Annotated in this window: 55 protein-coding genes and 1 tRNA gene (1 of these 56 only partly in view); 32 read left to right on the plus strand and 24 right to left on the minus strand. The window is 67.8% G+C overall.

All coding sequences use genetic code 11. The features are described 5' to 3' along the window. The first annotated feature begins 330 nt into the window (after nucleotides 1-330). On the plus strand, nucleotides 331-1,347 hold the full coding sequence (locus tag PSA7680_RS00275; protein WP_085866663.1) for a DUF808 domain-containing protein: 1,017 nt from the start codon (nucleotides 331-333) through the stop codon (nucleotides 1,345-1,347). A gap of 89 nt (nucleotides 1,348-1,436) precedes the next feature. Continuing rightward, nucleotides 1,437-2,126 carry an invasion associated locus B family protein gene (locus tag PSA7680_RS00280; RefSeq protein ID WP_085866664.1) on the plus strand — a complete coding sequence of 230 codons (690 nt, stop codon included), beginning with the start codon at nucleotides 1,437-1,439 and terminating at the stop codon, nucleotides 2,124-2,126. 97 nt (nucleotides 2,127-2,223) lie between these two features. Here the strand turns inward: PSA7680_RS00280 and PSA7680_RS00285 are convergent, their stop codons facing one another. The 4 genes from PSA7680_RS00285 to PSA7680_RS00300 are packed head-to-tail and all read right to left on the minus strand — an operon-like array spanning nucleotide 2,224 to nucleotide 6,495. After that, nucleotides 2,224-3,435: a beta-ketoacyl-[acyl-carrier-protein] synthase family protein gene (locus PSA7680_RS00285; protein WP_085866665.1), complete on the minus strand. Its 1,212-nt coding sequence runs from the start codon at nucleotides 3,433-3,435 to the stop codon at nucleotides 2,224-2,226. Nucleotide 3,436: 1 nt separating this feature from the next. Then, complete coding sequence (locus PSA7680_RS00290; RefSeq protein WP_085866666.1) at nucleotides 3,437-3,703, minus strand: acyl carrier protein; 267 nt, start codon at nucleotides 3,701-3,703, stop codon at nucleotides 3,437-3,439. A gap of 27 nt (nucleotides 3,704-3,730) precedes the next feature. Continuing rightward, on the minus strand, nucleotides 3,731-4,822 hold the full coding sequence (lpxD, locus tag PSA7680_RS00295) for a UDP-3-O-(3-hydroxymyristoyl)glucosamine N-acyltransferase (RefSeq protein WP_085866667.1): 1,092 nt from the start codon (nucleotides 4,820-4,822) through the stop codon (nucleotides 3,731-3,733). A 56-nt stretch (nucleotides 4,823-4,878) separates the two neighbouring features. Next, the gene (locus PSA7680_RS00300) at nucleotides 4,879-6,495 is read right to left on the minus strand and encodes a L,D-transpeptidase family protein (RefSeq protein WP_085866668.1); all 1,617 of its coding nucleotides are present in this window, start codon (nucleotides 6,493-6,495) and stop codon (nucleotides 4,879-4,881) included. A gap of 342 nt (nucleotides 6,496-6,837) precedes the next feature. On the opposite strand from PSA7680_RS00300, the gene mepK reads away from it, so the two are divergent. Continuing rightward, nucleotides 6,838-7,407, plus strand: coding sequence for a peptidoglycan L,D-endopeptidase MepK (gene mepK, locus PSA7680_RS00305; protein WP_085866669.1), 570 nt, complete (start codon nucleotides 6,838-6,840; stop codon nucleotides 7,405-7,407). Between the two features lie 143 nt (nucleotides 7,408-7,550). Here the strand turns inward: mepK and PSA7680_RS00310 are convergent, their stop codons facing one another. Further along, the gene (locus PSA7680_RS00310) at nucleotides 7,551-8,264 is read right to left on the minus strand and encodes an RlmE family RNA methyltransferase (RefSeq protein WP_085866670.1); all 714 of its coding nucleotides are present in this window, start codon (nucleotides 8,262-8,264) and stop codon (nucleotides 7,551-7,553) included. A 1-nt stretch (nucleotide 8,265) separates the two neighbouring features. Beyond that, nucleotides 8,266-9,378 (minus strand): Ppx/GppA phosphatase family protein, encoded by a 1,113-nt coding sequence (locus tag PSA7680_RS00315; protein ID WP_085866671.1) that lies wholly within the window; start codon nucleotides 9,376-9,378, stop codon nucleotides 8,266-8,268. 276 nt (nucleotides 9,379-9,654) lie between these two features. On the opposite strand from PSA7680_RS00315, the gene PSA7680_RS00320 reads away from it, so the two are divergent. From PSA7680_RS00320 to PSA7680_RS00360, 9 genes are all read left to right on the plus strand, one after another. Then, entirely contained in the window at nucleotides 9,655-9,951 is a 297-nt protein-coding gene (locus PSA7680_RS00320) for a virulence factor (protein ID WP_085866672.1), read from the plus strand. Nucleotides 9,952-9,977: 26 nt separating this feature from the next. Then, nucleotides 9,978-10,922: a methylenetetrahydrofolate reductase gene (locus tag PSA7680_RS00325; RefSeq protein ID WP_085866860.1), complete on the plus strand. Its 945-nt coding sequence runs from the start codon at nucleotides 9,978-9,980 to the stop codon at nucleotides 10,920-10,922. A gap of 2 nt (nucleotides 10,923-10,924) precedes the next feature. Continuing rightward, nucleotides 10,925-11,590 (plus strand): HAD family hydrolase, encoded by a 666-nt coding sequence (locus PSA7680_RS00330; protein WP_139838515.1) that lies wholly within the window; start codon nucleotides 10,925-10,927, stop codon nucleotides 11,588-11,590. Then, nucleotides 11,587-12,648 (plus strand): methyltetrahydrofolate cobalamin methyltransferase, encoded by a 1,062-nt coding sequence (locus PSA7680_RS00335; protein ID WP_085866673.1) that lies wholly within the window; start codon nucleotides 11,587-11,589, stop codon nucleotides 12,646-12,648. The genes PSA7680_RS00330 and PSA7680_RS00335 overlap by 4 nt, the downstream gene beginning before the upstream one ends. A gap of 89 nt (nucleotides 12,649-12,737) precedes the next feature. After that, complete coding sequence (locus PSA7680_RS00340) at nucleotides 12,738-13,004, plus strand: hypothetical protein (protein ID WP_085866674.1); 267 nt, start codon at nucleotides 12,738-12,740, stop codon at nucleotides 13,002-13,004. Between the two features lie 456 nt (nucleotides 13,005-13,460). Beyond that, complete coding sequence (locus PSA7680_RS00345) at nucleotides 13,461-14,090, plus strand: hypothetical protein (RefSeq protein ID WP_085866675.1); 630 nt, start codon at nucleotides 13,461-13,463, stop codon at nucleotides 14,088-14,090. Between the two features lie 112 nt (nucleotides 14,091-14,202). Continuing rightward, a complete protein-coding gene (locus tag PSA7680_RS00350; RefSeq protein WP_085866676.1) occupies nucleotides 14,203-16,245 on the plus strand; it encodes an ASKHA domain-containing protein in 2,043 nt (680 codons plus the stop codon). Between the two features lie 69 nt (nucleotides 16,246-16,314). Further along, nucleotides 16,315-16,388: transfer RNA gene (locus PSA7680_RS00355), tRNA-Gly, on the plus strand. Nucleotides 16,389-16,421: 33 nt separating this feature from the next. Next, complete coding sequence (locus PSA7680_RS00360; RefSeq protein ID WP_085866677.1) at nucleotides 16,422-16,892, plus strand: acyl-CoA thioesterase; 471 nt, start codon at nucleotides 16,422-16,424, stop codon at nucleotides 16,890-16,892. 1 nt (nucleotide 16,893) lies between these two features. Here the strand turns inward: PSA7680_RS00360 and pgi are convergent, their stop codons facing one another. Genes pgi through zwf form a run of 3 tightly spaced genes read right to left on the minus strand, consistent with a single transcriptional unit; the run spans nucleotide 16,894 to nucleotide 20,631 of the window. Beyond that, a complete protein-coding gene (gene pgi, locus PSA7680_RS00365) occupies nucleotides 16,894-18,501 on the minus strand; it encodes a glucose-6-phosphate isomerase (RefSeq protein ID WP_085866678.1) in 1,608 nt (535 codons plus the stop codon). Between the two features lie 4 nt (nucleotides 18,502-18,505). Continuing rightward, nucleotides 18,506-19,180, minus strand: a complete 675-nt coding sequence (gene pgl, locus PSA7680_RS00370; protein WP_085866679.1) for a 6-phosphogluconolactonase — start codon at nucleotides 19,178-19,180, stop codon at nucleotides 18,506-18,508. Continuing rightward, complete coding sequence (gene zwf, locus PSA7680_RS00375) at nucleotides 19,180-20,631, minus strand: glucose-6-phosphate dehydrogenase (protein ID WP_085866680.1); 1,452 nt, start codon at nucleotides 20,629-20,631, stop codon at nucleotides 19,180-19,182. The genes pgl and zwf overlap by 1 nt, the downstream gene beginning before the upstream one ends. A gap of 172 nt (nucleotides 20,632-20,803) precedes the next feature. On the opposite strand from zwf, the gene PSA7680_RS00380 reads away from it, so the two are divergent. After that, nucleotides 20,804-21,757, plus strand: coding sequence for a radical SAM protein (locus PSA7680_RS00380; protein ID WP_085866681.1), 954 nt, complete (start codon nucleotides 20,804-20,806; stop codon nucleotides 21,755-21,757). A gap of 19 nt (nucleotides 21,758-21,776) precedes the next feature. Here the strand turns inward: PSA7680_RS00380 and PSA7680_RS00385 are convergent, their stop codons facing one another. Next, nucleotides 21,777-22,361, minus strand: coding sequence for an HNH endonuclease (locus PSA7680_RS00385; RefSeq protein ID WP_085866682.1), 585 nt, complete (start codon nucleotides 22,359-22,361; stop codon nucleotides 21,777-21,779). A gap of 160 nt (nucleotides 22,362-22,521) precedes the next feature. Between PSA7680_RS00385 and PSA7680_RS00390 the strand changes: the two genes are divergently transcribed. Further along, the gene (locus PSA7680_RS00390) at nucleotides 22,522-22,938 is read left to right on the plus strand and encodes a VOC family protein (RefSeq protein ID WP_085866683.1); all 417 of its coding nucleotides are present in this window, start codon (nucleotides 22,522-22,524) and stop codon (nucleotides 22,936-22,938) included. Here the strand turns inward: PSA7680_RS00390 and PSA7680_RS00395 are convergent. The 5 genes from PSA7680_RS00395 to PSA7680_RS00415 all read right to left on the minus strand — a co-directional run bounded on the left by PSA7680_RS00395 (nucleotide 22,875) and on the right by PSA7680_RS00415 (nucleotide 26,479). Then, nucleotides 22,875-23,288: an ATP-binding cassette domain-containing protein gene (locus tag PSA7680_RS00395; protein WP_139838517.1), complete on the minus strand. Its 414-nt coding sequence runs from the start codon at nucleotides 23,286-23,288 to the stop codon at nucleotides 22,875-22,877. The genes PSA7680_RS00390 and PSA7680_RS00395 overlap by 64 nt on opposite strands. A 116-nt stretch (nucleotides 23,289-23,404) precedes the next feature. Beyond that, nucleotides 23,405-24,070, minus strand: a complete 666-nt coding sequence (locus PSA7680_RS00400; RefSeq protein ID WP_085866685.1) for an alpha/beta hydrolase — start codon at nucleotides 24,068-24,070, stop codon at nucleotides 23,405-23,407. Continuing rightward, entirely contained in the window at nucleotides 24,067-24,699 is a 633-nt protein-coding gene (locus tag PSA7680_RS00405) for a DNA-3-methyladenine glycosylase family protein (RefSeq protein WP_085866686.1), read from the minus strand. The genes PSA7680_RS00400 and PSA7680_RS00405 overlap by 4 nt, the downstream gene beginning before the upstream one ends. Beyond that, the gene (locus tag PSA7680_RS00410; protein WP_085866687.1) at nucleotides 24,696-25,433 is read right to left on the minus strand and encodes a cobalt-precorrin-6A reductase; all 738 of its coding nucleotides are present in this window, start codon (nucleotides 25,431-25,433) and stop codon (nucleotides 24,696-24,698) included. Before PSA7680_RS00410 ends, PSA7680_RS00405 begins: the two co-directional genes overlap by 4 nt. Continuing rightward, on the minus strand, nucleotides 25,430-26,479 hold the full coding sequence (locus PSA7680_RS00415) for a cobalt-precorrin-5B (C(1))-methyltransferase (RefSeq protein ID WP_085866688.1): 1,050 nt from the start codon (nucleotides 26,477-26,479) through the stop codon (nucleotides 25,430-25,432). The genes PSA7680_RS00410 and PSA7680_RS00415 overlap by 4 nt, the downstream gene beginning before the upstream one ends. A gap of 98 nt (nucleotides 26,480-26,577) precedes the next feature. Between PSA7680_RS00415 and cobA the strand changes: the two genes are divergently transcribed. Genes cobA through PSA7680_RS00430 form a run of 3 tightly spaced genes read left to right on the plus strand, consistent with a single transcriptional unit; the run spans nucleotide 26,578 to nucleotide 30,021 of the window. After that, complete coding sequence (cobA, locus tag PSA7680_RS00420; protein WP_085866689.1) at nucleotides 26,578-27,444, plus strand: uroporphyrinogen-III C-methyltransferase; 867 nt, start codon at nucleotides 26,578-26,580, stop codon at nucleotides 27,442-27,444. Next, entirely contained in the window at nucleotides 27,441-28,736 is a 1,296-nt protein-coding gene (locus tag PSA7680_RS00425) for a cobyrinic acid a,c-diamide synthase CobB (RefSeq protein WP_085866690.1), read from the plus strand. Before cobA ends, PSA7680_RS00425 begins: the two co-directional genes overlap by 4 nt. A 43-nt stretch (nucleotides 28,737-28,779) precedes the next feature. Continuing rightward, a complete protein-coding gene (locus PSA7680_RS00430; RefSeq protein WP_085866691.1) occupies nucleotides 28,780-30,021 on the plus strand; it encodes an MFS transporter in 1,242 nt (413 codons plus the stop codon). Nucleotides 30,022-30,067: 46 nt separating this feature from the next. Here PSA7680_RS00430 and PSA7680_RS00435 read toward each other — a convergent pair whose 3' ends face one another. From PSA7680_RS00435 to PSA7680_RS00450, 4 genes are all read right to left on the minus strand, one after another. Then, nucleotides 30,068-30,826, minus strand: a complete 759-nt coding sequence (locus PSA7680_RS00435) for a squalene/phytoene synthase family protein (protein WP_085866692.1) — start codon at nucleotides 30,824-30,826, stop codon at nucleotides 30,068-30,070. A gap of 30 nt (nucleotides 30,827-30,856) precedes the next feature. Further along, nucleotides 30,857-32,479, minus strand: coding sequence for a citramalate synthase (gene cimA / locus PSA7680_RS00440; protein ID WP_085866693.1), 1,623 nt, complete (start codon nucleotides 32,477-32,479; stop codon nucleotides 30,857-30,859). Between the two features lie 241 nt (nucleotides 32,480-32,720). Beyond that, entirely contained in the window at nucleotides 32,721-34,088 is a 1,368-nt protein-coding gene (gene cysS / locus PSA7680_RS00445; protein ID WP_085866694.1) for a cysteine--tRNA ligase, read from the minus strand. Nucleotides 34,089-34,293: 205 nt separating this feature from the next. After that, a complete protein-coding gene (locus PSA7680_RS00450; RefSeq protein WP_085866695.1) occupies nucleotides 34,294-34,668 on the minus strand; it encodes a VOC family protein in 375 nt (124 codons plus the stop codon). 82 nt (nucleotides 34,669-34,750) lie between these two features. Between PSA7680_RS00450 and soxR the strand changes: the two genes are divergently transcribed. The 9 genes from soxR to PSA7680_RS00490 all read left to right on the plus strand — a co-directional run bounded on the left by soxR (nucleotide 34,751) and on the right by PSA7680_RS00490 (nucleotide 41,492). Further along, a complete protein-coding gene (gene soxR / locus PSA7680_RS00455) occupies nucleotides 34,751-35,227 on the plus strand; it encodes a redox-sensitive transcriptional activator SoxR (protein WP_085866696.1) in 477 nt (158 codons plus the stop codon). Nucleotides 35,228-35,251: 24 nt separating this feature from the next. After that, nucleotides 35,252-35,626, plus strand: a complete 375-nt coding sequence (locus PSA7680_RS00460) for an MmcQ/YjbR family DNA-binding protein (protein WP_085866697.1) — start codon at nucleotides 35,252-35,254, stop codon at nucleotides 35,624-35,626. Between the two features lie 53 nt (nucleotides 35,627-35,679). Beyond that, on the plus strand, nucleotides 35,680-36,864 hold the full coding sequence (locus tag PSA7680_RS00465; RefSeq protein WP_085866698.1) for a pyridoxal phosphate-dependent aminotransferase: 1,185 nt from the start codon (nucleotides 35,680-35,682) through the stop codon (nucleotides 36,862-36,864). Beyond that, nucleotides 36,849-37,682: an isocitrate lyase/PEP mutase family protein gene (locus PSA7680_RS00470; protein ID WP_085866699.1), complete on the plus strand. Its 834-nt coding sequence runs from the start codon at nucleotides 36,849-36,851 to the stop codon at nucleotides 37,680-37,682. Before PSA7680_RS00465 ends, PSA7680_RS00470 begins: the two co-directional genes overlap by 16 nt. Nucleotides 37,683-37,766: 84 nt before the next feature. Beyond that, nucleotides 37,767-37,901 (plus strand): hypothetical protein, encoded by a 135-nt coding sequence (locus tag PSA7680_RS19045; RefSeq protein WP_275936505.1) that lies wholly within the window; start codon nucleotides 37,767-37,769, stop codon nucleotides 37,899-37,901. A 42-nt stretch (nucleotides 37,902-37,943) separates the two neighbouring features. Next, nucleotides 37,944-39,482, plus strand: coding sequence for a trimethylamine methyltransferase family protein (locus PSA7680_RS00475; RefSeq protein WP_085866700.1), 1,539 nt, complete (start codon nucleotides 37,944-37,946; stop codon nucleotides 39,480-39,482). 72 nt (nucleotides 39,483-39,554) lie between these two features. Next, nucleotides 39,555-40,256: a DUF1194 domain-containing protein gene (locus PSA7680_RS00480; RefSeq protein WP_085866701.1), complete on the plus strand. Its 702-nt coding sequence runs from the start codon at nucleotides 39,555-39,557 to the stop codon at nucleotides 40,254-40,256. A gap of 140 nt (nucleotides 40,257-40,396) precedes the next feature. Beyond that, entirely contained in the window at nucleotides 40,397-40,885 is a 489-nt protein-coding gene (locus PSA7680_RS00485; RefSeq protein WP_085866702.1) for a peptidase associated/transthyretin-like domain-containing protein, read from the plus strand. Further along, on the plus strand, nucleotides 40,854-41,492 hold the full coding sequence (locus PSA7680_RS00490) for a ferric reductase-like transmembrane domain-containing protein (RefSeq protein ID WP_245824402.1): 639 nt from the start codon (nucleotides 40,854-40,856) through the stop codon (nucleotides 41,490-41,492). The genes PSA7680_RS00485 and PSA7680_RS00490 overlap by 32 nt, the downstream gene beginning before the upstream one ends. An 8-nt stretch (nucleotides 41,493-41,500) precedes the next feature. Here the strand turns inward: PSA7680_RS00490 and PSA7680_RS00495 are convergent, their stop codons facing one another. Then, on the minus strand, nucleotides 41,501-41,965 hold the full coding sequence (locus PSA7680_RS00495; protein ID WP_085866704.1) for a DNA polymerase III subunit chi: 465 nt from the start codon (nucleotides 41,963-41,965) through the stop codon (nucleotides 41,501-41,503). A 7-nt stretch (nucleotides 41,966-41,972) separates the two neighbouring features. After that, on the minus strand, nucleotides 41,973-43,442 hold the full coding sequence (locus PSA7680_RS00500) for a leucyl aminopeptidase (protein WP_085866861.1): 1,470 nt from the start codon (nucleotides 43,440-43,442) through the stop codon (nucleotides 41,973-41,975). A 138-nt stretch (nucleotides 43,443-43,580) separates the two neighbouring features. Here PSA7680_RS00500 and lptF point away from each other — a divergent pair, with 138 nt between their 5' ends. From lptF to rsmA, 6 genes are read left to right on the plus strand one after another with little or no spacing between them, the layout of a single operon-like run. Further along, entirely contained in the window at nucleotides 43,581-44,702 is a 1,122-nt protein-coding gene (gene lptF / locus PSA7680_RS00505; RefSeq protein WP_085866705.1) for an LPS export ABC transporter permease LptF, read from the plus strand. Continuing rightward, a complete protein-coding gene (gene lptG / locus PSA7680_RS00510; RefSeq protein WP_085866706.1) occupies nucleotides 44,699-45,796 on the plus strand; it encodes an LPS export ABC transporter permease LptG in 1,098 nt (365 codons plus the stop codon). The genes lptF and lptG overlap by 4 nt, the downstream gene beginning before the upstream one ends. Continuing rightward, nucleotides 45,796-47,943: an LPS-assembly protein LptD gene (locus tag PSA7680_RS00515; RefSeq protein ID WP_085866707.1), complete on the plus strand. Its 2,148-nt coding sequence runs from the start codon at nucleotides 45,796-45,798 to the stop codon at nucleotides 47,941-47,943. The genes lptG and PSA7680_RS00515 overlap by 1 nt, the downstream gene beginning before the upstream one ends. Nucleotides 47,944-47,968: 25 nt before the next feature. Further along, the gene (locus tag PSA7680_RS00520) at nucleotides 47,969-49,186 is read left to right on the plus strand and encodes a peptidylprolyl isomerase (protein WP_245824403.1); all 1,218 of its coding nucleotides are present in this window, start codon (nucleotides 47,969-47,971) and stop codon (nucleotides 49,184-49,186) included. 2 nt (nucleotides 49,187-49,188) lie between these two features. Then, nucleotides 49,189-50,178 (plus strand): 4-hydroxythreonine-4-phosphate dehydrogenase PdxA, encoded by a 990-nt coding sequence (pdxA, locus tag PSA7680_RS00525; protein ID WP_370738515.1) that lies wholly within the window; start codon nucleotides 49,189-49,191, stop codon nucleotides 50,176-50,178. After that, a complete protein-coding gene (rsmA, locus tag PSA7680_RS00530; protein ID WP_085866710.1) occupies nucleotides 50,165-51,007 on the plus strand; it encodes a 16S rRNA (adenine(1518)-N(6)/adenine(1519)-N(6))-dimethyltransferase RsmA in 843 nt (280 codons plus the stop codon). Before pdxA ends, rsmA begins: the two co-directional genes overlap by 14 nt. Nucleotides 51,008-51,167: 160 nt before the next feature. On the opposite strand, the gene PSA7680_RS00535 is transcribed toward rsmA, so the two are convergent. The 3 genes from PSA7680_RS00535 to prfA form a co-directional block, all read right to left on the minus strand. After that, a complete protein-coding gene (locus PSA7680_RS00535; RefSeq protein ID WP_085866711.1) occupies nucleotides 51,168-51,773 on the minus strand; it encodes a DUF4167 domain-containing protein in 606 nt (201 codons plus the stop codon). A 249-nt stretch (nucleotides 51,774-52,022) separates the two neighbouring features. Next, the gene (gene prmC, locus PSA7680_RS00540) at nucleotides 52,023-52,859 is read right to left on the minus strand and encodes a peptide chain release factor N(5)-glutamine methyltransferase (protein ID WP_085866712.1); all 837 of its coding nucleotides are present in this window, start codon (nucleotides 52,857-52,859) and stop codon (nucleotides 52,023-52,025) included. Next, nucleotides 52,856-53,397, minus strand: the 3' portion of a protein-coding gene (gene prfA / locus PSA7680_RS00545) for a peptide chain release factor 1 (RefSeq protein WP_085866713.1). The gene runs 514 nt beyond the window's last position; only the last 542 of its 1,056 coding nucleotides appear in the window; the start codon falls outside the window, past its right edge — the gene reads right to left on this strand; its stop codon occupies nucleotides 52,856-52,858. The genes prmC and prfA overlap by 4 nt, the downstream gene beginning before the upstream one ends.

Below are 53,397 nucleotides of genomic sequence, written 5' to 3' on the forward strand. Positions count from 1 at the left end.
CCGCGCCCCCAATTTCGGCGCGGCCTCTTTTTTGTGCGCAATCAGGCACCTGAAGCCCGATTTTGGCTGTTGACCGATCCTGCGCATCTGAATAACGTGCCATCAATGACAAGTCGGCCGGTCCGACGGGGAGTGTGAAATTCACAGGGAAAAGGGTCGCTCGCGGCCCTTTTTTCTGTTTGCTCCCCGGCCGGGCCGGCCCCTTGTGCGCCCGTTCCCCCACGCTCCGATACCGGTTTCGAACGCCCGGCCGCGGGCGGGCGGATTGTAATTGCCAAGCGGGCCGCTATCCTGCCCAGCAAAGCTCAACCGCGCAAAGGACTCCCCGCCATGAGTGGCCTTCTTGCCCTGCTGGACGACGTGGCCGCCATCGCCAAGGCCGCCGCCGCCCAGATCGACGACATCGCCGCGCAATCCACCAAGGTGGGCGCCAAGGTCGCCAGCACCGTGCTGGACGATGCCGCCAAGGCAGGGGCCAAATCCGCCGGCGTGGTGATCGACGACGCCGCCGTAACGCCGAAATACGTCCACGGGCTGCCGGCGGCGCGGGAACTGCCCATCGTGATGCAGATCGCACGCGGCTCGCTCTTCAACAAGCTGGTGATTCTTCTGCCCATCGCGCTGCTGCTCAACGCCTTCGCACCCTTCCTGCTGCCGCCGCTGCTGATGCTGGGAGGCTGCTACCTCTGCTTCGAGGGCGCCGAGAAGATCCTGCACGTGTTCAAAGGGGGCGAGCACGGCCATGACGAAGAACACGGGCTGGACGCCCAGTCGCTGGAAAAGAAGCGCGTCGCCGGGGCGATCAAGACGGATTTCATCCTGTCGGCCGAGATCATGACGATCGCGCTTTCGGCCATCGAGTCGCAGTCGGTCTGGATCGAAGGGGTGGTGCTGGCCGTCGTCGCCGTCGGCATCACCGCGCTGATCTACGGCAGCGTCGCCATCCTCGTGAAGGCCGACGACCTCGGCCTCAAGATGCACGAGGCCGGGCGGCTCGGGCTCACCCGCAGCCTCGGGCGCGGGATCGTGAAAGCCATGCCCACGGTGATGACCGTGATCTCCGTGGTGGGCACCGCGGCGATGCTCTGGGTCGGCGGCTCCATCATCGTGCACGGGCTGGAGACCTTCCACATCGGCTTCCCCGGCCACCAGATCCACGATCTGGCGGTGGCCGCCGGCTCCGCGCTGCCCGCCATCGCGGGCTTTGCCGAATGGTTCGTCACCGCCTTCCTCGACGGCATCTTCGGGCTGGTGATCGGCTTCCTGCTGATCCCGGTCGTGACCGGCGTGATCGTGCCCGTCGCCGGGGCGCTCGGGCTGGGCGGCGGCAAGGGGGATCACGCGTAGCAATTCCCCGCCGAGGCACGCATTCACGCCTGACACCCCGGGCGCACCGTGATACATGCAGGGCGATAACATACGAGGAAGAAACTGCGATGCAGGACCTTATGAAATCCCTTCTTCTGGCCACCGCGCTGGTGATCCCCTCCGTGTCCTTCGCACAGGATACCGCAACCGAGGGCACGGCGGCGACCGCCGAAACGCAGGCGGAAGCCCAGGCCGGGACGCAGGCCGAAAGCGGCAGCGACACCCCCGCCGGCGCCAACGAGCTTTCGCTGGGGGAAACCGTGGTCGAAGGCCCCCGCGTGGGCGATACCTACGTGCGCGATACCTACGGCGACTGGGAACTGCGCTGCGTGAAGACCGAAGACGACCGCGACCCCTGCCAGCTCTACCAACTGCTGCGCGACGAAGTGGGCAACTCGGTGGCCGAGATCAACCTCTTCGGCCTCGAAGGCAACGGGCCCGCCGCCGCCGGCGCCACGATCATCACCCCGCTGGAAACGCTGCTGACCCAGCAGATCACCCTGTCGGTGGATGGCGGCGCGGGCAAGCGCTACCCCTTCACCTGGTGCGCCCAGATCGGCTGCGTCGCCCGCGTGGGCTTCACCCCGGCCGAGGTCGAAAGCTTCAAGAAGGGCGCCAAGGGCACGCTGGTGATCGTTCCCGTGGCCGCACCCGACCAGCAGGTCGTTCTGACGATCTCGCTCAAGGGGTTCACCGCCGGCTACGACGCCGTGAACGAGAACAACCGCGCCGTGGCGGCCTCAGCCCCCGCCGAGTGATCCTGCGCGCCGCGACGCGGGCGCAAATTTCAAACGGAAAAGCCGCGCAGTTCGCCTGCGCGGCTTTTTCATGCCCAGATCTGCAGGGCGTGAAACCCTACGGCGCCTTGCGCAGCGCCAGCACGGCGTTCAGCCCGCCGAAGGCAAAGGCGTTGGAAAGCACCACGTCCACCTTGGCGTCACGCGCCTCGTTGGGCACCACGTCCAGCGCGCATTCCGGATCCGGCTCCTCGTAGCCGATGGTGGGGGCGATCACGCCGTCCTTCAGCGCCATGATGCAGGCCAGAAGCTCCACCGCCCCGGTGCCGCCGATCAGGTGGCCGTGCATGGATTTCGTGGAAGAGATCATCAGCCGGTCGGCGTGATGGCCGAAGACATCCGCCACGGCGGCGCATTCCGTCTTGTCGTTGGCGGCGGTGCCGGTGCCGTGGGCGTTGATGTAGCCCACCTGCTCCGGGTTCACCTTGGCATCCTTCATCGCCCCGGCGATCGCGCGGGCGGCGCCCTGCTTGGAGGGCATCACGATGTCGGAGGCGTCCGAGGTCATGGCGAAGCCGATCACCTCGGCCAGGATCTCGGCCCCGCGCGCCTTGGCGGATTCGTATTCCTCGAAGACGAAGACGGCCGCGCCCTCGCCCTGCACCATGCCGTTGCGGTTGGCCGAGAAAGGCCGGCAGGCGTCGCGGCTCATCACGCGCAGGCCTTCCCAGGCCTTCACGCCGCCGAAACAGAGCATCGATTCCGAGCCGCCCGTGATCATGACCTTCGCCATGCCCGAGCGGATCATGTTGAACGCCTGCCCCATCGCGTGGTTGGAGGAGGCGCAGGCCGTGGCCACGGTGAAGCTCGGCCCCTTGAGGTTGTGCTCCATCGAGACATGGCTGGCCGCGGCGTTGTTCATCAGCTTGGGCACCACGAAGGGGTGCACGCGGTTCTTCCCGTCCTCGTAGACGGTGCGGTAGTTTTCATCCCAGGTGTTCACGCCGCCCCCGGCGGTGCCCAGCACCACGCCCGACTGCGCCGCCAGTTCGCCGGAGAAGCTCAGGCCCGATTGGGCGATGGCTTCCCGGGCGGCCAGAAGGGTGAACTGGGTGAACCGATCGTAGAGCGCGATCTGCTGGCGGTTGAACTCGGCCTCCGGGTCATAGCCGCGGACCTGCCCGCCGATGCGGATCGAGAGCCGCTCCACATCGCGGATGTCCAGCTCGCCGATGCCGCAGCGCCCCTCGCGCATGGCTTCGAGCGTTTCCGCAGCCGAATGGCCGAGAGCGCTGATCGCCCCCTGTCCCGTAATGACGACGCGCTTCATCCTATGCGGCCTGTTCCGCCACGAGCGCCTCGACCGCCTTCACGATGGAGGCGACGGAGGAGATGTCGAAATCGCTCTTCGTCGGTTCGTTCGCGTTGAACGGCACCTGGATGTCGAAAGCTTCCTCGATGGCGAAGATGCACTCCACCAGCCCCATGCTGTCGATCCCAAGATCTTCGAGCGTGGACTCCTCGGTCACGTCGGACGGTTCGAGAACAGCCTGCTCGGCGATGATTTCGATGATTTTTTCCTTGACGTTTTCTGTCATCTGTCCGGGCCCTTTCTGGGGCGTGATTTAGTCCTTCTGGACCAGTTTTGAAACAGATTTCTGAAGCTCGGCGAATTGCTTCATCATCCGCGGAAGGCGCCGCAACGCCTTGTTGATCTCGATCTGGGTCTCCATCTTCACCGCCGGGTTGCCCATCAGCACGCGGCCTGCGGGGGCATTGGTGAAGATCATGGCGCCGCCTCCGGCCACCACGTCGTCGCCGACGAAGATGTTGTCATTCACCGCCACGCGGCCGCCGATCACCACCCGGTTTCCGATCCGCGAGGAGCCGGCGAGCCCGGCCTGGCCGCAGATCAGCACGTCGTCGCCCACGATGCAGTTGTGGCCGATCTGCACGAGGTTGTCGATCTTGGTGCGGCTGCCGATCCGCGTGGCGCGGATGGTGCCGCGGTCGATCGCGGAATTGGAGCCCACCTCCACGTCATCTCCGATCTCCACGCCGCCGAGCGAATGGATGCGCGTCCAGCTCTGGGCGCTGTCCGCCCCCTCGGCACCGAGGGTTTCGCGCACCTTCTCGACCGCGCTCTTGTCGGGCGTCACGAAGGAGAAGCCATCGCCGCCGATCACGGCGGAGGGCTGGGCGATGAAACGATCCCCGATCGTGACCCGGTGGCCGATCCGCACCCCGGCCCACAGCAGGCAGTCGTCACCGAGGCGCGCGCCCTCATCCACGCTCACATGGGCGCCGATCCGCGCGCGGTCACCGATCCGCACGTCCTTGCCGATCACCGCGTAGGGGCCGATGGCGGCCTCCTCACCGATCCGCGCGCTCTCGTGGATCACGGCGGTGGGGTGGATGCCGGGGGCGATGCCCGGCCCCGGATCCAGCAGCCGCGTGACCCCGGACATCGCGTAGCGCGGACGGGGCACGAAGATCGCGGCCTCAAGGCCGAGGGCGGCGTAGTCGGCCCCTTCCCACAGAACGGCCGCCCGCGCGGCGCCTTTGGGCAGGCCCTCGGCGTATTTAGGATCCATCGCCATGGCCAGATCCTGCGGCCCGGCGTCCGCGGGCTCCGCGGCCCCGGTGATGCGCAGCTGCGCATCCCCGACGGCGCGCGCGCCCAGGGCTTCGGCGATCTCGGCGATGGTGTAGGACATCTGCGCTCTCCTCATGCGCGCGCCCCGACCCTTCGGGGCGCGCGGTGATGAGGGATTTAGCCACGAACGGCGCGCAATGAAACCCCGGCTTCGGAGAGTGCGGCGAAAACTTTCGCATCGCGGCCGTAGACGTCACGGCGATACTGCATCGGCCCCTTCGGCTGGGACACCGCCGTGCGGTAGACGATGTGCACGGGGATCGGCTGTTTCAGATCGATCCGCGTCTCCTTGCCGGAGTCGAGCGCGCGCTTGAAGGTGCCCTCGGGATCGCTCGTCTGCTTGGCCAGCAGCGCATGGGCGAACTCGAAGGGCTGCGCGAGCCGGATGCAGCCGTGGCTGAAGGCGCGGGTTTCGCGGCTGAACAGCTTCTTGGCCGGCGTGTCGTGCAGGTAGATGTTGTGCGAGTTGGGGAACATGAACTTCACAAGCCCCAGCGCGTTGCCCCGGCTCGGCGGCTGCTTCATGGCGAAGGGGAAGTTGCGCGCCGTGAACTGGTTGAAGTTGACCGAGCCCCGGCTCACCGTCTGCCCCTTGGAGTTGATCAGCTTCAGGTGGCTGACCGCGTTCGGGTTCTTCTTGAGCATCGGCAGATACTCCTTGGTGGCGATCGAGCGCGGCACGTTCCACGTCGGGTTCACCACCATGAATTCCATCACGTCCGAGAACTCCGGCGAGCGGCGGTCGGGGGTGTTCTTGCCGATGACCGAGCGCGTTTCGAAGGTAACCTTGCCGTTGTCCACGATCTTGGCGGAGAAATCGGTGAGGTTGACCCAGACGTGGCGGCTGCCGCGGTTGCGGTTCATCCAGCGTTCACGCTCCATCGCCACGATGACGGATTTCAGGCGGTCCTCGGCGCTGGTGTTGATCTCGGCCAGCGTGCCGGGGCCGGCGATGCCGTCGGCCACGAGCCCGTGGTTCTGCTGGAAGGCCTGCACGGCCTTCTGGAGATCGGCGTCATAGACGGGAGACGTGGAGCGCTTCAGGTAGCCCAGCGTGATGAGCCGGTTGCGCAGCGCCACCACCTGCGGCCCGCTCATGCCCGGCTCCAGCTTCTTGCCCGGCACCTTCGGCCCGTAGCCGCCCTTGGCCAGCAGCTTCTCCAGCGCCAGCTTTTCCTTCATCAGCCGGGTGTATTCGGCCGATTTGGGCGGCAGCTGCTTGATGAAGCCGCGCGGGCTGGACTTGGAAAACGCCACCAGCGTCTGCGTGCGGTTGCGGCGCGGGATCTCGCGCACGATGCCCTTGTCCACGCGGCTGGGCACCAGCACGCCAGACTGGATGTCCTGCGCGTATTGCAGGAACATCCGGCTCATCTCGACTTCGAGCAGGCCGCGATCCCGCTCCGTGCGGGCGGCCTTGAGGCCGGACTTCACCAGCTCGGCGTCGTAGCGTCGGGTCGGAAGCCCGTGGGCATCGGCCTGTTCGAGCGCCTGCAGGAAGGCCTTGCGGCGCGCCTTGTCCTTGCCGGACTTGCCCGTCCAGATCGGCTTGTAGCCGTTTGCCTTGTAGAATTCGGCGATCGCCTTGTCCTTCGAGGCCGCTTCCGCCACGGCCTGGGTGAAGGGTGTCACCTGGGCGCCGGCCGCGCCGGCCAGCATCAGGAAAGAAACCGAAAGAACCGAAAGAAATGCCAGCAGCCTGTGCAGGGGGCGACCTGCGGTTGCCTGTATCATATTGAACCTCTGAACTATCCAACCCGCCCGCGGGGAACCGGGCCCCTCAAGCGTGTTTGATCCTGTTATCGTTGTCCAATCACATTAGGCAAAGCGCCCCCGAAAGAACAACCGATGTGCGCGCGCGGCCACATGCGCCCCCCGATCGGTGCGTTCTTGCGGACCGGCCGCGACTCTGCGGCGGAAATTTGCCAATTCCCCTTGAACCGCCCTCTGCCCACGAAATCAGCGCTTGGTGACGGAATCATCCTGTGGCATAAAATGGCCACATCTGGGGAACATGATGGCAGGTAAGGCCGCGGGCAAGCGGCCACAGGCAAGCGACGGGACAGGCGCATCAACATGACGAATACGAACTCGACGGGCCTCACGAGGCGTGCCCTTCTTGGTGCATTTGCGGCAACGGCAGTAACGGCAGCACCCACCTACGCAAACGCGGTCGGCTTCCTTCGCGGGGGCGGCGACATCCGGCGGGTCCGCATGTACTCGGGCCGCACCGGCGAAAGCATCGACACCGTGTATTGGATCGAGGGCAAGTACATCAAGGAAGCCCTCAACGAAATCAACCACTTCATGCGCGACTGGCGGCAGAACGAGGCCAAGCCCATCGACACGCGCACGATCGACATCATCGCCGCGAGCCACAACCTGCTGGATGTTGACGAGCCCTACATGCTCCTCTCCGGCTACCGCTCGCCCAAGACCAACGCGATGCTGCGCGCCCGCTCGCGCGGCGTGGCCAAGAACTCCCTCCACATGAAAGCACAAGCCGCCGATCTTCGCCTGCGTTCGCGCTCGGTGAACCAGATCGCGCGGGCCGCCGCCTCCTGCAAGGCCGGCGGCGTGGGCCGCTACTCCAGTTCCAACTTCGTGCACATGGATTGCGGCGACGTCCGCACCTGGGGCCGCTGAGCCCCCAGACCTGCCATTTCACGGGCGTCCCCGGCACAAGGGGATCCTATCGAGCCTGACCGAGAAGACCCGCCGAGCCACCGGCGGGTCTTTTGGTTTTGCGCGCCCTGCTCCGGCGCCCGCGCGCCTCGGCCGGGCGTGCCTCAGCCGCGGAAGCCCGTGGCGACGACGAATTTCTCGCTGGAATCCGAGCGGCTCGCGCCCGGCTTGACGTTCACCACCTTCTCGAACTTCTGCTTCAGCAGCTTCTGGAGATCGCCCTCGGCGCCCCCGGCCAGAACCTTGGCCACGAAGGTGCCGCCTTCCTCCAGCACGTCGAAGGCGAAATAGGCCGCCGTCTCGCAGAGCGCGATGATGCGCAGGTGATCGGTCTGCTTGTGGCCCGAAGAGGCGGCGGCCATGTCGCTCATCACCACGTCGGCCTTGCCGCCGAGCCATTCCTTGACCTTCTGGTCGGCGTCATCGGACATGAAATCCAGCACATGCGCCTCGGCCCCGGCCACGGGCTCCACCTCCTGGAGATCGACCCCCAGCACGGTGCCCACGGCCTTGCCCTTCTTCTCGCCGAGCGCGTTGACGCGCTTCACGGCCACCTGGAGCCAGCCGCCGGGGGCGCAGCCCAGATCCACCACCCGCGCGCCGGGCACGAGGAAGCGGAACTTGTCGTCGATCTCGAGGATCTTGTAGGCGGCGCGGCCGCGGTAGCCTTCGGCCTTGGCGCGCTTCACGTAGGGGTCGTTGAGCTGGCGCTCCAGCCAGAGCGTGGAGGAGAGCTTGCGCCCCCGCGCCGTTTTCACCTTCACCCGCAGATCGCGCGCGCCGCGCCCGCTCGTGTTGCCTGATTTCTTCTTCACCATCTCAGAACGGCCCGTCTTCCAATACGCCATCCGCGCTCATCTGGGCATAGAGCAGCCCTTCCCTCAAGCCCCGGTCCGCCACCGACAGCCTGTCGGTGGGCCAGACCCGCAGCAGAGCCTGCAGGATCGCGGCGCCCGACATGATCAGCGCGTGGCGGTCCTTGCCGATGCGCGGATCCGCGCGGCGGCCATGCGGCCCCAGAGAGAGATAGTCGCGGATCACCGCATCTATCTGATCTGACGTCATGCGCAACCCATCGACCTTGTTGCGGTCGTAGCGTTTCAGCCCGAGGTGGGAGGCGGCCACCGTCGTCACCGTGCCGCTGGTGCCGATGATCTGGAAGCCCTCCCGCGCCTGCGTGGCGTTGTAGGGGCTGAAATCGGACAGCCGCTCCTCGAAGCAGCAGCTCATCAGCGCGAAGCGCCCGGCGTCGTCCTCCACGTCGTCGAATTGGTCGCGCAGCGTCGCCACCCCGAGCGGCACCGAGATCCAGTCCACCACCTTGGCGGCCGGGAACGGGCTGTCCACCGGGCTGAAGCCCCGGCTCAGGCGCATGATCGCCAGCGGGCGTTCGATCTTCGGCACCTTGGAGAGATCGATCCAGACGAGCTCCGTGCTGCCGCCGCCGATGTCCACCACGAGCAGCTGCTCCGTCTTCTTGCTCACCAGCGGCGCGCAGGAGATCACGGCCAGCCGGGCTTCCTCCTCGGCCTCGATGATTTCCAGCGACAACCCGGTCTCGCGCTTGACCATGCGGATGAACTCGCGGCTGTTGGTGGCCCGTCGGCAGGCCTCCGTCGCCACAAGGCGCATCCGGCTGACGTTGTGCTTCTGCAGTTTCTTGCGGCAGATGCGCAGCGCCTGAACCGTGCGCCACATCGAGGCGCGCGACAGCTTGCCCGAGGCTTCCAGCCCCGCGCCGAGCTGCACGGACTTCGAAAAGCTGTCCACGACATGAAACTGACTGCCCTTCGGCTGGGCAATCAGCATGCGACAGCTGTTTGTTCCCAGATCCAGCGCTGCATAGAGCGCATCTGGATCCGGGTTTCCTGGCGCGGGGGTATCAACCGGCTTCGGGAACGCGCCCGCACCTCTGGGACGCTTGGGCGCCATCACTCACGCCCTCCATTTTCGAGTTGCTTCAAGGGTAGGCGCGAAGGGGGCGCGGTGCAAGATGGCTTTCGGAAGATCGCGCCATTCCTTGCCCCCCTCATGAAGATGTTGAAGATTTTTCCGATCCCCGGCGGTGGCTTCGCTCCCCCGGCTCGCCTAAAACCCGCAGCAGATGCCGGCGGCCTGACGTCGTTCCACGCGGCTTGGATGTCGAAATCCGGCGCAGGGGCGCGCAAGGCGGCGCGTAAAAGGGGCTACGGAGTAGAGGAATCAGCAATGCCTGACGTCACCATCGTTTACTGGCGGGACATCCCGGCACAGGTCATCGTCGGCAAGGGCCGGCGCGGCGCCAAGGTGCAACTGCCCGAACGCTTCGAGCAGGCGATCGACCGGGCCGCCATGAAAGTTGGTGCCGATGGCACGGATGCCTATCTTGCGGAATGGCGCAAGGCCGCACCCTACACGGTGGAGGGCGAGCCGCAGGCCGTCGCCGCCGCGGAGGCCAGCCGGCTGGAAGCCGAATACGACACCGACCGCATCAAGGCGCTGATTGCAAACGACGGATGGGACTGAGCCCGAAATCCATTCTGGAGGCCGCCATGGCACTGCTGCAATTCAAGAAGAAACCGGACACCCCCCCGGCACACGGCCCGCTCTCGCCGGAGGTTGAGGCCTTCCTTCAGGGCTATTCCATCGAGGTGATGCCCCGCACCGCGGCCAAGATCGAGGATTTCCGCGCGCTTCTGCCCGAGGGCACGCGCGTCTACATCGCCCACATCGAGGGCACGCCGATCGAAGAGATGGTCGCCACCGCCAAGCGGCTGGCCGCCGAAGGCTACCCGGTGATGCCGCATTTCCCGGCCCGCATCATCAAGGACGAGGCCACGCTGGCCGACTGGATCGCCCGCTACCAGGGCGAGGCGGGCGTGGACCAGGCGCTGCTGCTGGCCGGCGGCGTCGCCGAGCCGCACGGCGCCTTCCACTCCTCCATGCAGCTTCTGGAAACCGGGCTCTTCGGCAAGGCGGGCTTCAAGCGCCTGCACGTGGCCGGGCACCCCGAAGGCAACCGCGACATCGACCCGGACGGCTCGGATGCCAACGTGATGGATGCCCTGCGCTGGAAACAGAAATTCGCCGAAAGCAGCGATGCGCAGATGGCGCTGGCCACCCAGTTCTGCTTCGAGGCCGCCCCGGTGATCGCATGGGCCGACCGGCTGAAGGCCGAGGGCATCGACCTGCCGATCCACATCGGCGTGGCCGGGCCGGCCAAGCTGCAGACGCTGATCAAATTCGCCGTAGCCTGCGGCGTCGGCCCCTCGCTGAAGGTGCTCCAGAAACGCGCCAAGGACGTGACGAAGCTGCTGCTGCCCTTCGAGCCGACCGAGTTCCTCTCGGAACTCGCCGCGCACAAGGCCGCGCATCCAGACTTCAACATCGAACGCGTGCATTTCTTCCCGCTGGGCGGCATCAAGACCAACGCCACCTGGGCGATCGAGAACGGCGGCACCGCCGGCACCCCGGCGCGGCCCGCCGACCCCGCCTGACGATGCCCGTGCGCGCGCTCCTCTTCGATCTGGACGGCACCATGCTGCACAGCGATCCGATCCACGTCGAGGTCTTCGCCGAGATGCTCGCGCCCCATGGCATCGCCGTGGACGAAGCCTTCTACAACGCCCATATCCACGGGCGGCTGAATGCCGACATCTTCGCCGAATTCATGCCGGGTGCCGAGGATCCGCAGGCGCTTTCGGAGGCCAAGGAAGCCGCCTTCCGGGCCCGCCTGCCGCGGCCCTACCCGGCGATGCCGGGGCTTGAGGCCTTCCTTGCGCGGGCCGAGGCGGAGGGCATCCCCTGCGCCGTCGTCACCAATGCGCCGCGGGTGAACGCCGAGGCGATGCTCGACGCGATCGGCCTGCGCCATCACGTCAGGGCGCTGGTGATCGGCGAGGAATGCACCCACGGCAAGCCGCACCCGGAGCCCTACCTCAGGGGCGCCGAAGCGCTCGGGGCGTCCCCGCGGGAGTGCCTCGCCTTCGAAGACAGCCCCTCGGGCCTGCGCGCCGCGCGCGCCTCCGGGGCCCATGTGATCGGCATCCGCTCCACGCTGGACGATGCCGCCCTGCGCGCCGCCGGCGCGCATGTGACCATCAAGGATTTCACCGATCCGGCCCTCGGCCCGATCCTGCACCGCGAAACTGGAGCCATTTCATGACCCGCACCATCGTCGAGTCCAAAACCAAAACCGCTGTCATCGGCTTCGATGAGCCCTTCTGCGTGATCGGCGAGCGGATCAATCCCACCGGCCGCAAGAAACTTGCCGCCGAGCTGGAAGCCGGCGATTTCTCCACCGTCGAGAAGGACGCGCTGGCGCAGGTGATGGCGGGGGCCGACATCCTCGATATCAACGCCGGCGTCGTCTACAACTCCAACCCCAACCCCAACGAGACGGAACCGCCGCTGATGCGCAAGATCATCGAGCTGGTGCAGGGGCTGACCGACGTGCCGCTCTGCATCGATTCCTCGGTGCCCGGCGCGCTGGAAGCGGGGCTGGAGGCCGCGCAGGGCCGCCCGCTGCTGAACTCGGTGACGGGCGAAGAAGAGCGGCTCGAACTGGTTCTGCCGCTGGTGAAGAAATACAACGTGCCGGTGGTGGCGATCTCCAACGACGATACCGGCATCTCCGAAGATCCCGACGTGCGTTTCGCCGTGGCGAAGAAGATCGTGGAGCGCGCCGCCGATTTCGGCATCCCCGCCCATGACATCGTGGTCGATCCGCTGGTGATGCCGATCGGCGCCATGGCCACGGCCGGCAAGCAGGTGTTCACCCTGGTGCGCCGCCTGCGCGAGGAACTGGGCGTCAACACCACCTGCGGCGCCTCCAACATCTCCTTCGGGCTGCCCAACCGCCACGGCATCAACAACGCCTTCCTGCCCATGGCCATGGGGGCCGGCATGACCAGCGCGATCATGAACCCGGTCGCCCTGCCCGTCACCCAGAAGGCCATCGCCGCGAAGAAGGAGCAGGTCGCCGCCGCCGGGATCATCCTGCCCGAGGGCATGGACGACGAGACCTTCGTCACCCTCTTCGGCCTCGGCTCCACCAAGCCGCGTCCGGGCAAGGAGATGGAGGCGATCCGCGCCGCCAACCTGCTGACGAACAACGACCCCCACGGCGGCAACTGGATCGCCTTCAACAAGGATCCCAACGCCGAGGAACAGGGCGGCCGCGCCAACCGCCGCGCCGGGGGCCGCCGCCGCCGCAGCGCCTGAATTCCGGGGCTGAGTTCGGTGGCCTGACATACGGGGCCTGACACCTGCGCCCGCCGCCCTAAGTGGTGGCGGGAAAGGACGGGACCCGCATGAACGATCTCACTCCCAGCCGCCCTTCCGCACCGCAGGTTGCCGACAGGCTGGCCGCGGTCATTGCCGCGGTGGATGCGCATTTCGGCGAAGGCTACGCTCGCGAAAACCCGGCGCTGGTGGCCAGCCTCGTGCAGTCGGCCAGCATCGATGCCGCCGTCGCCGCCGGCGAGAAGGCCCACGGCGAGGCGATGGGGCTGGCGCGGGAGGTGACTCGCGATGTCTGCGAAACACTGCTCAAGCTGAAGCCGAGGTTCTTCGGGTAAACGATACAAGCTGCTGCCTAGCCGCAAAGGGCAGCCTACGTCCGCGGGCGGAAGCGCAGCGCCCGCCCGGCGTAGACGCCGCGCGGGAGCCAATTCCATGCGCTGAAGCTCAGAAACGAAATCAGGCGGCGCTCCCCAGCACCGCCTGACTATCGCAACGACGGATCCCGAAACCGAAAAGGCCCCATTGCCGTCCCTTTATGTATCTCCCGCCAAAGGCCTTGCGTAAAGAAAAATCTTCTCGATCCGCCCCGCCTTACGCTACGGATGTTTTTGACAGCGCGTCCCGCGGGGGTGAAACTCGCTGCACGGCCCTCCACGGCGCCCGGATCACTGCCCCGTAGCCTGGCCGCTCATCGTCACGAGGGTGCAGCCCTGCCCGATTCGCCAAGACCTCCCCCCTCGCAGCCCCCGTTCGAGCTGCCCCCGCGCCGCATTTCCGCCGCGCGGATCGCCTTGCGCCTTCTCGCCATTTTCGCGGCGGTGGCCCTGGTTCACCTCGTCGTCTCATGGTCCATGGATCAGGCCCGGGCGCTGGAGGCATCCGGGCGGGCCGGCCTGTCCACCGGCCTGCTGCTGCTTCTGCTGCTGGCCTACGCGCTGCTGATCGCCACGCCCTTCGTGCCGGGGGTGGAAATCGGGCTGGCGCTGCTGCTCCTGCATGGGGCCGACATCGTGCTCGGCGTCTATCTCGCCACGGTGGCGGGGCTGTCGCTGGCCTATCTCGCCGGCAGGTTTCTTTCCATCGAGGTATTGATCCGCATCTTCGCGGACCTGCGCATGGCCCGCGCCTGCGCTTTCCTGCAGGCCCAGTCAGGCAAGAGCCCCGAAGAGCTTCTGGCCCAGCTCGAATCGCGCCTGCCCGGCCGCCTCGGGCGCGGGCTTCTGCGCTCGCGCTACGTCCTGCTGGGGCTGCTTCTGAACCTGCCCGGCAACGCGATGATGGGCGGCGGCGGCGGGCTCTGCCTGATGGCCGGGCTCTCGGGGCTCTTCCGCTGGCGCTGGGTGCTGGCGACCTTCCTCATCGCCGTGGCGCCGGTGCCGCTGATCGTCTGGATCCGGGGCGTGGAGGGGCTGACGGGCTGAGCGCCGGAGAGATGCCGCGATTGGGCGCAAGAAAGCCGCGGGCGGCCTTTCCTTGGCCTGCCAAACCGCTATTGTCCGACCCACGCGAACACAGCCCGAGGCATGGCCCAAAATGAGCACCGATCCTCTCGTCATCTTCACCCCTTCCGGCAAACGCGGACGCTTCCCGGTGGGCACGCCGATCCTCACCGCGGCGCGCCAGCTGGGCGTGGATCTGGATTCGGTCTGCGGCGGGCGCGGGATCTGCTCCAAGTGCCAGATCACCCCTTCCTACGGCGAGTTTCCCAAGCACGGCGTCACGGTGCAGGCGGATGCGCTTTCGGAATGGAACGCCGTCGAGGAGCGCTACAAGAGCAAGCGCGGGCTGATCGACGGCCGCCGGCTCGGCTGCCAGGCGCAGGTGCAGGGCGACGTGGTGATCGACGTGCCCCCGGAAAGCCAGGTCCACAAGCAGGTGGTGCGCAAACGCGCCGAGGCGCGCGACATCACGCTCAACCCTTCGGTGCACCTGCACTACGTCGAGGTCGCCGAGCCCGACATGCATGACCCTTCGGGCGATCTGGAACGCCTGCGCGAGGCGCTGAAGGCGCAATGGGGCCTCGAGGGCTTCGAGGTGAGCCTGCCCGTGCTCTCCCGCCTGCAGAAGGCGCTGCGCAAGGGGGAATGGAAAGCCACCTGCGTGATCCACAAGGCCCCCGGTTCCCCCGTGCGGCTGCTGGATGTCCACCCCGGCCTCTACGAAGGCCCGCTCTACGGGCTTGCCGTGGATCTGGGCTCCACCACCATCGCCGCCCACCTGTGCGATCTGGCCACGGGCGAGGTCGTGGCCTCCTCCGGCGTGATGAACCCGCAGATCCGCTTCGGCGAGGATCTCATGAGCCGGGTGAGCTACTCGATGATGAACGCCGGCGGCGATGCCGAGATGACGGCGGCCGTGCGCGAGGGCATGAACCAGCTCTTTGCCGACATCGCGGCCGAGGCCGGAATCACCGAGGCCCAGATCGTGGATGCCGTCTTCGTCTGCAACCCGGTGATGCACCACCTCTTCCTGGGGATCGACCCCTACGAACTGGGCCAGGCCCCCTTCGCGCTGGCCACCTCGGAGGCCCTGCGCCTCTCGGCGCGCGATCTCGGCCTGACCCGCCTGCACCCGGAAGCCCGCGCCTACCTACTGCCCTGCATCGCCGGCCACGTGGGCGCGGATGCGGCGGCGGTCGCGCTCTCGGAGGCGCCCGACAAGAGCGAGGACCTGGTGCTGGTCGTGGACGTGGGCACCAACGCCGAGATCCTGCTGGGCAACCGCGAGAAGGTGCTCGCCTGCTCCTCGCCCACGGGGCCGGCGTTCGAGGGCGCGCAGATCTCCTCGGGCCAGCGCGCCGCGCCCGGCGCGATCGAGCGTGTGCAGATCGATCCCGTCACCAAGGAGCCGCGCTTCCGGGTGATCGGCAGCGATCTCTGGAGCGACGAAGAGGGCTTCGCGGCCTCCATCGCCACCACCGGCATCACCGGCATCTGCGGCTCCGGCATCATCGAAATGGTGGCCGAGATGCGCATGGCCGGCATCGTCGATGCGCCGGGGCTGATCGGCTCGCCCGAGCAGACGGGCACCGACCGCTGTTTCCTCGACGGACGCACCTATTCCTATCTCGTCTGGGACGGCAGCGCCGAGGGCGGCCCGGTGATCACCGTCACCAACCGCGACATCCGCGAGATCCAGATGGCCAAGGCCGCGCTCTATTCCGGCGCGCGGCTCTTGATGGACAAATTCGGCGTGGATTCGGTGGATCGCATCGTGCTCGCCGGGGCCTTCGGCGCCCACATCAGCCCGAAACACGCGATGGTGCTGGGCATGATCCCGGATTGCGAGCTGGCGAAGGTCACCTCGGCGGGCAACGCCGCAGGCACCGGCGCGCGGATCGCGCTCCTTAACACCGAGGCCCGCAGCGAGATCGAAGAGACGGTGCGCCGGATCCACAAGATCGAAACCGCGATCGAACCACGGTTCCAGGAGCATTTCGTGAACGCCTCCGCCATCCCCAACGCGGTGGAGCCCTTCCCGGTCCTCGCCCGCGAGGTGACGCTCCCCACCGCCACCTTCAACACCGGCGCGGCCACTGAGAGCGGCGGCGGCCGGCGGCGCCGGCGGCGGGGGTGACAAGATGCACCGGTTTGGAAGGAAGGTTATTGACCGCCCGGTCGGCCGCCACTAAATCGGTGTTCCGAAGCGGGTGTAGCTCAATGGTAGAGCAGGAGCTTCCCAAGCTTAAGACGAGGGTTCGATTCCCTTCACCCGCTCCAAGCTCCCCCCAAGTCGAACGCACCGGGATCAGTATGGATCTGCCTTTTCTTCGCCCCCTGAGCCCGGAACTCTTGGCCGCGCAGGGTGTGCCCGGTGCTTTTCGCTACGGCCTCGCGGACCGCGTGCGTTTCCAGGAAGTGGACGCCCTGCTCCACGCCAACAACGTGGCCTATGTGGCGTGGTTCGAGACCCTGCGCACGCGCTACCTGCGCGACACGGGAATTCTCGACTGTTTCGACGGCTTCCCGGCCTTCGTCGTCGCCGAGCAGACAGTCCGCTACCGTGCGCCGCTGCTGCTGGACCAGCCCTACGTGGCCGCAGGGCGGACGGTTCGCGTGGGGCGTTCGAGCTTTTCCCAGGAATACGTGCTGATGGCCGAGGGCAGGCTTTGCGCCGAAGGCAGCGCGCAGATGGTCTATCTCGATCCACAGAGCGGCAAGGGCCGCCCCCTGCCGGAGGCGGCCCGCCGCATCTTCATCGAACGGGACGGGGCGGAAGGCTAGGTCAGCCCGCAAGCGCGCGGATGTGGCGCACGAGGCCGAGGGTGGAGCCGTCCTTGCCCGCACCATCGCTTTCGCCCGTCACCACCGGCTCCAGCGCCAGCGCCAGTTCCTTGCCCAGTTCCACGCCCCATTGATCGAAGGAGTTGATGCCGAGGATCACGCCTTCCACGAAGACGCGATGCTCGTAGAGCGCGATGATCTGGCCGAAGACTTCGGGCGTGAGCTTGGGGTAGACGAGCGTCGTGGAGGGGCGGTTGCCGGGGAAGACGCGGTGGCGCGCCTGGCGCTCGAGCTCCTCCCCTTCAAGGCCTTTTTTCGCCATGATTTCGGTGGCTTCCTCAAGGCTCCTGCCGCGCAGGAGCGCCTCGGACTGCGCCAGGCAGTTGGCCACCAGCAACCTGTGCTGATGGGCGAGCTCCGGCTCGTGGCCCTCCGCGCCCACCATGAATTCGCAGGGGATCACCCGCGTGCCCTGGTGGATGAGCTGGTAGAAGGCGTGCTGGCCGTTGGTGCCGGGTTCGCCCCAGACGACGGGGCCGGAATTGCGCTCCAGATCCTTGCCGTCCATCGACACGCGCTTGCCGTTGCTCTCCATCTCCAGTTGCTGGAGATAGGCCGGCAGGCGCAAGAGGCGCTGTTCGTAGGGCAGCACGGCGCGGGTGGCGTGGCCGCAGATCTGGTTGTGCCAGATCCCGACGAGCGCCAACAGCACGGGCAGGTTCTCTTGGAGCGGGGCTTCGCAGAAATGCTTGTCCATCGCCAGACCGCCGGCCAGGAAGGCCCGGAAATTCTCGGCACCGATGGCGATCATCAGCGGCAGGCCGATCGGCCCCCACATGGAATAGCGCCCGCCGACCCAATCCTCGAACCCGAAAACCCGTTCCGGATCAATGCCGTAGGCGCCCGTCTTCTCAAGGTTGGAGGAGAGCGCGGCAAATTGCGCCGCCGGATCCTTCACCACCTTGCCCATCCAGGCCTTTGCGGTGTCGGCGTTGGTCATCGTCTCGATGGTGGTGAAGGTCTTGGAGGCCACGAGCACCAGCGTGGTTTCCGGGTTCAGCCCCTTCAGCACATCAGCGATATGGGCGCCGTCCACGTTGGAGACATAGTGCAGGCGCGGGCCGTCATGATAGGGCGCCAGCGCCAGCGTGCCCATGACCGGCCCCAGGTCAGAGCCGCCGATGCCGATGTTCACCACGTCGGTGATGGCACCGCCCTGCCCCTTGAACTGGCCCGACCGCACGGCTTCGGCGAAATGCCCCATGCGTTCCAGCGTTTCCATGACCTTCGGCATGACATTCTCGCCATCCACGAAGATCGGGCGTTCGTCGAGATTGCGCAGCGCCGTGTGCAGCACGGCGCGCCCCTCGGTCTCGTTGATCTTTTCGCCGGTGAACATCGCCGTGCGGCGCTCTTCGACGCCGGCTTCACGCGCAAGAGAGACAAGCGCTTCAAGGGTTTGAGCGTCAATGTTCGTCTTGGAAAAATCGAAGAGCATGTCGCCGAAACGCGCCGAGAAGGCCTCGGCGCGGGCGGGATCTTCGAACAGCGAGAGGATATGCCGGTCCTTGGTGGCGGCATGCAGATCGTGCAGGGTTTTCCAGGTCATGAAATCACTCGGCCCAATGAACGGTTGCGTCGGAAAGAATTGCATAGACAGGGGCTTGCATCGGATCCTTCAGGCGCCGCGCCTCTTCAAGGGCGGCGCGTTTCTCGGCCCCCGTGATCACGATGTGCTTGGAGAGCGCCGAGTTCAGAACCCGCGCCGAAAGCGTGATCCGCGGCTCGGGCGCCGTGGGCGCGCGCATCGGCAGCAGCGCCGGCGCCTTGGGCGAAAGCCCTTCCGCCAGAAGATCGGCGCCCGGAAACAGGCTTGCGGTGTGCATGTCGGCCCCCATGCCCAGCAGCACGACGGAGAGCGGCAGGATGCTCTCGACCGTCGCCGAGAGGCCGGCGAGCTTGTCTTCCGGCCGCGGCGCATCGGCGTAAAGCGGGATCAGCCGGGCCGACGCCGCCTTGCCCGTCAGCAGCCTTTCCTTCAGGAGCCGCGTGTTGGAACGTTCGGAGCTTTCGGGCACCCAGCGTTCGTCCGTCAGCAGCACGTCAACGCGGTCCCACTCCATTTCGGCGGCGCTCAGATCGTCGAAGATCGGGCCCGGCGTGGTGCCGCCGGGCACGGCGAGGCTCACCCGATCCTGCTGACGCAGCATGGTGGCCAGTTCGCTGCCGATCTGGTCGGCGATCTTCATCATCATCATTTCCCGATCGGGATACTCGACGAAATCCATCACTTGATCTCCCTCCAGCGGCGGCCGTCCCGGTGCATCAGCGCCAGCGCGCCTTCCGGTCCGGAGCTGCCGGGATCGTAGAGTTCGGGCACGTCGCGGCGCTCTTCCCAGCCCTCGATGATCGGATCGGTCCAGGCCCAGGCGGCCTCCACCTCGTCGCCGCGCATGAAGAGCGTCTGGTTGCCGCGGATCACGTCCATGATCAGCCGTTCGTAGGCATCGGGCACATCGGCCTCGTCCGGGCCGAGGGCATCGGCGAAACTCATGTCCAGCGGCACTTCCATCAGCCGCATGCCGCCCGGCCCCGGCTCCTTGATCGTCACGCGCAGATGCATCCCCTCATCGGGCTGCAGCCGGATCACCAGCACGTTGCCGCGCCGGCCTTCCTGTTCGCCGAAGATCGAATGCGGCGGATCCTTGAACACCACCGCGATCTCGGATTCGCGCGCCCGCAGGCGCTTGCCCGTGCGCAGGTAGATCGGCGTGCCGGACCAGCGCCAGTTGGCGATCTGCACCCGCATGGCGATGAAGCTTTCGGTGCGGCTCTCGGGGTTCTCCGCATCCTCGCGGTAGGACGGCCCGTTCGCGTCGCCCCGATACTGGCCGCGCACGATCGCGCTCGGCGGCACCGGCTCCAGCGCCCGGATGACCTTGAGCTTCTCGTCGCGCACCGCGTCGGGCTCGAACTTGCTGGGCGGCTCCATGGCGATGAGGCACAGAAGCTGCATCAGGTGGTTCTGCACCATGTCCCGCATGGCGCCGGATTTGTCGTAGTAGGCGCCCCGCCCGCCCACGGCGACGGTCTCGGAGACGGTGATCTGGATGTGATCGATGTATTGCGCGTTCCAGAGCGGCTCGAACAGGATGTTTCCGAAGCGCACCGCCATCAGGTTCTGGACGGTTTCCTTCCCGAGGTAGTGATCGATCCGGTAGATCTGGCTTTCGTCGAAATGCGCCGCCAACACCGCGTTCAGCGCCCTGGCACTGGCCAGATCGCGGCCGAAGGGCTTCTCCACCACGATGCGCGACTCGCCGTCGGCCACCCCGTGGGCATGCAGGCGCTCGGCGATGTCGCCGAAGAGCGAGGGCGCGACCGAAAGGTAGAAGGCGCGCACCACGCCTTCGCGCACCAGGCCGGCCAGTTCCTTCCAGCCGCCTTCGCCCCTGGCGTCGATCGCCACGTAGTCCAGCCGTTCGCAGAACTGCGCAACGGACTCGGCGTCCCAGCTGCCCTCGGGCAGGAATTCGGCGATGGCCTCGGCGACCTGACCGCGGTAGGCGGCGGCGTCCTGCTCGGTGCGGGCGGCGCCGATGATGCGGGCCGTGGCCGGCATCTGCCCCGCACAGAAGCGGTGATACAGGCCGGGAAGGATCTTGCGGCGGGCAAGATCGCCCGTGCCGCCGAAGATGACGAGATCGAATGGATCAACCGGAATGACGCGCGAAACCATATGGCCCCCGATGTTGTGTTAGCGCTAACGAGTGCTCTTTAGCCCGTGGCTCGGCGCGAGTCTAGCACGGGCTTGGCCCATCACAACTGCGTCAAAGCCGGCGCGGCGGGGTTTTCATGGCGCGGAGGGCGAATTAGCACTGGGTTTCAGCCAGATGCGAAGAGAGGCCAAGATGAAAGACACGGCGCTGCCCCCTGCGAACGCGGGCAAATTCCAGGATCCGCTGCGCACCGCCAAGGGCGAGGAGCGCGCGATCGTGCGCCTGAGCGATCCGCAGACGCTATGGTTCAACACCGGCACGTTGTGCAACATCGCCTGCGTCAACTGCTATATCGAAAGCTCCCCCAGCAATGACGCGCTCGTCTACCTGACGGCCGACGAGGTGAGCGATTACCTCGATCAGCTCGAAACCCGCCGCTGGGGCGTGCGCGAGATCGCCTTCACCGGCGGCGAGCCCTTCATGAACCCCGAGATGTGCGAGATGATGGCGCGGTCGCTGGCGCGGGGCTACGAAGTGCTGGTGCTGACGAATGCCATGCGCCCCATGATGCGCAGGACGGTGCGCGAGAAGCTTGCGCCCCTGATCGCGGATCACCGCGACAGGATCACCTTCCGCGTCTCTCTCGATCACTGGTCGCAGGAACAGCACGATGCCATCCGGGGCAAGGGCAGCTTCGAAAAGACGATGGAAGGCATGGGCTGGCTGCGAGACCAGGGCGCACGCCTGGCCGTGGCCGGACGGATGCTGTGGCAGGAAAGCGAGGCAGAGGCCCGCGCCGCCTTCGGACGGCTCTTCGCCGCCCACGGGTTTGACATCGATCCCGGCGACCCCAGCCGGACGGTGCTGTTTCCGGAGATGGATGTGAACGTGGAAGTTCCCGAGATCACAACGGCTTGCTGGGATATCCTCAACAAGAAACCTTCCGATGTGATGTGCGCGTCCTCACGGATGGTGGTGAAGCACAGGGGGGCGGAAACGCCCAGTGTGATCGCCTGCACGCTGCTGCCCTACGCGCCGGAATTCGATCTGGGCACAAGCCTTGAAGAGGCGGAGAAGCCGGTACGGCTGAACCATCCGCATTGCGCGAAGTTCTGCGTGCTCGGCGGAGCGAGCTGCTCGGCCTGAGCCGGTTGCGGCGGCGCGATCAGGCGTCCAGTTCCGTATCCCAGTAAAGGAAATCCATCCAGCTTTCATGGAGGAAGTTGGGTGGGAACTTGCGCCCGGCGTTGCGCAGTTCCTCGGCGCCGGGCTGGCGCGGGGGTTTGCGCAGCGAAAGGCCGGATTGCCGCAGGGATTTGCTGCCCTTCTTCAGGTTGCAGCGCGAACAGGCCGCCACCACGTTCTCCCAGCTCGTCACCCCGCCCGCGGCGCGCGGCACCACGTGATCGAAGGTCAGATCACCCCGGCTGCCGCAGTACTGGCAGCAGAATTCGTCCCTCAAAAACAAATTAAAGCGCGTGAAGGCCACGCGCTTTTGAGGTTTGACGAATTCTTTCAACACGACGACCGAGGGCACCCGGATCTGCGTCGTCGGACTTCGGACGACGTGATCGTATTCGGCCACGATGTCCACCCTGTCCAGATAGGCCGCCTTCACGGCCTCCTGCCAGGGCCAAAGGGAAAGCGGGTAGTAGGAAAGCGGCCGGTAGTCCGCGTTCAACACCAGCGCCGGGTGCTGCTTGAGGTTCTGCGGCTCGCGCACGAACTCTGTTCTGAAATCGCCGTCCATAGCCTTGTGAGACTCCGTCCTCGCCTTGATTGCTCGTTCGCCCCAAGGCGGGCGCGCCCGCCCCGGTCATAGGATCACTATATATGGCGTCAGCCACCTGACAAGCCCCACGATCTTCGCTAGGCTCGCAAGAGGCCTATCCCAGCGTGATGACGATATCATGACACCTCCCAAACCCGCCAAGATCCTCGAAACCGCCCTTTACGTGGGCGATCTGGACCGGGCGGAGGCGTTCTACAGTGAAATTCTGGGCCTGGAGCGGCTCCAGCGCGTCGGAACGCGGCATGTCTTCTTCCGCGTCGGCGCGGGCGTGCTGCTGCTGTTCAACCCGAAGGAGACGGAAATCGCCAATCCCGATGCGCGCCTGCCGGTGCCGCCGCATGGCGCCCGCGGGCCGGGGCACATCTGTTTTGCCGCCGAAGCCGCGGAGATCGAGGCCTGGGTGGAGCATTTCACTGCACGGGGCATCGCGATCGAGGCCGATTTCAACTGGCCCTACGGCGCGCGTTCGATCTACATCCGCGATCCCGACGGCAATTCCGTGGAGTTCGCCGAACCCTGGCTTTGGGAAGGCTGAAGCCGGATCTCCCGTTCGATTCCAATCGCTTGCAGAAAGGAATTGTCGTGGGACACGACGAGCAGCGCGCCGCGCAGCGCGCGCGGTTCCGGCTCGACGCCGAACACGGAGGCAATGGGTTCCGACGGATCAAGCCGCTGGCGCAGCAGGCCCACCCGGCCCTGCCGCTGCACCGCGCCCGCACTCGGGGTCACGGCGCCCGACAGCAGCGCGATCAGGCTGGATTTACCGGAGCCATTGGCCCCGACAAGGCCCGTGACGCCGGGCGAAAAGGAATGGGAAATGTCAGCGAGGGCGGCGTTCGTCCGTCCGGACCACGACAGGCTGAGGTTCCTGCAGGCGAGATGCATGGTGCACCATGTAAAGCAGAGCGGCGGAAGCGAGAGCGGCAACTGCGATAATGGTCATGTCAAGTCTCCTCAGGATTGGTTCCTGCCCAGAGAGTAAGGCGCGTTCGAAGCGGAGTTCAAGGGGTCGCGAGCTTTTCTTTCATGAAAGAGAGCGCCACCCCCAGCCCGTCGGGCGCGATGCCGTGGGCGGTGCCCTGCATCACGTGGGCGTAGACCTCGAAACCGGCGGCATGCAGCGCCTGCCCGGCCTCGTTGAGCGATTGCGGCGGCACCACGTCGTCCTGATCGCCGTGCACCAGCAGCACCGGCGGCTTGCTGACCGCCTCGGCCGCCAGCCGCTCGGGCTCCAGCAGGCGCCCGGAGAAGGCGACCACGCAGTTCACCGGCTCGCCCCGGCGCGGGGCCACGTGCAGGCTCATCATGGTGCCTTGCGAGAATCCGAAGAGCACCAGCTGGTCCGCGCCGATCCCCTCGGCCTGGAGCACGATGTCGATGAAGGCGTTCAGATCTTCGCTGGCGCGTGCAAGCCCGGCCTTGGCCGCCTCCTCGGAGGAGCCATCTAGCCAGGGAATCGGGAACCACTGGAAGCCGAAGGGCGCGCCGGGGATGCGCTCGGGCGCATCGGGGGCGTAGAAGGCGGTGTTGGGCATGTGCTCGGCCAGCGGCTGGGCCAGCCCCAGCAGGTCCGCGCCGTTGGCGCCGTAGCCGTGCACGAAGATCACCACGGATTTCGTTTCGCCGGATTTGGCGGGCACCTTGTCGAAGTTCAACTCGCGGCTCATCGGATCCCTTCCCGTTCTTTCGCCACCCGGTAGTAGGCCCAAAGCAGGCGCGCCGCAACGCCCTGCCAGGGTGACCAGCCCGCGGCCATGGCGCGCATCTGCTTCTCCGACGGCCTGTCGGGCAGATCGAAGAGGATCCGGGCAGCCTCCTGCAGGGCCAGATCGCCCGGTGCGAAGACATCGGCCCGGCCCAGCGAGAACATCGCGTAGATTTCCGCCGTCCAGCGCCCGATTCCGGGCACCTGCACGAGCGTGGCGATCACGTCGTCGGTCGGGGCGGCGCGCAGGGCGCGGTAATCGATGCGCGCCTCGGCCAGGGCCCGCGCATAGCGGATCTTCTGGCGGGAAAGGCCACAGGCGCGCAGATCCTCGTCGCTGGCCCACATGATCTTGCGCGGCCCCGTCAGCCGGGCGGCGCGCATCCGGCCCCAGATCGCATCGGCCGCCGCCACCGACACCTGCTGGCTGACGATCGCCCCCAGGAGCGGCTCGAAGCCATCCTTCTTGCGCCTCAGGGGCAGCGGCCCGGTGGCCACGAGCGCCTCGGCGAAGCGCGGCTCGCACGCCGCGAGGAACGCCGCGCCTTCCGCCACGCAGGCATGTGTTTCGATGATCCGCCCCACGCTCATGTCATCCGCCCCCTGATCCAGCCCAACGCCGCGTCCACCGTCTCCACCCGCTCCGCGTCGGGCTGCGGCGGGCGCGCCAGCATCAGCACCGGGAGGCCGAGATTGCGCGCGGCGACGAGTTTCGTCCTGCTCGCCTCTCCGCCTGCATTCTTGACGGCAAGCCAGTCAATCCGAAGCCTGCGGAAGAGCGCCTCCTCCTGCGCCACCGAAAACGGCGGGCGGCCGACATGGTATTCCCCGTTGGGAAAGGGGAAGGCCCCCTCGGGCGGATCGATCTGGCGGCAGATCAGGTGGCAGGCCGTGAGGCTTTCGAATTCCGTCAGCGTCTGCCGGCCCACCGCGAGGAAGACGCGGGCGCCCGGCGGGATATGCGCAGGCGCCTCGCGGCCGGAGCCCACCTGCACCCAGCGGTCGCCCGGTTCCGCCCGCCATTCGGGCCGCAGCAGTTGCAGATACGGGATTTGCAACTTCGCGCAGAGCGCAGCGCTGCGCGCGCTGATGCGGTGGGCGAAAGGATGCGTCGCGTCAACTACGGCGCCTATCCCATTCTTTTGAATGAATTTTATCTGTCCGCCCTCACCGCCGAATCCGCCGGAGCGCGTGGGCACGGGCAAAGGCGCCGGGCTGCGCGTGGCGCCGGACAGAGAGGCGATCACCTCGATTCCACCGCATGTTGAAAGGCGCTCGGCGAGGCGGCGGGCCTCACCGGTTCCGGCCAGCAGCAGCAGCTTCATCGGCCTGCCCGCGCGATCACCGCGCCCGCCCGGTCGATCACCACCACATCGGGCGCGACGGCACAGCCCTGCAACAGGCGCTCGACCTGTTCCAAGGCTTTTTCGGCCACGACGGAAGCCATGCGTTCCCCATGTTTTTCATAGGCTTGCAGCGCCGTATTCATCTGCGCAACCTCCGGATCGCCCAGCCAGTCCGCGAGCCGGGCGAAATCCACCTGGGAGCGCCCGGAATGCAGGTCCACCGCGCCCTGCGCCAGTTTCGTCATCTTGCCGATGCCCCCCCCGATGGTGACCCGCGGCACGGGATGTTTGCGCAGGTATTTCAGCAGGCCGCCGGCGAAATCGCCCATGTCCATCATCGCGTGATCGGGCAGCCCGTAGAGTGCCTGCACCGCCTTCTCCGAACTTGCGCCGGTGCAGCCGGCCACGTGATCCAGCCCGGCGGCGCGGGCCACGTCCACGCCACGGTGGATCGAGGCGATCCAGGCGGCGCAGGAGAAAGGGCGCACCACGCCCGTTGTGCCAAGCACGGACAAGCCGCCTTCGATGCCAAGCCGGGGATTCCAGGTCTTGAGGGCGATCCGCTCGCCGCCGGGAATGGAAATCGTGATCTCGATATCTGCGCTTTTGCCGTAGGTTGCGGCCACATCCTCAACCACGCCGCGCATCATCTCACGCGGCACCGGGTTGATCGCGGGCTCGCCCACGCCGATGGGCAGCCCGGCGCGCGTGACGGTGCCCACGCCCGCCCCGGCGCGAAACTGCACCCCGCCGGCAGAGGCCGTGACCCGGGCGAGGATGAGCGCGCCGTGGGTGACGTCCGGATCGTCGCCTGCGTCCTTGATGATGCCTGCCTCCGCCCAGCCCGGCCCGGCCTCCATATGCGCCAGCGTGAAATCCGGCGTTTCCCCACGCGGCAGCACGATGGAGACGTGATCGGGGAAATGCCCGCCCCACAGCCGCATGAGCGCCGCCTTGGTGGCGGCGGTGGCGCAGGCGCCCGTGGTCCAGCCACGGCGCAGGGGGCGATCAGGGATCCGGCTCATCTGCCGCGACTATAGGCAGAGGAAAAAGCGCCGCCAATTCCTCTTGTTGCGTCGCGGCACGGCTTTTCGCATCCGCGCTTTGGGGGCATAAGGGGGCCATGACGGATTCTCTTTCCATTCCGGCTCCCCTTCCCGGGGGCGATTGGCCCGAGATGCAGCCCGGCTGGGTCTGGCTCTGCGGGGCCGGCCCGGGCGATCCGGGGCTGCTGACGCTGCATGCGCTCAACGCGCTGCGGCAGGCGGACGTGATCGTCTACGACGCGCTGGTGCAGAAGGACGTTCTGGCCTGGGCGCGGCCCGAGGCCGAGGCGATCTACGCCGGCAAGCGCGGCGGCAAGCCTTCGGCGAAGCAGCGCGACATCTCGCTGCGGCTGGTGGACCTCGCTCGCGAGGGCAAGCGCGTGCTGCGGCTGAAGGGCGGCGATCCCTTCGTCTTCGGCCGTGGCGGCGAAGAGGCGCAGACCCTGATCCAGCATGGCGTCAACGTGCGCATCATTCCGGGCATTTCGGCCGGCATCGGCGGGCTGGCCTATGCCGGCATCCCCGTCACCCACCGCGACGTGAACCAGTCCGTGACCTTCGTCACCGGGCACGATCAGTCGGGCAACACGCCCAGCTCGCTCAACTGGCGCGCCATTGCCGAGGGCGCGCAGGTGCTGGTGATCTACATGGGCATGAAACACGCGCCGCAGATCGCCGGCGCCCTGCTGGAGGCCGGACGGCCCGCCGATGAACCGGTGGCCGTGGTGAGCGAGGCTACGACGGCGGCGCAGAAGGTATTGGAGACGACCCTCGGAACCCTCGTGGCCGATCTCGCGGCCAGCGATCTGGAGCCGCCGGCGATCATCTGCGTGGGCCGCTCGGTGCTGATGCGCCAGGTGCTGGACTGGCAGGGGCTGGCGGCCGGTCAGGCGCCGCGCAACCTCGATCCGCTCGGCCGGGGGCGCCCCGCCGAAGCCTCGTGACGCTGGCGCCCGGCAGCGGGCTGCTGATCGCCGCCCCGGCGTCGGGCAGCGGCAAGACGACCCTCACCCTCGGCCTCCTGCGCGCCCTGCGCCGCCGCGGCGCCGATCTGCGCGCGGCCAAGTCCGGCCCCGATTACATCGATCCCCGTTTCCACGAGGCCGCCTGCGGGCAACCCTGCCTCAACCTCGACGCCTGGGCGATGCGGCCTGAGAGCATCCGGGCTCGGGCCGCCGGGCCGCTACCGCTGATCGTGGAAGGCGCCATGGGGCTGTTTGACGGCGCGCCGCCGGACGGCAAGGGCAGCGCCGCCGATCTCGCGCGTGTTCTCGGCCTGCCGGTGATCTTCGTGGTGGACGCGGCACGCATGAGCCAGTCCGTCGCCCCGCTGGTGGCCGGATTCGCCGCTCATGTGCCGGATGTGCGCATCGCCGGGGTGATCCTCAACCGGGTGGGCAGCGTGCGCCACGAAACCGGCCTGCGCCGGGCCTTGGCCCCGCTCGCCCTTCCGGTGCTGGGCGCCCTGCCCCGCAGCGCCCTGATTCGCCAGCCCTCCCGCCACCTGGGCCTCGTGCAGGCGGAGGAACATGGTGATCTGGAAGGTTTCCTCGAAACGGCCGCCGATCTTGTAGAGGCCCATGTGGATCTCGACGCCCTCGCCGCCTGCGCCGCGCCTCTGCCCGCCGCCGCCCCGGCGCCATTCGGACCGCCCCCTGCCCAACGCATCGCCGTCGCGCGCGATGCCGCTTTCGCCTTCAGCTATCCGCATCAGTTGGCCGACTGGCGCGCCGCCGGGGCCGAGATCTCTTTCTTCTCGCCTCTCGCGGGTGAAGCCCCCCGGGAAGCCGGGTTCATCTACCTTCCCGGCGGCTATCCCGAGCTTCACGCCGGGCGTATCGCCGCCGCGCAGGCCTTCATGGCGGGCCTGCGCGCGGCCCATGCGGACGGCGTGCCGATCTACGGCGAATGCGGCGGCTACATGGTGATGGGAGAAGGGCTGGTGGATGCTCAAGGAATGCGCCATGAGATGGCCGGCCTTCTGCCGCTGGAGACGAGCTTCGCAGAGCGGCGGCTGCACCTCGGCTACCGCGATCTCACCCCGCTTCACGGGGATCTGCCGGCGCCGCTTTCGGAGCCCCTCAAGGCGCATGAATTCCACTATGCGACGACGCTGAAAGCGGATGGCGACGCGCTGTTTGAGGCTCGCGACGCGGAGGGCGCGCCGCTCGGCCCCACCGGCCTGCGCGCCGGCAGCGCCTGCGGCTCATTCGCCCACGTGATCTGCCCCGCCTGAACGGGGGTTTTCAATTCCGCGGACTGTCGCTACCAGTTGACGAATGAGCCAGATTTCCACCGATCAGATTGTCACCGACCCTCCCGAGAACATGGGACGCGCCAGGCGCAACGTCGCCGTGCTGGTGGCCGCGCAGGCGGTGCTGGGCGCGCAGATGCCCATGCTGTTCACCATCGCCGGGCTGGCCGGGCAATCGCTGGCCACGAACATCTGTTTCGCCACGCTGCCGATCTCGCTGATCGTGCTGGGCTCGATGCTCACCGCCACCCCGCTCTCGGCCTTCATGCAGCGCTACGGGCGCCGCGCGGGCTTCTTCCTCGGGGCCGCGGGCGGCGCCATCGGCGCGGTGATCGGCGCCTACGGGCTCTATACCCAGAGCTTCGCGCTCTTCCTGCTCGGCTCCCTGTTCACCGGGGTCTACATGTCGAGCCAGGGATTCTTCCGCTTCGCCGCCGTGGACACCGCGCCCGAGGCCTACCGGGCCAAGGCCATCTCCTACGTGATGGCCGGGGGGCTTGTTTCCGCCGTCATCGGGCCGCAGCTGGTGAAGGTGACCTCCCAGAGCATGGTGGTGCCCTTCCTCGGCACCTACGTGGCGGTCGTCGCGCTGAACGCCTTCGGCTCGCTGCTGTTCCTGCTGCTCGACATCCCGGACCCGGTGAAATCCGCAGGCCCCGCCACCACGGGCCGCAGCCGGCTCGAACTGCTGCGCAGCCCGCGCATCGCGGTGTCGATCATCTGCGCCATGGTCGCCTACGCGCTGATGAACCTCGTGATGACCTCCACCCCCCTGGCCGTCGTCGGCTGCGGCTTCACCGAGGGCAACGCCGCCGACGTGGTGACGGGCCACGTGCTGGCGATGTTCGCGCCGTCCTTCTTCACCGGGCACCTGATCGCCCGCTTCGGGGTGGAGAGGATCATGGCCGCCGGGCTCGTCATTCTCGCCGGGGCGGGCGCCGTGGCGCTCTCCGGCGTGGAGCTGGGCCACTTCTTCGTCGCGCTGATCCTGCTGGGGCTGGGCTGGAACTTCGGCTTCATCGGCGCCACCACGATGCTGGCCAGCGCCCACACCCCGGAGGAACGCGGCACGGTGCAGGGGCTCAACGACATGCTCGTCTTCGGCTGCGTCACCTTCGCCTCGCTGGCCTCGGGCGGGCTGATGAACTGTTCCGGCGGCTCGGCGGTGGAGGGCTGGACGGCCGTCAACCTCGCCATGGTCCCCTTCCTCGCGTTGGCCGGCGGTGCACTGATCTGGCTGGTGATGCGCCCGAAGGATGCGGCCTGACGGCGACGGCCCGGAGCGACTGGAACAGAGGCCGGGCTTGCGGCCTCTAGCGCCCGGAAAGACCCATCCACAGCAGCCGCGCCGCCTGCGCGGCGCCTGACAGCGCCAGATCACCCCGCTCCACGCGCATCGGAGCGCGCCGCACGGCCTTGAGCACCGGCACCGCCAGCCATGCCCCGCGCAGGGCGGGTGCGGCAGCGCCGAACTGCTGGCGTTTCGCAGAGGCAATCGCGTGCAGCCCGGCCCGCGCGAGGGCTTTCACGGCCTCCGGCCGCCCGTCCACCAGCGGAATGCGGCCCTGCCGGGCCAGCTCCGGCACCGCGCGCAGATAGGCGGCGACGCCCTGCCCGTAGCCCGCCCGCGCCGCCGCGTCCGGGGCCTGTTCCGACAGCAGCCGCGCCGCCACCCACATCAGGGTGCCGGCCGTGCCCGCGAGGTAGGCGTCAAGGGCGGCGGCATCCGCGTGGGGGTCGCGGTAGATGTCCCAGCGGCGCGCAAGGACGAGATCATCGAGCCGCGCGCAGAGATCCGCCTGCCCGCGCAGCACCTCGGCCAGCGGCGTGGCCACCTCGTGCCGCCGCACCTCGCCGCCCGCCTCGATCTCCGCCAGCACGTCGCGCCACCATTGCAGGCGCATCTCCGCGATCATCGGCTCCTGCGTCACCCAGGGCGCGCGGGCCACCTCGACGTTGAAGGCATAGAGCGGGAAGAGCCTGCGCCGCGCCGCGACCGGGGCCGACATCGCCAGCCGGAAGCGCTCCGGATCTCCGCGTTGCACGATGCCGGCACAGGCTTCGATCGTCATTCGGTCTCTCCCACCATGCGCCCGAACGGCCTACTGCGCCTTGGCCCCGTCGCGCACCAGCTTCCACTTGATCGCGTCCAGCAGCGCTTCGAAGGAGGCGTCCACGATGTTGGGCGACACCCCTACCGTGGACCACCGCCGCCCCTCGCGATCCTCGCTGTCGATGATGACGCGGGTCACGGCCTCGGTGCCGCCGCCGGTGATGCGCACCTTGAAGTCCACCAGCTGCATGTCGTCGATGTAGCGCTGGTAGGGGCCCAGATCCTTCGCCAGCGCATTGGCCAGCGCGTTGACGGGGCCGCGGTCGTTGCCGTGTTCATCCATGGACTCGGAGACCGAGAGGCGTTTCTTGTCGCCGATCTTCACCACCACGACGGCCTCCGAGAGGCTCACCATCTGGTCGTATTTGTTCTTCCGGCGCTCCACGGTGACCTTGTAGCGCTTCACTTCGAAGTAGCGGGGCATCTGCCCCAGCGCCCGCCGGGCCAGCAGTTCGAAGGAGGCCTGCGCCGTGTCGTAGGAATAGCCCTGCGCCTCGCGCTGCTTGATCTCTTCGAGGATGCGGCCAAGCGCGGGATCGCCCTTCTCCACCTTCAGCCCGGCCTCGCTGAGGCGGCGCAGCAGGTTGCTCTGCCCGGCCTGGTTGGACATGGGGATGATCCGCTCGTTGCCCACGAGGGCGGGATCGATGTGCTCGTAGGTGGCGGGGTCCTTCAGGATGGCGGAGGCATGCAGCCCCGCCTTGTGCGCGAAGGCCGAGGCGCCCACGTAGGCGGCCTGCTTCATGGGCACCCGGTTGAGGATGTCGTCCAGCGTGCGGCTTGCCCGCGTCAGCCCCTTGAGCGCCTCCCGGCTCACGCCGGTCTCGAAGCGCTCGGCATAGGCGGGCTTGAGCAGGAGCGTGGGGATCAGCGTCACGAGGTTGGCGTTGCCGCAGCGCTCGCCCAGCCCGTTGAGCGTGCCCTGGATCTGGCGCGCGCCGGCATCCACCGCCGCCAGCGAGTTGGCCACGGCATTGCCGGTGTCGTCATGGGTATGGATGCCGAGCCGCTCGCCCGGAATGCCCGCCGCGATCACCGCCGCCGTGATGTCATGGACCTCCCGCGGCAGCGCCCCGCCGTTGGTATCGCAGAGCACCACCCAGCGGGCGCCCGCCTCGATGGCGGCGCGCAGGCAGTCCACCGCGTAGGCCGGGTTGTCCTTATAGCCGTCGAAGAAATGCTCCGCATCGAACAGCGCCTCGCGCCCCTGCGCCACGAGATAGGCGATGGAGGCGCGGATGTTTTCGAGGTTTTCCTCAAGCGAGATGCCGAGCGCGGTGGTGACGTGGAAATCATGGGTCTTGCCAACGAGGCAGACCGCCGGCGTACGCGCGTTGAGCACGGCGGCCAGCACGTCGTCGTTTTCCGCCGAGCGCCCGGCGCGCTTCGTCATGCCGAAGGCGGTGAAGGTGGCGCGGGTCTTCGGCGCCGCCTCGAAGAAGGCGCTGTCGGTCGGGTTCGCGCCGGGCCAGCCGCCTTCGATGTAGTCCACCCCCAGATCGTCCAGCGTGCGGGCGATGATCAGCTTCTCGGCCTCGGAGAACTGGACGCCCTGCGTCTGCTGCCCGTCGCGCAGGGTGGTGTCGTAGATGTAGAGGCGTTCAAGGGTCATGACTTGCTTCCTTCAAGCAAAGGGCAGCGCATGGCTCGTTTGGGTCGTCGCGACGCACCCAGGATTACTCTGCCGGCCTGACTCTGCCGAGCCGATCCAGTGCAACACCATTTTCCCGGATCGCTTGCGATCCGGTTCGCCCCCGACCCGCCCCGTTTTGCCAAAGGCAAACCTGCGGTTTGACGTGCGGGGGAGAAATCGCCCCCACCCTCGGGTCCGTGGCGAACCTGTGCTGCAAAGATCATTCCAAACCCTCCAGCTTTGCCACGTCGAAGCCCACGCCGGGCAGAAGCTCCACCCCCGCCTTGGACATGCGAACCTCGACGCCGGCCGCCAGAAGCGCGGCCTTCAGGCGATCCACCTCGCTGAAATCCTTGCTGGCCATCGCCGCCTCCCGCGCAGCGGCCAGCCGATCCGCATAAGCGGAGAGATCGGCCTCGGGCACGGACGCCCAGGCGCCCATTTCGTCCGACAGCAGCCCCAGCAGCGCGCCGGTCGCCTTCAGCGCCGCACCGTCACCCGCGCCCGCCAAGCGGTGCATCTCGGCAATGGCACCGGCGGTGTTCAGATCGTCCGCCAGGGCCGCGAGCGCCGCCGGGGACGGTGATCCGGCCGCAATGCCGTCCGTCAGCGCGCGCCACTTGCGCAGGGTGGCTTCGGCCTCGCGCGCCTTCTTCTCCGTCCAGTCCATCGGCTTGCCGTAATGGGTGGAAAGGAAAACAAACCGGATCACCTCGCCGGGCACGCCCTGATCCAGCAGGTCGCGCACGGTGAAGAAATTGCCGAGGCTCTTGGACATCTTGCGCCCTTCGACCTGCAGCATCTCGTTGTGCATCCAGATCCGGGCGAAGCCGCCCTCGGGATGGGCGCAGCAGCTCTGGGCGATCTCGTTTTCATGGTGCGGAAACATCAGATCGTTGCCGCCGCCGTGGATGTCGAATTCCGCGCCCAGAAGCTCGTAGGACATGGCGGAGCACTCGATGTGCCAGCCGGGGCGCCCACGGCCCCAGGGGCTCTCCCAGCCGGGCAGATCCGGCGCGGACGGCTTCCATAGCACGAAATCCATCGGGTTGCGCTTGTAGGGCGCGACTTCCACGCGGGCGCCGGCGATCATGTCGTCCACCGAGCGGCCCGACAGCCGCCCGTAGGCCGCGTAGCTTTCCACCGAGAAGAGCACGTGGCCCTCGGCGGCATAGGCGTGGCCCTTCTCGATCAGCGTTTCGATCATGGCGATCATCTGCGGGATGTAGGCCGTGGCGCGGGGCATTTCCGTGGGCTCGAGCGCGCCGACGGCGGCCATGTCCTCCAGATACCATTGCGTGGTTTCGGCGGTGATCTCGCCGATGCTGCGCCCGCTCTCGGCGGCGCGCGCGTTGATCTTGTCGTCCACGTCGGTGAAGTTGCGCACATAGGTCACGTGCTCGGGCCCATAGACATGGCGCAGCAGGCGGAAGAGCACGTCGAAGACGATGACGGGGCGCGCGTTGCCGATGTGGGCGCGATCATAGACGGTGGGCCCGCAGACATACATCCGCACGTTCTTCGGATCGATCGGCGCAAGGATCTCCTTGCGGCGGCTCTTGGTGTTGTGAAGCTTGATCTCGACCATGGTTCTTCCTCGCGCGCAGGGCTCGCGGCGGGCTTACCAAGTTCATTTCATGATGAAAACACCGGAACGGCCCGCCAGACGATGTCAGGCGGTAATGCAGCGGGTAATGATGGTGACTGCGGTGTTCATGGGGCGGTTGTGCCCGAGTTTGCCCGCCGGGGCAAGACTTCATGCCTCCGGCGGGGATATTTTCGGAACAAAGTGGTCAGTCGTATTGCACGGCCTCGAACTCGATCCCGTCGGGGCCGGTGAAGTAGAAGCGCCGGCCCGGCTCGTAGTCGGCGTGGCTGCGGGGCCGGTATCCGGCGGCCTTCACCCGTGCCTCGGTTTCCTCCAGGTCGCGCACGACGATGCCGATGTGGTTGAGCCCGCGCTGGGCGTGGTAGCTGTCCTCGGCGGCGGCGAGCGGCGTTCTGGGGGAGTAGAGCGCGAGGTAGCTGGCATCGTCGCCCACGTGGACGCTGAGCCCGTCGTAGATCGAGGCGCCTTCCCAGCGGATTTCCCAGTCGAAGAGGGCGCAGAGCGTTTCGGCGGCGGCGCGGGGATCGGCGACGGTGACGTTGAGGTGTTCGAGGGGCATTGGATTGGCCTTTCATCAATTGATTTTCAACAGAAACAAGGCTACTTCTTCAAGCTTACTTCAACTCAAGCGGAAAAAACCCATGGCTGACAGACCTTTGCAGACACGGGGGCTGACGATCGGTGACATCGCCGCCCGCACCGGCCTCGCGACGAGCGCGATCCGGCATTACGAATCGGAGGGGCTGGTGAGCCCGCTGCGCTCGGCGGGTGGGCAGCGGCGCTATGCGCGGGCCGACATCCGGCGGCTCTCCTTCGTGATGATTTCTCAAGGCCTCGGGTTTTCGCTGGCGGAGATCCGTGCCGCCCTGGCCACCCTGCCCCCGCATCGCGCACCCACCAAGGCGGATTGGGCGCGGCTGTCGCGCAGGTTCCGCAAGGAGTTGGACGCGCGCATCGCGCAGATGACGCTGCTGCGCGAGAAGCTCGACGGCTGCATCGGCTGCGGCTGCCTCTCGCTCACCGATTGCGCGCTCTACAACCCGAAGGATCGGATCAAGGCCAAGGGCGCGGGGCCGCGCTACCTGCTGGGCAATTCCGCGCAGGAACTGGACGGATGAGCCCGCCGGCGTCAGAGTGGCGGCATGGAACGCGATCTTGTCTCTGCTATCTGTGCCGCCTTGCCTGGTGCGGAGTGGTCCGACCCTTTCGGCGGCGGCCATGACGCCTGGAAGGTGGGCGGCAAGATGTTTGCCTGCATCGGGGTTGCTGATACCGGGGTGTCGGTGAAGACGCCCGACATCGAGACCGCGAGCCTGCTGATCGAGATGGGCGCCGCGATCAAGGCACCCTATTTCCACCGCAGCTGGGTGCATGTGCCCTGGGGCACCGCCACCGAAGACGAGATGCGCCACCGGCTGGAGACTTCCTACACGCTCGTGCGCGGCGGGCTGACGAAGAAGGCGCAGGCGGCACTGCCCACGTGGCCGACTGAGCGGGCGGATTCGCAGGCGGATTGACATCTGGCAACGTGCCATGCCTCCTGCCCAGACCGAGGGATCAGGGTGGTACGATGCAGATTTCCAAGCGATTGACGGGATTGACGGGCGGCGGCTCCGATGGCTGGGGGTTGTTTGCAAAGGCGCGCGCCATGGTGGCGCGCGGCGAGGCGGTGACGGAACTCACCATCGGCGAGCACGACATCGGCACCGATCCGGAGATCCTCGCGGCGATGGATGCCTCCGCCCGTGGCGGGCACACGGGCTATGCCGCCGTGCCGGGCACGCCGGCGCTGCGGGCCGAGATCGCCCGCCGGGTGGCCGCGCGCACCGGGGTGCCGACGGGGCCGGAAAACGTGCTCGTCACGCCCGGCGGGCAGGCCGCGCTCTTCGCCGCCCACATGGCCACCTGCGCGCCGGGCGACAGGGCGCTGTTCATCGATCCTTACTACGCCACCTACCCCGGCACCCTGCGCGGGGCCGGGGCCGAGCCGGTGGCGGTGCCGGCGCGTTCGCGCGATCAGTTCCAGCCCCGCCCCGCGGAGATCGACGCAAGGGCCGAGGGCGCGCGCAGCCTGCTCATCAACACGCCCAACAATCCCACGGGCGTCGTCTACTCCCCCGAGACGCTGGCCGGTATCGCCGAGGTCTGCCGGGCGCGCGATCTCTGGCTGGTGAGCGACGAGGTCTATGACACGCAGGTCTGGGAGGGGCGGCACCTGAGCCCGCGCAGCCTGCCGGGCATGGCCGAGCGCACGCTGGTGATCGGCTCGATGTCCAAGAGCCACGCGATGACGGGCAGCCGGATCGGCTGGATCGTCGGCCCGCCGGACGCGATTTCCCATCTCGCCAACCTCGCCACGCATACCACCTATGGCGTACCCGGCTTCATCCAGGACGCCGCGCTCCATGCGCTGCGGCAAGGCACACGGCTTGAAGAGGCCATCGCCGCCCCCTTCCGGCGCCGAAGGGAGATCGCGCTGGGCCTGCTGGCCGGGCAGGACATCGTGCGGCTGATCCCGGCGGGCGGGGCGATGTATCTGATGCTCGACATCCGGGCCACGGGGCTATCGGGCGAAGCCTTCGCCGAGGCCCTGCTGGAGCGGCACCGGATCGCGGTGATGCCGGGCGAAAGCTTCGGCACCTGCGCCGCGGGCCACCTGCGGGTGGCCATGACCGTCGAGGACGCGGCCTTCGCCGAAGCCCTCTCCACCCTGATGGAATTCGCAAGGGAGTGCGCCACATGCGACGCGATCTAGCCGCCCGGTTCCGGGCCCTGCACGTGCCGGGCCAGCCCTTCATCCTCGCCAATGCCTGGGATGCGGGCTCGGCGCGGATGCTGGCCGCGCTCGGCGCCCAGGCCATCGCCACCTCTTCCGCGGCCCATGCCTTCACGCTGGGCCGCCCCGACATGGGCACGGTGAGCCGCGACGAGGCGCTGGCCCATGCGCAGGATCTGATGGCGGCGGTGGATCTGCCCGTCAGCGGGGATTTCGAGAACGGCTTCGGCGACAGCCCGGATGCGGTGGCCGAGACCGTGCGGCTTGCGGGCGAGATCGGGCTGGCGGGGATCTGCATCGAGGACACCGCCCTGCCGGACAGCGCGGCATACGCGCCGGACCTCGCGGCGGAACGCATCCGCGCCGGGGCGGCGGCGGCGCGCGCTCTGGGGCGGGATTTCATGCTGGTGGCGCGGGCCGATGGCGTTATGAACGGCACCTACGGCCTTGACGAGGCGCTGCGGCGCATCCGCGCCTTCGACGCAGCCGGGGCCGACGGGCTCTACGTGCCCTTGCCCGGCGGGCCGGAGGCGCTGGCGCAGGTGTGCCGCGCCACGCGCAAGCCGGTGAATGCCCTGGCGGTCGGGCCTTTGTCGCAGCTTTCACTGGCGGAGTTCGGCGCGCTGGGCGTGGCCCGGATCTCGCTCGGCTCGGCGCTGGCGCGGCTCACCCACCGCGTGATCCACGATGCCGGGCGGGCGATGTTCGACGGCGGCGATTTCACCGCGCTTTCGGGGATGCTGCCGGGCGCCGAGGCCGATGCCCTGCTCAAGGCCGGTGCCGGGCAGGAGGACTGAGAGCGCGCCCGCGATGGGCCGAAAACGACATCCTGCCGCAAACAGGCGCGACAGCGCGGGCCGCGCCAAGGCCCACTTGGCGTCATGAGACAGCCGTCCGCCATAGCGTCAGGGTCCAAGGTTCAGGACGAAGACTGCCAGATCGCACTGGTGGTGCGCACGATCGGCGCGGAACGTGGGCGCGCGGCGCGGGGGCGCCCGGTGGCATACGCCACCTGACCTTCGCCCCTGAAGTCGCCGACCTGAAAGAGTTTTCCGCCCATGACAGCCTCTGTCTCCCGCCGCTCCGGCGGACGTTCCGCCCGCCGCGCCGCCCGCGCGGCCCCCCTTGCCGAAGCCCTTCGCCCGATCCGTGCCGGGATGCCCGGCGGCCGCTACGCCCCGCTCACCGAGGCCGACGTGGCCCGCATCCACGGCGCGGCGCTGGATGCGCTCGAACAGATCGGTCTGGCCGATGCGCCGCCCTCCGGCGTCGAGATCATGGTGCAGGCCGGCGCCGAACTCGGCACGGATGGCCGGCTGCGCTATCCCCGCGCGCTGGTAGAGGACATGCTGGCCAAGGCCGCGCGCGACATCACGCTCTGCGGGCGGGAACCGGCCCACGACCTGACGCTTTCCGGCAACCGCGTGCACTACGGCACCGCGGGCGCGGCGGTGCATATGGTGGACGTGTCCGGGCGCTCCTACCGCGACTCCACGCTTCAGGATCTGCACGATGCCGCGCGCATCGCCGACAGGCTCGACAACATCCACTTCCTGCAACGGCCCATGGTCGCGCGCGACATGCCCGACAACCAGAGCCTCGATCTGAACACGCTCTACGCCTGCTGCGCGGGCACGACGAAGCACGTCGGCACGAGTTTCGTGGAGCCGGGCACCGTGGATCAATGCATCGCGCTCCTGCACGAGATCGCCGGCGGCGAGGACGCCTGGCGCGCGCGCCCCTTCGTGAGCAATTCCAACTGCTTCGTGGTGCCCCCGATGAAATTCGCCACCGAAAGCTGCCAGGTGATGGAGAAGGTCATCGCCGCCGGGATGCCGGTGCTGCTGCTGTCGGCCGGGCAGGCCGGGGCCACGGCCCCCGCCCCCATCGCCGGCGCCATCGTGCAGGCGGTCGCGGAATGCCTTGCCGGGATCGTCTACGTCAATGCCATCGCGCCGGGGCATCCGGCGATCTTCGGCACCTGGCCCTTCGTGTCGGACCTGCGCACGGGCGCGATGTCGGGCGGCTCGGGCGAGCAGGCGCTGCTCACGGCGGGCTGCGCGCAGATGCACCACTTCTACGGCCTGCCCGGCGGGGCGGCCGCGGGCATCGCCGATGCCAAGCTGCCCGACATGCAGGCCGGCTGGGAACAGGCGACCTCCAACGTCATGGCGGGGCTGTCGGGGCTGAACATGATCTACGAGGCCGCCGGGATGCACGCCTCGATCCTGGGCTTCTGCCACGAAAGCCTGATCCTGGGTGACGATCTGATCGGGCAGGCCCTGCGCTGCGTGCGCGGGATCGAGGTGACGGAGGAAACCTGCGGTCTCGAGGTGATCCGCGCCACCTGCCTGGACGGCCCCGGCCACTACCTCGGCTCCGCCCAGACGCTCGGGCTGATGCAGACGGAATACGTCTACCCGGCGCTGGCCGACCGCACCAGCCCGAAGGAATGGGAGGAGTTGGGCAGGCCCGATCTGCTGGCCAATGCCACCGCGCGCAAGGAGGCCATCCTCGCGGAGCCTTCCGCGGCGCGCTTCGATCCGGCGCTCGATGCCCGCATCCGCGCCCGCTTCGACATCCGCCTGCCGGCCTGACCCACCGGCTCGCCGCGCGGCGCCTGCGCCCTACCCTTTCGGGTGGTCCCACTTTTTGCGGAAGGCTCCGTCATGCGCTTGCTGCTGGCCGTCTGGATGATCTTCGCCACCCCGGCTTTCGCCGAGGAGGTGGAGGTGGAACTCGTTCTGCTGGCCGATGCCTCCGGCTCGATCTCGGATGCCGAGATCGCTTTCCAGCGGCAGGGCTATGCCGAGGCGCTGACGGATCCGCGCGTGCTCGCCGCGATCGAGCGCACGGCCTATCGCGCCATCGCCGTCACCTACGTGGAATGGGCCGCCAACACGGCGGTGGTGGTGGGCTGGACGCGGATCGACGGAGAGCGCAGCGCCCGCGCCTTCGCCGAAGCGCTGCTGCCGCCGCCCCGGCAGGCCTTCGGGCGCAACGCCATCGGCGGCGCCTTGCTGGATGCCAAGCGTCTGATCGAGCAGAACGATTTCAAGGGCTGGCGCCGGGTGATCGATTTCTCCGGCGACAGCCCCAACAGCTTTTCCGGCCCGCCGGTGGAGGCCGCGCGGCAGGAGGTGGTGGCCGCCGGGATCACGATCAACGGCCTGCCCATCCTCTGCCGCTTCTGCGACAGCCCCGCGCGCTATCCCGATCTCGCCGAGGAATACGAGGAGCGCATCATCGGCGGGCCGGGGGCCTTCGTGGTGACGGCGCGAAACGAGGAGGATCTCGCCGAGGCGATCCGGCGCAAGCTCATTCTCGAAATCTCGGGCCAGATGCCCGCCGAGACCCATGCCGCCCGCTGACTCACGCGAACGTGGGCGCCCGTGAGGCGCGGCAGGCGGCTTTCGCCGAGGGCAAAACGGCAAGGAGATGTTAAACTCCCCGTGCCGGTCTATGTCGTCTCACCAAGTCACCCGCCGCTCATCAAACTTCGGAGGCCCCGATGCCCGACACCCGTTTCCCCCGCCGCACCTTGCTCGCCGCCTCCGGCGCGGCGGCCCTACTCGCCGCTTCCGGGCTGGTCGTTCCCGCCCGCGCCAAGGGGCTTGCCCCCACGCCGACGATGCGCGGCGGCGCCAACAACTATCGCCCCGGCGCGCCCATCGTGGAGCGCATCGGCGGGGGCGGCTTCTGGATGAGCGGCAGCGTGCGCCGCGCGGGCGACGGCGCCCCCCTGCCCGGCCAGCGCATCCAGATCTGGGCCCATACCACCGAAGGCCACGAGCGCGACTGGCACAGCCACGGCGCGACCCTGACGGACGCAGACGGCCTGTTCCGGCTTGAAATGCCCCAGATCGTACCCGCCTTCGGGCAGGCCCACGGCCACCTCGCCTATGAAGGGGACGGGTTCAAGACGGTCTTCCTGCGCCCCCTGATGGCCAGCCCGAAAGATACCTCCCTTGAGGCCCATTTCGTGCTGGAGCCGGCCTGACGCCATGCGCGCCGCGCTGATCTGGCTGGCCGTGCTCGTGCTCTCGGCGGTGCCCGTGGTGCTTTCGCTGGCCAGCCCGCTGCTGCAATGGCGCGATCCTGTCTACATCGCGGCCGGCGCCACCGGCGTGCTCGCCATGGCGCTGATGCCGCTCCAGCCGCTGCTGGCGACGGGCCGGCTGCCCGGCCTGGGCGGCTTCCGGGGCCGCCGGCTGCACCGGATCATCGGCGCGCTGCTGCTGCTCTGCCTGCTGCTGCACGTGGCCGGGCTCTGGATCACCAGCCCGCCCGACGTGATCGACGTGTTCCTGCTGCGCTCGCCGACGCCGTTTTCCACCTGGGGGTTGCTGGCCATGGTGGCGCTTCTTCTGAGCGCGGCCATCACCGCCCTGCGCAAGCCGCTGCGGCTGCGCTGGCGGCTGTGGCGGGTGGCACACCTCGGGCTTGCGGCCGTGGTGATCGGCGGCACCGTGGCCCATGCGCTGCTGATCGAGGGCACGATGGAGCCGGTTTCAAAGGCTCTGCTGAGCCTCTGGCTGACGGCGGCCTTCGCCGGCTCGCTCGCGGCCCCCTTGCGCCACCGCGCATCGGCCCGCCGGCAAGGCTGACGGCGCCCTCACTTGCCGGATTCGGCCTTCATCTGCCAGGTGCCGTCTTCCTGGGACCAGTATTTTGCCGCGCAGCCGGCGTCCGTCAGGGATTTCCACTGCACCCGTGCGTGGGCCTTGGCATCCGGGTCGGTGCCGTCGAACAGGATGCAGGCGCGTTCGCTGGCCTGCACCTCTTCGGCGCTCAGATCCGCCCCATCGATGGACATCACGCAGGTGAAACCGTCGCCGGGCACGGCCTCCGTCGCCAGAAGCACCGGCTGCAGGGCGTCGTGGGGGCCGCCGGCCAGCCCGTGGGGAAAGAAGCTTTCCTCCGGCCCGGCCCAGAGCCGTTCGTCCAGCCAGCGCAGGCGGTTCTCATCCCGCCCGCGCACCAGCACGCGCCATCCGGCCTGCCGGGCCTTGCCCAGCAGCATCGGCAGGGTCTCCTCCACCGGGCTGCGGGTCAGGTGGTAGAAGTAGACGGCCCCCACGCCGGGTTCACTCCGCCTCGAAGCTGTTGCGGATCAGCCGGTCCAGCGCCATCACGCCCCAGCCCGTGGCCCCGGCGGGCGCCAGCGTGGTTTCGCTCTTCACCGAGGCCGTGCCCGCGATGTCGAGGTGGACCCAGGGGGTGCCGTCCTTGACGAAGCGCTGCAGGAACTGGGCCGCGGTGATCGAGCCCGCCGCGCGGGTGCCGACGTTTTTCATGTCGGCGATCCGGCTCTTGAGCATGTCGTCGTAGGCCTGCCCCATCGGCAGGCGCCAGGCGCCTTCGCCCTCCTGGCCGGCGGCCTTCAGGAAGGCGTTGCAGAGCGCATCGTCGTTGGAGAAGACGCCCGCGTTCTCGTGACCGAGCCCGATGATGATGGCGCCGGTCAGGGTGGCGAGATCGATCACACCGGAGGGCTCGAAGCGCTCCTGCGCATACCAGAGGCAATCGGCCAGCACGAGGCGGCCTTCGGCATCGGTGTTGATGATCTCGACCGTGTCGCCCTTCATGGATTTCACCACGTCGCCGGGGCGCGTGGCCTTGCCGTCGGGCATGTTCTCCACGAGGCCGACGATGCCCACCACGTTGGCCTTGGCCTTGCGCAGCGCCAGCGTGCGCATCACGCCGGCCACCGTGCCCGCGCCGCCCATGTCCATCGTCATGTCTTCCATGCCGGCGGCCGGTTTGATCGAGATGCCACCGGTGTCGAAGACCACGCCCTTGCCCACGAGCGCGAAGGGCTTTTCATCGCCGCCGCCCTTCCACTGCATCACCACGACCTTGGAGGGGCTTTCCGAGCCCTGCCCCACGGCCAGCAGCGTGCGGAAGCCCAGCTTTTCCAGTTCGTCCTCTTCGAGGATCTCGACCTCGAGCCCCAGCTCCTGCATCGCCGCGAGGCGGGCGGCGAAATCGGAAGTTGTGAGCACGTTGGAAGGCTCGTTCACGAGATCGCGGGTGAAGAAGACGCCCTCGGCCACCGCCGCCATCGGCGCGGCCTTGGCCGCCACTTCCTCGGGTTTGGCAACCATGAAGGTCACCGTGCCCAGCGGATCGGCCGGCTTGCTCTTGTGATCGCTGAACTCATAGGCCCGCAGCGCCAGCCCGAAGGACAGCTCCGCCGCCTGCACGAGGTTGCCCGCCAGCACCAGCAGCGGCGCCTTGCCGTGGCCCTTGCCGAGCGCGGCGCCGGCCTTGCGGGCCACGTCGGGCTTGGCGCGGCGGTCCAGCTTCACCACGGTCAGCTTCTCGGCGGCGAGCCCCTGCGGGAAGGACAGCACAACGGCTTCGCCTTCCTTCATCTTTTCGAAGGATTCGCTCTCGGCCAGACGTGCCAGCGCGCCCTTGGTCAGGCGGTTCACGCGGCGGGCGCATTGATCCATCGTGCCCTCGGTGCCCAGCAGCACCGCCACGCCGCCTTCGGCGCCGGCGATGGCATCAAGCTCGACTTCCTTGAAATCAATGGTCGCGGTCGGGGTCATCATCATCTCCTTTGCGCGGGTTGCGCGATCTGCCGCCAGTGTTAACGGCCCGGGCGCAAAGACGCCAGATAGCAGTTTTACCTGCCCTTCAAATCCGTTAGTTTGCCCCCCAACAAAGGCAAGGCAAGGGGCACGGCAGTGGGTAAATTCGACAGATATTTCCTGTCGCAATTGCTGACGTTGTTCGGGTTCTTCTCGCTTGTCCTGGTGCTGGTCTACTGGATCAACCGGGCGGTATCGCTGTTCGATACGCTGATCTCCAACGGCCAGTCCGCCATCGTCTTCCTCGAATTCTCCGCCCTTGCGCTGCCCAACGTGATCCGGCTGGTGCTGCCGATCTCCGCCTTCGTGGCCACGGTCTACGTCACCAACCGGCTCTCGACGGAGAGCGAACTGGTGGTGGTGCAATCCACCGGCTTCAGCCCCTACCGGCTGGCGCGGGGCGTCTTCGCCTTCGGCTTCATCGTCTTCCTGCTGGTCAGCGTGCTGACCCATTTCCTGGTGCCCAGCTCGGTGCGGCAGCTCTCGCTGCGCACCGCCGAGATCGCCGAGAACGTGGCCGCGGGGCTGCTGGTGGAAGGCACCTTCATGCATCCCACGAACGGGGTCACCTTCTACATCCGGGAGATCTCGGCCAACGGCGAGCTGCAGGACATCTTCCTCACCGATGCCCGCAAGCCCGAACTGCAGACGACCTATACCGCCAAGCTGGCGCTCCTCGTGCGCGAGGACACCGGCCCGAAGCTTCTGATGTTCGACGGCATGGCCCAGACGCTGGACGCGCGGCAGAACACCCTGTCCACCACCCGGTTCGAGGATTTCGTGTTCGATATCGGGGCGCTGGTGCCCGACAGCGATCCGGGCCGGCGCAAGCTGCGCGAACTGAGCACGATGGAGCTGTTCTCCCTCGCGCCCGAGCTTCTCGAGGAGACCGACCGGACGGTGGCGGATTTCCTGCAGGAGGCCAACGAACGCATCAGCCAGGGGCTTCTGGCGCTGGTGGCGGTGACGACGGGCTTTGCCTGCCTGCTGGTGGGCGGCTATTCGCGCTTCGGGATCTGGAAGCAGATCGTGGGGGCCGTGGTGCTGCTGGTGGTGCTCAAGACGATCGACAACGCGATGGCCGACATCGCGCGCCGCGCGCCCGAGGCCTGGCCGGTGATGTATGTCGCGCCGCTGGTGGGGCTGGGCGCCACCTACCTGCTTCTGTGGATCTCCACCAAGCCGGGGCTGCTGTCGGCGCGGAGGCGCGCGGCATGATCCTGCACCTCTATTTCGCCCGCCGTTTCATGCGTTACGTCCTGATCGTGGGCTTCGCCTTCACGGTGCTGATGCAGATGTTCGACATGGTGGAGCAGCTGCGCAAGTTCGGCGGGAAAGACGTGCCCTTCGGCGAGATCTTCGAGCTTTCGCTGCTGCGGCTTCCGGCGGGTCTTTACCAGATCCTGCCGCTGATCGTGATCCTCGCCACGCTCGCGCTCTACCTCAGCCTCGCCCGCTCCTCCGAACTGGTGGTGACCCGCGCGGCCGGGCGGTCGGCGGTGGTGAGCCTGATCTCGCCGGTGATCGCGGCCCTGCTGCTGGGCTGTTTCTCGGTGGCGGTGCTGAACCCGATCGTCGCCGGCACCCAGAAGCGCTACGAACTGCTGGAAAACAGCTACAGGAGCGGCGAGCGCAGCGTGCTTTCGATCTCCAACGAGGGGCTCTGGCTGCGGCAGGGCAATTCCGAAGGGCAGACGGTGATCCGCGCTGCCGAAAGCAATCTCGACGGCACGCTTCTGCGCGGGGTCACATTCATCTCCTTCGACACCGACGGCACGCCGAAGGAACGGATCGAAGCCGAGGAGGCGGCGCTCTCCGCAGGCCGCTGGGCCTTGCAGAACGCCAAGGTGTGGTCGCTCTCCACCACCGACAACCCGGAGCGCGACGCGCGCACCTACGAGACGCTCGATCTCGCCTCAAACCTCACGCGCCAGCAGATCCGCGACAGTTTCGGCACCCCCAGCGCGATCCCGATCTGGGATCTGCCCCGCTTCATCAACAGCCTCAAGAACGCGGGCTTCTCCCCGCGCCAGCACCAGGTCTGGTTCCACATGGAACTGGCTTCGCCGCTCTTTCTCGCCGCCATGGTGCTGATCGGCGCGGCCTTCACCATGCGCCACACCCGCTTCGGCCGCACCGGCATCATGGTGCTGGCGGCCATCCTCATGGGCTTCGGGCTGTTCTTCATCCGCAACTTCGCTCAAGTGCTGGGGGAAAGCGGCCAGATCCCCATCGGGGTCGCCGCCTGGACGCCGCCCGTCGCCGGCATCTGCCTCGCCCTCGGGCTCATCCTGCACCTGGAGGACGGCTGATGCGCAGCGCCTTCACCCTTGCCCTCGTTTCCGCATTTCTCTGCGGCACCGCCCCCGCCCTGCACGCCCAGTCGGCCAGCCCGGAGGATGGCCTGGAGCAGCCGGCCGCCACCCTGATCGCCGACAGCGTGGCGCTGGACGGCAACAACGTGGTGCGCGCCCGCGGCAACGTGGAGGTCTTCTACGAGGATGCGCAGCTGAAGGCCTCCGGCATCACCTATGATGCCACCACCGAAAAGCTCACCATCGAGGGGCCGATCACCGTGTACTACGGCGACACCGCGACGCTGCTCGCCAGCGCCGCCGAGATGGACGCCGAGTTGCGCAACGGCCTCCTGAAGAGCGCCCGGCTGGTGCTGGATCAGCAGTTGCAACTGGCCGCCGCCGAAGTCCGCCGCATCGACGGCCGATACACGCGGCTGGGCAATACGGTGGCTTCAAGCTGCAAGGTCTGCGCCGCGGATCCGGTGCCGCTCTGGCAGATCCGTGCCCGCGAGGTGATCCACGACGAGTTGGAGCGCCAGCTCTACTTCACCGATGCGCGGCTGGAGGTGGCCGGCGTGCCCATCGCCTACCTTCCCCGCCTGCGCCTGCCCGATCCGACTCTGGAGCGGGCCAACGGGTTCCTCATCCCGACGATCCGTTCGGATTCCATCGTCGGCCAGGGGATCGAACTGCCCTATTTCCTTGCCATCGGCGAGGACAAAGACCTGACCATCTCGCCCCTGATCACCACCAACACGCGCACGCTCCAGTTCCGCTACCGCCAGGCGCTGAACGCGGGCGACATCGAGGTCAACGGCGCCATCACCCGCGATGACATCCGCCCCGGCGACTGGCGCGGCTATCTCTTCGCGGACGGCTCCATCGGGCTGCGCAACGATTTCGTCTTCAACTTCGACATCGAGATCACCTCCGACAAGGCCTACCTGCTGGAATATGATTATTCCGACACCGACCGCCTCGAAAGCACCGTCGAATTGGCGCGCACCCGGCGTGATACCTACTTCTCGACGAACTACACCCACTACCGCTCGTTGCGCGACAGCGAGCAGAACGATGAGATCCCCACCGAGGTCGTCGAACTCACCTACGAGCGCCGCTTCACCCCCTCGCTGTTCGGCGGCACACTGACGACGGCCTTCGACGGCCAGGGCTTCATGCGCACCTCCGACACCGACGGCCCCACCGGCCGGGACATGGCACGCGCCAGCCTGCAGATGGATTGGCAGCGCACCTGGGATCTGAACAACGGGATGCTGGTGAAGGCCATCGGCGCCGCCAATGCCGACTATTACCTCGTCAACCAGGATTCCAGCTACGATGAGGCCCAGCTGCACCTGACGCCCACGGCGGGCGTGGAACTGCGCTGGCCCTTCATGAAGAGCGAATCCAGCGGCGTGGTGCATTCGCTGGAGCCCGTGGCGCAGCTTCTCTGGACGGACACCTCCGCCGCCGACGTGCCCAACGAGGTCTCCACGCGGGTGGAGTTCGACGAAGGCAACCTGTTCTCGCTTTCGCGCTTTCCCGGATTCGACCGCTACGAACGCGGATTCCGCGCCAACATCGGCGCCAACTGGACGCGTTACGATCCGGACGGCTGGACGCTCGGCGTGACCGTGGGCAAGATATTCCGCGACACCGACGTGAACGGCTTCTCCACCGGCTCCGGGCTTTCGGGCACGGAAAGCGATTGGCTGGCTGCCGCGAGCGTCACCTTCCCCAACAACCTGAGCCTCATCAACCGGGCCCTGTTCAACAGCGCCTTCGAATTCACCAAGAACGAAACTCGCGTCAGCTGGGTGAACGACGACGTTCTGCTGTCGTCGAGCTACGTCTGGATGGTAGAGGATGCCAGCCAGTCACGGTTCGATGACACCTCCGAATGGACGATGGACGCCGAGTATCGCTTCGCCCGCAACTGGATCGGCAAGGTGGACTGGCGCTACGATTTCGTGGAAGGCAGTGCCGCGCGCGCCGGGGTTGGGCTGGAATACGTGAATGAATGCATCAGCGTCGATCTTTCCCTGTCGCGCCGGTTCACCTCGTCATCTAATGTGGACCCGTCCACGAGTGTCGGGCTACAAGTCACCTTGCTGGGGTTCGGTGAGAACAACCGGCGTCAATCGGTTCGCGAGTGCTACTAGGCGGTTCCAAAGAAAGAGCAGAGCATTGAAACGTTTTTCCCGCGCCCTTCTCCTGATCCTGTCACCGCTGCTGGCGTTCGCGGCCCCTGCCGCCGCGCAGAGCCCGTTCTCGCCGGTGGCCTACGTGAACGACGGCGTCGTCACCCGCTTCGAGCTTGAACAGCGCATCCGCTTCCTGGAGGTGCTCGGCACGCCGGGCGACCTGCGGGAAGAGGCGCTGGAGCGGCTCATCGAGGATCGCCTGCAATCCCAGGCCGCCGCGCAGTTCAACCTGTCCGCCAGCGACGAGGAGATCGCGCGCGGCATCGACGAATTCGCCAGCCGCGCCAACCTGACGGGGGAGCAGTTCCTCGCCGAGCTTTCCAAGGCCGGCGTGGCGCCGCAGACGGTGCGCGATTTCGTGGCCTCGGGCCTCGTGTGGCGCGAGTTGATCCGCGGCCTCTTCGGCCCGCGTTCGCAGGTGACGGAAGCCGAGATCGACCGCGCGCTGGCCTATTCCACCGGCGGCGGCGGCGTGCGCGTGCTGCTGTCTGAAATCGTGCTGCCCACGGCGCCCGAATTCCAGGAGCGCACCGCGGCGATCCTGCCGCAGCTGCGCCAGATCCGTTCTGTCTCCGAGTTTTCCGCCGCCGCTTCGCAGTATTCCGTCGCCCCCTCCCGCGCCAACGGCGGCCGCCTGGACTGGCGCTCGATCTCCAGCCTGCCGCCCCAGATCGCGCCGCAGATCCTCGCGCTGCGCCCCGGTGAAATCACCGATCCGATCCAGGTCCCCAACGCGATCGTGCTGTTCCAGCTGCGCGACAAGCAGGAGGTGAGCGCCTCCGCGGCGCAGAAGTTCACCGTGGAATTCGCGCAGTATTTCATTGCCGGCGGCCGCAGCGAGGAAGGCCTCAGGCAGGCCGCGCGCATCCGCGAGGAGGTGGACACCTGCGACGATCTCTACGGCGTCAACAAGGGCAAGGCGCCGGAAGCGCTGCGCATCGAAGCCTTGCCCGAAGCCGAGGTGCCCGCCGACATCCGCCGCGAACTCGATGACATGGATCCGGGCGAAGTCTCCACCGCGCTCACCCGCAACAACGGCCAGACGCTGGTGTTCCTCATGCTCTGCGGCCGCACGCCGGAACTGGGCGACGAGGTCAACCGTGCCGACATCCGCCGCGAACTGGTGAACGCCCGCCTCGTGTCCTACGCGGCCAGCTACATCGCGCAGCTGCGCTCCGACGCCGTGATCCGCTTCCCGTGAGCCTGCCGCCGATCGCCCTGACCTGCGGCGATCCCGCGGGCATCGGCCCCGAGATCGCTGCCGCCGCCTGGAAGGCGCTCGGGCCGGCGTGCCCGTTCTTCCTGATCGGCGATCCGCGTCATCTGCCGGCGGGAACACCGGTGGCGCGGATCGATGCCCCCGCGCAGGCCGCGCGCGCCTGCGCCACCGCCCTGCCCGTGCTGCCGCTCGCCTTTCCCGGTGACAGCCGCCCCGGCGCCCCGGACCCGGCGGATGCCGCCGGCGTGATCGCCGCCATCGAGCGCGGCGTGGAGCTGGTGCAGCAGGGCGCGGCGGCGGCGCTCTGCACCAACCCGATCCACAAGAAGGCGCTGAAGGACGGCGCGGGCTTCGCCTTTCCCGGCCACACCGAATTCCTCGCCCACCTGGCCGGCGTTCCGCGCGTGGTGATGATGCTCGCGAGCCCGGCGCTGCGCGTTGTCCCGGTGACGATCCACATCGCGCTGAAGGACGTGCCCGCAGCGCTCACGCCGGAGCTTCTGGAAGAAACCCTGCGCATCACCCATGCCGCCCTGCGCCGCGATTTCGGCCTGCCCGCCCCGCGCCTGCGGCTGGCCGGGCTCAACCCGCACGCCGGCGAAGGCGGGGCGATGGGCCGGGAGGAGATCGAGGTGATCGCCCCCGTCGCCGCGCGGCTTCGCGCCGAAGGCATGGACGTGCAGGGCCCGGTTTCGGCCGACACCATGTTCCATCCCGCCGCCCGCGCCGGCTACGACGCGGCGATCTGCATGTATCACGATCAGGCGCTGATCCCGATCAAGACGCTGGATTTCGACCGCGGCGTCAACGTCACCCTCGGCCTGCCCTTCATCCGCACCTCGCCCGACCACGGAACCGCCTTCGACATCGCCGGAACCGGGCGCGCCAACCCGTCGAGCCTGATCGAAGCCCTGAGCCTTGCGCAGCGCCTTGCGCAGGCCCGCGCGAAAGGAGCCCCCCATGGCCCAGCTTGATGCCCTCCCCCCGCTGCGCAAGGTGATCGACACCCACGGGCTGCGGGCCAAGAAATCGCTTGGCCAGAACTTCCTTCTGGATCTCAACCTCACCGCCAAGATCGCGCGGCAGGCCGGCGATCTGCACGCCTGCGACGTGCTGGAGATCGGCCCCGGCCCCGGCGGGCTGACGCGCGGCCTGCTGGCGGAAGGCGCGCGAAAGGTGCTGGCCATCGAGAAGGACAGCCGCTGTCTGCCCGCGCTGCAGGAGATCGCCGCCGCCTATCCTGGCCGGCTGGAAGTGATCAACGGCGATGCGCTGGAGGTGGATCCGCTCAGCCATCTCACCCCGCCGATCCGCGTGGCGGCGAACCTGCCCTACAACGTGGGCACCGAGCTTCTGGTGCGCTGGCTCACGCCGAAGGACTGGCCGCCGTTCTGGGAAAGCCTGACGCTGATGTTCCAGAAGGAGGTGGCGCAGCGGATCGTGGCCGAGCCCGGCTCCAAGGCCTACGGGCGGCTGGCGATCCTGGCCCAGTGGCGCAGCGAGGCGCGGATCGTGATGAGCCTGCCGCCCGAGGCCTTCACCCCGCCGCCCAAGATCCATTCCGCGGTGGTGCATCTCACCGCCCTGCCCGAGCCGCGCTTCCCGGCCGATGCGGCGACGCTCTCGCGGGTGGTGGCGGCGGCCTTCAACCAGCGCCGAAAGATGCTGCGCGCCTCGCTCAAGGGCGTGGCACCCGACATCGAGGATCGGCTGATGGCCGCCGGGCTCAAGCCCACCGACCGCGCCGAACAGGTTTCGCTCGAAGGCTTCTGCGCGCTGGCGCGGGTGGTGAAGGCGGCCTGAAGCGGCCCCAATCCCGGCCACCGCCGCGCGGCGCATCTGCGCGCCGGCACCCTGCCGGCATCATTGCCAGACCTTCGCCAGACCTTCGGACATGAAAAAGGCGGGCCAAGCCCGCCTTGTCTCACCTGTGGCGCCCCGTGGAGCCCTGTGACGCGCGGCCTTACTCCGCGGCTTCGGGCGCGTCCGGCTGGGCCGCGTCGCCACCCTTGGCGTCTTCGGCGCCCTTGGCCTCGCTGCCGCTCTCTTCGCTCTTTCGCGCGCGGCTGCGGGTCGATTTGCGCTTGGGCTTGGGCTTGCTCTCCGGCGTTTCGACGAGGCCGGTGTCCTCTTCGCCATCGGTCACGTCGATCACGTCGGGCTGCGGCGCGCTGGCGGGATCCACCTGGGGCTGCTGGTTGCCGCCCTGGTTGCGGTTGTCCTCGCGCTGTTCGTTGCGCTCCTGGCGTTCCTGGCGCTCGTTCTCGCGCTGCTGCTGGCGGGCGCGGTTCTCGGCTTCCTGCTGTTCGCGGCGGGCCTCGGCCTCACGCTGCGCTTCCCCCAGCATCCGCACGTAATGCTCGGCGTGCTGCTGGAAGTTCTCGGCCGCCACTCGGTCGTTGCTCAGTTGCGCGTCACGGGCGAGCTGATTGTACTTGTCGATGATCTGCTGCGGCGTGCCGCGGACCTTGCCTTCCGGCCCGGAGCTGTCGAACACACGGTTGACGATATTGCCGACAGACCTGCTGCGGTTGGCTTTAGACCGCGAACGTGATTTCGAAGATCTCATTGTAGTTTCTTTTCCAGCCTTAGTATGGCGTTCGCTTTTGCCTCTTCCGCGCCTCTTGCGGGGGTTATCGTAACCGGGCAGCTTGCGATTTCTGGCGAACTTACGAGGGGGATGGCTGAGGCATCCACGTCCTTGCACGCTCTGTGTAAGCACGATGAGGCGGCCAATACAAGCGCAAATCACCACATGCTGTGCTTTCAGGCGGCAATTGGGCCGCATCGGCCACGGTTTCACCCCCTTGGCGCACCTTCAGCCGCACCAGCGCCCGATGACGTTGCGATCCTTGCCGGACAGATCCGGCAGAACCGCCACACCGGCGAAGCCGGCGTCCTCCATGATCTGCGCCACGGCGGCGCCCTGCGCATGGCCGATCTCGAACAGGAGCGGAGCGCCGGGGCGCAGGAAGGCGCCGGCCTGCGCGCAGATCACGCGGTAGGCGGCCAGCCCGTCGCCGCCGGGCGTCAGGGCCATCCGGGGTTCGTGCAGGGCCACTTCAGGCGAGAGCGCGGCCATTTCATCCTCGGTGATGTAGGGCGGGTTGGACACGATCAGGTCGAACCGGCCGCTCACCTGCGCGAACCAGTCGGAGCACAGAAGCTCCGCGCGCGCCTGCACCCCCAACGCCTCGGCGTTGCGCCGGGCAACCGCCAGCGCGGCCGGCGAGGCATCCACGCCCACACCCTGCGCCTCGGGGCGCTCGGCCAGCAGGGTGAGCAGGATGCAGCCGCTGCCGGTTCCGAGATCCAGCACCCGTCCGAAGGGATGCTCCAGCGCGCGGGCCACCAGATCCTCGGTTTCGGGGCGCGGATCCAGCACGTCGGAGGTGACGAGGAACTCCCGCCCCCAGAAGCTGCGCCGCCCCACCAGCTGTGAAACCGGCCGGCGCTCAAGCCGGCCGGCGATCAGCGCCTCGAAGGCCTCGACCTGCGCTCGGGTCACCGCCTCGGGGCCGAGCAGCGTCAGGCGGCTGCGCGGCACGCCGAGCGCATGGGCCAGAAGGCTGCGGGCGTCGGTGGCGGCGTCGGGAATGCCGGCCTGCGCCAGCCGCTGCGTCGCCGCGCGCAGCGTGGCCGACACCGTGCTCACCCGTTCATCTCGGCCAGCAGGCCGGCCTGGTAGTCGGCGGTGAGCGCATCGATCACCTCGTCCAGATCGCCCTGCATCACCTGGTCCAGCTTGTAGAGCGTCAGGTTGATGCGGTGGTCCGTCATGCGCCCCTGCGGGAAGTTGTAGGTACGGATGCGCTCGGAGCGATCGCCCGAGCCGACCTGGCTCTTGCGGTTGGCGGCGCGTTCGCTGTCGATCTTCTGGCGCTCCATGTCGTAGAGGCGCGTCTTCAGCACCTGCATGGCGATCTCACGGTTGCGGTGCTGGCTCTTCTCCGAACTCGTCACCACGATGCCGGAGGGAATATGGGTGATGCGCACGGCGGAATCGGTGGTGTTGACGTGCTGACCTCCCGCGCCGGAGGAGCGCATGGTGTCGATCCGCAGATCGCCGGGATCGATCTGGATGTCCACGTCCTCGGCCTCGGGCAGCACGGCCACGGTTGCGGCGGACGTGTGGATGCGCCCGCCGCTCTCGGTGGCCGGCACCCGCTGCACGCGGTGCACGCCGCTTTCGA

The sequence above is a fragment of the Pseudoruegeria aquimaris genome (assembly GCF_900172235.1).
GTDB lineage: Bacteria > Pseudomonadota > Alphaproteobacteria > Rhodobacterales > Rhodobacteraceae > Pseudoruegeria > Pseudoruegeria aquimaris.

What these genes read in the sequence shown, in the direction of transcription:
- PSA7680_RS00285 (WP_085866665.1), bottom strand. Translation starts at nt 3,435, where the DNA reads ATGAAGCGCGTCGTCATTACGGGACAGGGGGCGATCAGCGCTCTCGGC.
- PSA7680_RS00380 (WP_085866681.1), top strand. Translation starts at nt 20,804, where the DNA reads ATGAAAGACACGGCGCTGCCCCCTGCGAACGCGGGCAAATTCCAGGAT.
- PSA7680_RS00475 (WP_085866700.1), top strand. Translation starts at nt 37,944, where the DNA reads ATGACAGCCTCTGTCTCCCGCCGCTCCGGCGGACGTTCCGCCCGCCGC.
- PSA7680_RS00315 (WP_085866671.1), bottom strand. Translation starts at nt 9,378, where the DNA reads ATGGCGCCCAAGCGTCCCAGAGGTGCGGGCGCGTTCCCGAAGCCGGTT.
- PSA7680_RS00460 (WP_085866697.1), top strand. Translation starts at nt 35,252, where the DNA reads ATGGAACGCGATCTTGTCTCTGCTATCTGTGCCGCCTTGCCTGGTGCG.
- PSA7680_RS00415 (WP_085866688.1), bottom strand. Translation starts at nt 26,479, where the DNA reads ATGAGCCGGATCCCTGATCGCCCCCTGCGCCGTGGCTGGACCACGGGC.
- pgi (WP_085866678.1), bottom strand. Translation starts at nt 18,501, where the DNA reads ATGACCTGGAAAACCCTGCACGATCTGCATGCCGCCACCAAGGACCGG.
- soxR (WP_085866696.1), top strand. Translation starts at nt 34,751, where the DNA reads ATGGCTGACAGACCTTTGCAGACACGGGGGCTGACGATCGGTGACATC.
- PSA7680_RS00515 (WP_085866707.1), top strand. Translation starts at nt 45,796, where the DNA reads ATGCGCAGCGCCTTCACCCTTGCCCTCGTTTCCGCATTTCTCTGCGGC.
- PSA7680_RS00360 (WP_085866677.1), top strand. Translation starts at nt 16,422, where the DNA reads ATGGATCTGCCTTTTCTTCGCCCCCTGAGCCCGGAACTCTTGGCCGCG.
- PSA7680_RS00390 (WP_085866683.1), top strand. Translation starts at nt 22,522, where the DNA reads ATGACACCTCCCAAACCCGCCAAGATCCTCGAAACCGCCCTTTACGTG.
- PSA7680_RS00500 (WP_085866861.1), bottom strand. Translation starts at nt 43,442, where the DNA reads ATGACCCCGACCGCGACCATTGATTTCAAGGAAGTCGAGCTTGATGCC.
- PSA7680_RS00470 (WP_085866699.1), top strand. Translation starts at nt 36,849, where the DNA reads ATGCGACGCGATCTAGCCGCCCGGTTCCGGGCCCTGCACGTGCCGGGC.
- PSA7680_RS00275 (WP_085866663.1), top strand. Translation starts at nt 331, where the DNA reads ATGAGTGGCCTTCTTGCCCTGCTGGACGACGTGGCCGCCATCGCCAAG.
- PSA7680_RS00485 (WP_085866702.1), top strand. Translation starts at nt 40,397, where the DNA reads ATGCCCGACACCCGTTTCCCCCGCCGCACCTTGCTCGCCGCCTCCGGC.
- PSA7680_RS00480 (WP_085866701.1), top strand. Translation starts at nt 39,555, where the DNA reads ATGCGCTTGCTGCTGGCCGTCTGGATGATCTTCGCCACCCCGGCTTTC.
- PSA7680_RS00320 (WP_085866672.1), top strand. Translation starts at nt 9,655, where the DNA reads ATGCCTGACGTCACCATCGTTTACTGGCGGGACATCCCGGCACAGGTC.
- PSA7680_RS00535 (WP_085866711.1), bottom strand. Translation starts at nt 51,773, where the DNA reads ATGAGATCTTCGAAATCACGTTCGCGGTCTAAAGCCAACCGCAGCAGG.
- mepK (WP_085866669.1), top strand. Translation starts at nt 6,838, where the DNA reads ATGACGAATACGAACTCGACGGGCCTCACGAGGCGTGCCCTTCTTGGT.
- PSA7680_RS00330 (WP_139838515.1), top strand. Translation starts at nt 10,925, where the DNA reads ATGCCCGTGCGCGCGCTCCTCTTCGATCTGGACGGCACCATGCTGCAC.
- rsmA (WP_085866710.1), top strand. Translation starts at nt 50,165, where the DNA reads ATGGCCCAGCTTGATGCCCTCCCCCCGCTGCGCAAGGTGATCGACACC.
- pgl (WP_085866679.1), bottom strand. Translation starts at nt 19,180, where the DNA reads ATGGATTTCGTCGAGTATCCCGATCGGGAAATGATGATGATGAAGATC.
- PSA7680_RS00290 (WP_085866666.1), bottom strand. Translation starts at nt 3,703, where the DNA reads ATGACAGAAAACGTCAAGGAAAAAATCATCGAAATCATCGCCGAGCAG.
- PSA7680_RS00400 (WP_085866685.1), bottom strand. Translation starts at nt 24,070, where the DNA reads ATGAGCCGCGAGTTGAACTTCGACAAGGTGCCCGCCAAATCCGGCGAA.
- lpxD (WP_085866667.1), bottom strand. Translation starts at nt 4,822, where the DNA reads ATGTCCTACACCATCGCCGAGATCGCCGAAGCCCTGGGCGCGCGCGCC.
- cimA (WP_085866693.1), bottom strand. Translation starts at nt 32,479, where the DNA reads ATGACCCTTGAACGCCTCTACATCTACGACACCACCCTGCGCGACGGG.
- PSA7680_RS00410 (WP_085866687.1), bottom strand. Translation starts at nt 25,433, where the DNA reads ATGAAGCTGCTGCTGCTGGCCGGAACCGGTGAGGCCCGCCGCCTCGCC.
- PSA7680_RS00300 (WP_085866668.1), bottom strand. Translation starts at nt 6,495, where the DNA reads ATGATACAGGCAACCGCAGGTCGCCCCCTGCACAGGCTGCTGGCATTT.
- PSA7680_RS00325 (WP_085866860.1), top strand. Translation starts at nt 9,978, where the DNA reads ATGGCACTGCTGCAATTCAAGAAGAAACCGGACACCCCCCCGGCACAC.
- PSA7680_RS00430 (WP_085866691.1), top strand. Translation starts at nt 28,780, where the DNA reads ATGAGCCAGATTTCCACCGATCAGATTGTCACCGACCCTCCCGAGAAC.
- PSA7680_RS00335 (WP_085866673.1), top strand. Translation starts at nt 11,587, where the DNA reads ATGACCCGCACCATCGTCGAGTCCAAAACCAAAACCGCTGTCATCGGC.
- PSA7680_RS00340 (WP_085866674.1), top strand. Translation starts at nt 12,738, where the DNA reads ATGAACGATCTCACTCCCAGCCGCCCTTCCGCACCGCAGGTTGCCGAC.
- PSA7680_RS00435 (WP_085866692.1), bottom strand. Translation starts at nt 30,826, where the DNA reads ATGACGATCGAAGCCTGTGCCGGCATCGTGCAACGCGGAGATCCGGAG.
- cysS (WP_085866694.1), bottom strand. Translation starts at nt 34,088, where the DNA reads ATGGTCGAGATCAAGCTTCACAACACCAAGAGCCGCCGCAAGGAGATC.
- PSA7680_RS00450 (WP_085866695.1), bottom strand. Translation starts at nt 34,668, where the DNA reads ATGCCCCTCGAACACCTCAACGTCACCGTCGCCGATCCCCGCGCCGCC.
- lptG (WP_085866706.1), top strand. Translation starts at nt 44,699, where the DNA reads ATGATCCTGCACCTCTATTTCGCCCGCCGTTTCATGCGTTACGTCCTG.
- zwf (WP_085866680.1), bottom strand. Translation starts at nt 20,631, where the DNA reads ATGGTTTCGCGCGTCATTCCGGTTGATCCATTCGATCTCGTCATCTTC.
- PSA7680_RS00280 (WP_085866664.1), top strand. Translation starts at nt 1,437, where the DNA reads ATGCAGGACCTTATGAAATCCCTTCTTCTGGCCACCGCGCTGGTGATC.
- PSA7680_RS00385 (WP_085866682.1), bottom strand. Translation starts at nt 22,361, where the DNA reads ATGGACGGCGATTTCAGAACAGAGTTCGTGCGCGAGCCGCAGAACCTC.
- PSA7680_RS00405 (WP_085866686.1), bottom strand. Translation starts at nt 24,699, where the DNA reads ATGAGCGTGGGGCGGATCATCGAAACACATGCCTGCGTGGCGGAAGGC.
- PSA7680_RS00395 (WP_139838517.1), bottom strand. Translation starts at nt 23,288, where the DNA reads ATGCATCTCGCCTGCAGGAACCTCAGCCTGTCGTGGTCCGGACGGACG.
- PSA7680_RS00350 (WP_085866676.1), top strand. Translation starts at nt 14,203, where the DNA reads ATGAGCACCGATCCTCTCGTCATCTTCACCCCTTCCGGCAAACGCGGA.
- cobA (WP_085866689.1), top strand. Translation starts at nt 26,578, where the DNA reads ATGACGGATTCTCTTTCCATTCCGGCTCCCCTTCCCGGGGGCGATTGG.
- PSA7680_RS19045 (WP_275936505.1), top strand. Translation starts at nt 37,767, where the DNA reads ATGAGACAGCCGTCCGCCATAGCGTCAGGGTCCAAGGTTCAGGACGAA.
- PSA7680_RS00465 (WP_085866698.1), top strand. Translation starts at nt 35,680, where the DNA reads ATGCAGATTTCCAAGCGATTGACGGGATTGACGGGCGGCGGCTCCGAT.
- PSA7680_RS00310 (WP_085866670.1), bottom strand. Translation starts at nt 8,264, where the DNA reads ATGGTGAAGAAGAAATCAGGCAACACGAGCGGGCGCGGCGCGCGCGAT.